The organism is Rhodococcus sp. P3_B8, from assembly GCF_056402775.1.
The window spans coordinates 1-53,595 of the sequence record NZ_JBFUGT010000058.1; the positions used below are offsets into that span (position 1 = coordinate 1).

Consider the following 53,595-nt stretch of genomic DNA (forward strand, 5'->3'; position numbering starts at 1 on the left):
GCACCTGGGACCGGCCGCACCTGGGACCGGCCGGCATGCCAATGCCGGAACAACTCCATCAGATCGATCATCGTCCACGTTCTCCTCGCCACCGTCAGGCCCCTTCCCGGGCCCCGTTGTCGGTGACCCAGTCAGGAGCGAACCTGCAGCAGCACCCGAACCCCCGGCCGACACGCCCCAGGGGTGGGGAATTACGTGACGGCGGGGTGGGGAATTACGTGACGGACAAACCCCTCAACCTGGGGAATTACATGACCGCTGACAGTCGAATTGGCTCAGGCTCATTCGCTCCGGACAGAATTCCGAATTCCCAAGATTTCCACTGTGCGGTTGAACTTCTGCCCAAGTCACCGCTCAGTGGTCTCACTTCGCAGCTCGTGGCTCGCACGCGGGCCAACTTGTGCTGCGCAGAAAACCCCAGGTGCGGTGATGATTGGCGTCCTCGCCCGCACCTGGGGTTCTACTCCCCGCAGCGTTTCAACGCGTAAACGTCCACGCCGCAGGATCTCGGATCCCCGCGGGCCATTTCTGTACCCAGTTGGAGGCTCCGATGTCTTTGGGTGCCCAGATCCACCCGCCTACTAATCCTACTGTTGCCCCGTTTTCGTTACAGGCAGAGTCCAGCGAGTCCGTTCCTTACGTTCCGATCTCGATGAATGCGGGCGGCCGGCCACTCGGCGTCGTCGCTCATTGCGCTGGTCGGGCGCCTGGTTGCAGGTGCTACAGCATCGGTCTTCCTGGGTTTTCGACCTGTCCTGCGGGCCACTCCTTGGTGCCGTATTCGTCACCCTGGGTCGGAGTTCAGCCCGTCGTCTAGATCGCTGACAGATTTCAATTCGATTCTCCATTAAGGATTTTCGCGATGTTTCTCGTCTTTCTGATCACCTTGCTCTTCGGTCTCGGCGGGGCCTTCCCTGGCTGGCCTGCCTGACCGTTCGCCCCGCGGCCGGTGGAGGGCCAATCAGCCTCCTGCCCGGCTTCCAAAGTTGTTGTCATTCACATATTTCCGATCTGTCTTCGGCACCTGCGGTTGCACAGAGGTGCACCGCTACGGCGTTTCCTTCGAGAGAAAGCGAGTAGTGATGAGTAGATCAGGTGGGGGCCGGCATCGTCGGCGGGCGGAGCGGGCCGCGGTGTGGTGCGCGGTTCCTGTGGCGTTGTGCGTGGCGTGTGCGGGTGTGGCGCAGGCTGCTCCGTCGCAGCCGGGCACCGGTGGTGGCAGTCAGCCGGGGACCGGTGGTGGGAGCCAGCCCGGAACGTCTGCCCCGGCTCCGGAGCAGTCACGGGATTACTTGCCTGGGTACACGCCGTCGCCGAATGTGCAGAACTCGGAGTGGCGGCAGTACTCGGATTGGGAGACCGGGTACCAGCAGCCCCAGTACGAGGCACCGCAGTACGCACAGTGGTCGTCTCCGCAGACCACCGACTACGACGCGGCGCCCTCGTACCAGCAGGCGTACGTCGAAGAACCGACCCAGTCGGCTCCGTCGGTTGTCGAACCTGAACCCGTCCCGGCTCCGCCGATGGTCGAGCGAAAGGGGATCGCGCCGGTCGAGGCACCGGAGGGGTACATCTTCACCGGTGCCGGGTTGCTCGAGCAGCCGGATTGGATGCCGGATGAGGACCGGGACCGGATCACGAACACGATCGCGGCAGTGCAGGCGGACGCCGGAAACGCGCTGACCGACGCCGGCGTGAATGCATCGCAGGCGGACCGGATCACCGGTGGTGCGATCGGTGGCGGCCTGCTCGGTGCGGGGATCGTCGGTACCGGCCTGGCCGTGCCTGTCGCCGTGCTTGGTGCCGGTGTCGGCGCGGGTATCGGTGCAGGTATCGGTGCTGCTGTGACCGCTCCGACCGGCGGATGGGGTGTCGGGCCGGGTGCCGCGATCGGCGCCGGTACCGGGGCGGTCGTCCTCGGTGCACCCGCTTTCGTGCTGGGTGCCGGGTTGGGTGGTGTCGGCGGTGCGGTGGCGGGTGCCACCGTTTTCGGCGGCCAGGACGTGACCGTTCAGGAGCCCGCCCCTGCACCCGCACCCGAAGCCGCTCCGGAGCCGCTGTGGACACCCCCGGTGGTCGATACCGCGGCGGTGTCGGCTCAGACCTCCGCTGTTGTCGAGCAGGTTCAGGCCGTTCCCGGTGGCAGCGAAGTTGTCGAGCAGGCTCGGGATTTCGCGGCCTCGGCACCGGCGTACGTCGAGCAGGCGACGCCGCGAGTTGATGCGTCAGCTGCCCTGGTCCGGGACGCGGCGCTGGCGCAGCCGGGCGGAGACCAGGTCGTCGCCTCGGTGGAATCGGCCGGGACGAACGCGGCGGCCGCGGCCGCACCGGTGATCGAGCAGGCGGCCGCGTTCGCTGGCGCCGTCGTCAACGGCCTGAACGCCTGAGCGGGGTGACCACATGAAATTACTTCCCCGAGTGGCCGCGGCAGCGGCAGTGGCTGTGATTGGGGTCGGGTCGGCGGGCACGGCGTATGCCGCGCCCGCCGGACCGGCGAGCGAGCTGGTCGGGGACTCGTGCCCGGCGTTGTTCGCTCTCGGGATCCAGGGAACGGGGGAGTCGTCCCCGGACACTCCGGCGACACTCGACACCGGCATGCTCTCGCAGGTCTTCATGCCAATGATGGTCAAGACCACCGATTCTGTGGGTGACACCCTCGCGGGCCGCGCCTATGTGCCGTATCCGGCCGGGTTCGGTGGCGCGGTGCCCGGTGCGAATGTGCCGTATTCGCAGTCGGTGGAGGAGGGCCTGCAGAACCTCATCGACACCGCCGCAGAGGTCGCGCAGGCGTGCCCGAACACGGTGTTCACCGGGGCGGGATACTCCCAGGGCGCGCATGTGATGAGCATGTTCGCCAAGCGTGTCGGCGCCGGTGAGGGACCGATTCCGGCGAACAAACTCGTCGGGGTGGCACTGTTCGGCGATCCGACGCGAGCACCAGGATCGCCGTTGTTCCCCGGCGCCGCAGGCCAGACGTCACCGAAGCCCGCCCCGGGCACGACCGGCACCCAGGTCGAGAAGATCTCGGCCCCGGCGCAGGCGACTCCCGAGGGCGGCGGTATCGGACCGACCGCGGACACCGCAGTTGCCTATGGGTCCCTTACCGGGCGTGTGGCGTCGATCTGCGAGCCGGGCGATCTCTCGTGTGATGCACCGGCGAACGCGCCGATCATGCGGGCGGTGACCAATATCGCCGGGCAGAGCGAGCTCTCGTCGGGGGATCCGATTCAGTCGTTGACCTCGATCAGTGAGGCGTTGGCGCTGACGACGATCAAGACGGCAGTGCCGGTGATCAATGAGGACATCCAGGGCACCACGCTGGCGAACTTGTCGATCGACCCGAAGAAGTCGTTGTCGGAGCGGGTGGCGATCGCATCCGACCCGCGCACGGAAATGCCGACCGCGCAGGAAGCGATCAGCGCGGTGTTGAAGGTCGGCACGATCGGGTTCAACGCCGTCAAGACGGTCGCGAAGGAAGTCCTCACTCCGGCGAACATCGCCCAGCTGGCCACGGTCGGTCTCGCGAATCCGGCTGCGGGGGTGGCCTTGTTTGCCACGAAGTTGGTGGGGGCGATTCCGAAGCTCATGCCCCCGGCGACGACGTCGCGGCTCACTCGGCAGGCGTTCGACGTGGTCAAGGACAACATCAGCGACAACGCCGACCTGGTGTCGACGACAGCGCTGACGAAGTACTGGAACACGGTGCGGGCGCACGGTTCCTACGGGTCGACGCCGGTGACCGCCACCGGGCAGTCCGCGGTGCAGTTCGTAGCCGAGTGGTTCGCCGCTCTCGCCAAGGATGTCGCGGCCGGAACCGACTCGTCGGCGGTGACGTCGACACCGCGGGTGACCTCGCCAACCACCACGGCCCCGCGAACCAGTGCGTCCACCACCCCCGCGTCGTCGGGGGCGACGAGTGCGCGTCCGACGTCGACCAGCCCGGTCGCTGTCGGTTGACCGACCCGGTTCCCCGGACGGGTTTCGTCCGGGGAACCGGATTCGCACAGAAAGGGATTCGATGATGACAGATACCAACTTCCGCAAGCCTGATCCCACAGCTGGTGAGCTGACCCGCTGGTATCCGTCCTTCACCCCTACCGCCGCCCGTGCGGACACCTCGCCCGTCGAGCGCCCCACCGAGCCCACCCCGGTCCTGCCCGTGGACCCGGCCCCGCCGGTGGCGACGCCCGCATCGGCACCTTCGGTGGCCGGGGGCCCGCGGCACCGGATTTCGCCACGCGCGGTCGCCGGACTCGGCTCCGCTGCCGCGACGGCCGCGGTCGCGGCTGGCCTGGGCGTGTGGGCGCTCGGTGGCGGGCAGGACAGCTCGCCTACCGCCGCTGCCGTGACCACGCAGCCGAACACGGCTCCACTGACGTCATCGGCCCCGCGCCCGTGGTGCGACCCGGCCGCAGCCGTAGACGGCGTGATCATCGGCAACGGCCCCGGTGGAACCGACTCCGGCCCCGCCGCGATCCTCGCGTTCGACTACGCCTACTACGTGCAGCGGTCCGGAGAAGCGGCACGCGCCGTCGTCGCCCCCGACGCCGTCGGTGTCGAGCCCGCCAACCTGCTCCAGAGCGCCATCGACACCTACATTCCCGCCGGCGCGGAGCACTGCGTGACCATCCGCGCGGCCGAGCCGCAGCGATTCCTCGTCACGCTGCGCGAACGCCAGCCGAGCGGTGAAGAAGTCGCCTACACCCAGCAAGCCATCACCACACGCGTGGTCGATGGACGTCACGTGATCACGTCGATCGGAGAGGCATCATGAGCACCGAACCCGAATGGATGCAATGGCTGGGCCAGGAGCCGGAGCCCGAAACGGACCTGCCCCCGGCAGCGGTGGTGCCGCTGCGAGGGGCCGACAGCCCGGCCGCGACCCCGGACACTGCGGCGCCAGCCGAGCACCCGGCACCCGCACCCCGAGACCAAAACCCGCAGCGCGAGGCTGCGGCCCCACCGATGTGGCCGCACCAGCCAGTAACAGCTCCGCCGCTGGTACTGGTCACCGGCGTAGGCGGGGGAGCGGGAGCCACCACGACCGCGGTCGGCATCGCCGGGGCATGGGCGACCCACGACGCCAACTCCTCGGTGGCAGTGGTCGATCTGACCGTCACCGGCGGTGACCTGGCCTCACGCGCCGCCGCCGAGGACCAGGTCACCACGATCGACACCCTCATCGAAACCCCTGAGCCCGCCGCAATCGTGACGGAACTGCCCCGGTCGGCGGCCGGCGCTCGGATCATCGGCCGGGGTGGGAGCCGGTTCGACGACGCGGTAGTACACCGGGTGCCTGACCTTCTGCGCTCTCACGTCGACACCGCGGTCTACGACCTGGGCGCGGATGCGCTTGGCCTGCACGAGTGCGTCCGGCTGCGCGAGGACGCCGATGCGGTGTTCGTACTGGTGGTGCAGGCCCGGGCGGATGCGTTCAACCGGCTGCGCGGCTACCTGGACCTGCTCGCTAACGCCGTCGGGGAGTGGGTGTTCGAGCGCACCGTCGTAGTCATCTCGCACCAGAATTCCGCCGAGCCCGATGTCGACCCGTCCGAACTGATCGCCCATCTGGATGGGCTGGTGCGCGTCGAGGAAGTGCCCTACGACCCGCACCTGGCCACCGGGTTGGCGATTGCGAGTTGGGAGCTGCGCGCGGCCACGGTCGCCGCATACGACCGGATTCGACGGGCGACAGCCTCCGCCGAGGGTCGGCAGTGATGATGTCGGCCCGCAGCTTCTCCCGCTGGTCACAACCGCAGACAACCGGTTCGGGCATCCCCGTCCGCCCCCCGAACAGGGTCGCGGAGATCTGGGATCGGCCGGTACCGCGCGGGCTGGGCAGCCCGGCACCGCTGGTGTGGCTGCTCGGCGCCCACGGCGGCGCGGGAATCAGCACGCTCGGTCATGTTCTCGACTTCGCGAGCGAGTGCGGCCAGAAGTGGCCGGCACCGTTCGAGGGGGAATCACCCTTCGTGGCGATCGTCGCCCGCGAGCGCGTCGATTCCCTGGACAAGGCCGGTGACCTGATCCGCCAGCACGTTTCCGGCATGGCCGGTAACAGCACGCTCATCGGCCTGATCACCATCGCGGACCGACCCGGCCGCAAGATCCCGAGGGAGATCGACCAGACCCGAAAGATCGTCGGAGGCCTGGCCCCGACCACGTGGCGGATCGAGTGGATCGAGCACTTCACGCTGATCCGCGATCCGCGAGAACTTCCGGTCTGGTCGCACCGCGACCCGGTACCGGAGAACAAGAAACGCGCAGCAGACGACCCGACGGCCGTTCCCAGCGAAATCGCAGAGATCGCTGGGGCGCTCCGCAATTCGATCATCAGTCGACTCAACCCCGGCACCTGACCGGGGCCTGCAAACAACAAGGGAAAGGACAACTCGAATGATGCTGCTACAGAGCACACTCGACACGATCAGCGTGCTGGCACAGGGGATCGAACTGCCGCCGGAACCGCCGCCGAAGTCGGAGAAGCTGCTCGAACTCGGCCGATGGGCATCGTGGGTGGTGATGTTCGCCGGCGTTCTCGCCTTGGTCTACGGCGGCGGGAAGTTCGGGTGGGAGAAGTTCAACGGAGGCTCGCTCGAGTCGCCGAAGATCATCGCCGGAGCCCTGGTCGGCGGCGTGATCGCGGCCAGCGCCGGCGGAATCATGGCCTCGGTCGTGTCATGACGGTCGTCGCGATGTGGATCCCCTCTGAGGCGGTGACCGAGCCGCTGCTCCAGCTCGGCCGCTACGTGATGTGGATCATCTTCGCGATCTTGACCATTCGCCTCGTCTGGTACGGCGGACTGTTCGCCTGGAACAAGCAGCAGAACCCGTACGAATCCGAACCCGCCGCTCGAATCGGGATGACGCTCGTCGCCGCGGTGCTGTGTTCGGCGGGCAGCGGTATCGCCGCAGCTCTCCTGACGTTCTGACAAGGAAGGACCATCTGATGATCACAACCCGCCTGGCGGCAGCGGCACTGGCCGCTGCCGCCGCGGCGGCGTCCCTGATCGCTGGTTGCGGTTCCACTGAGGAGACCACCGCAACCGACTCGGTCACCACCCCGGCGCCGCCTGACCCGACCACCCCGCCCGCACAGATCGAATGGGACCGCTTCCAGTCGATCTGGCTTCCGTTCGCCGACGAGGGCCCCACTCGCAACACGGGCAACGGGCCGGTATCCGGGTTCTCGCACACCCCGCAGGGTGCCGCCCTGGCAGCGATTCATCAGACCGTGCGCATGTCGGTCGCCCGCGACGACCAGTGGGCCGCCATCGTTCACGATGGCCTCGCACCGGGACCCGAACGTGACGCGTTCGCCGTCAGCCGCGCTCAGATCAGTGTCACCGCGGCCGCCGACCCTGCCGAAGCCCCGACGCTGGGTGGGTATGTCGTCGCCGACTACACCGATGAGCGCGCCGACATCTCGATCCGCACCTCGTTCTGCGACCAGTCGGCCGCGATCACCGACACCACGGTCGTGTGGACCGGCACGGACTGGAAGCTCCAGCTCCCGGCCGCCGACGAATCCGCATCCCGCGTCCACGTCTACGACCCGCAGACCGCCACCTACGACACCGGCCGTGAGGTGGCTCTCGCCGCGCCCGCCGCCGCGTGCAACGACCAGGAGGGCACCCCGTGACCACTGAAGACACCGAAAGCACTGACCACAAGCCCGACAGTTCCCCGGCCGCTGACCAGCGGCCGCGGTCGGGGTGGTGGGGGCGCAAGGCCGCCACCTCGAAGCCCGGCCTGGGCTTCACGTTCTGGCTCGCGGTCGTGTTCGTGTTCGTCGTCGTCGCCGGCGGTGGCGTCGCGTACTTCGTCTCCCGCGACGACAACGACACCGCCGAGGGCCAGGCGCCGGTCACCCTTGCTCCGCAGACCGAACGCGCCGACTGGGGGCTTCCGTTCACCGACGAGCTCGGCCGCCGCGTCGAGGTCCCACCGAATCCCGATGGTGTCGCCCTCGATCAGGACACCGACTCCCGCAAGCCTGCCAGCGACATCACCGGCGCCCCGGGTGGTCTGCAATGGCAGCAGATCCGCAACTTCCCGCTGCCGTTCTCCACCACCGACGGACCCACCGGCATCGACGGCCGCATGGCCACCGGATTCGCCCAGACCCCCCGTGGTGCGGCACTGGCCGGTATCCAGCTCTACACCCGCGGCGGCGCCACCATGGCCGGTGCCGCCGAGTTCTACGCCGACCGAGTCGTCCCCGACAGCGACCCGCTCAAGCAGCTGCGCCAGGATTTCCTGCGCCGGGCCACCGATGCGATCGCATCCGGTCGAGGCAACGAGCGGGCCCTGTTGCCGTACTTCCGTGTCGATGCCTACCGAGTCACCCAGTGGGACCCGCAGCGCCCGGACTACGCGGTGGTCGAGTACGCGATGCTCAAGGAGAGCCGCACCGGATGGGTCTCGAAGTCCGCGGAACTGCTGTGGCGCGACGGGGACTGGCAGATCAAGCTCACCGCGGATCTCTACGGCGGGCAGAAAGAGGTCAGCAACCTCGGGGGGTGGACCCAATGGGCCGCCAACTGACCCGCATCTCCACTGCCCTGGCGGTTGTCCTCGCGATCGTGCTCGGCGCCGCGACCACCGCGGCCGCGCAGGACACCGAACCCAAGCCCGGCGAGGACCGGTCGGTGGTGTGCCAGGGCGTGGAAGTCGCCGGCCAAGGGCTCGGCCAGCTGATCCCCGGTTTCGGCGGAGTCAACGTCCCGGGCCTGCCCAGCACCGGCGACGTCGTCGGCAACCTGTCCGGCAGCCTCTGCGACAACAACGGCAACCCCGTCGGCGCAGTCAAGGACTTCGCGAGCGAACAGCTTCAGGAGCAGTGGGATTCGCAGTTCGGGCACATTGTCACCTCGATCATCGACGGCATGTCGCAGGCGATGATCATGGCAATCACCTGGTGGATCAAGATTCCCAACGCCGACCTCGAATCGTTCGGACCCCTCGCCCAGATCAACGAATACACGCTCTGGATCCAGTCGTTCCTTCTGATCATCTCGATCGGATTCATGTCGCTCCGGCTGGCCGCGGCCCGGCGGCAACTGATGGTCGAGCAGGCCGAAGAGACCTTCCGGACCCTGTTCCGGGTGGTCGTCACCGCGGCGACGATGTCAGTGATTGTCGCGCTTGCGACCCGCGCCGGTGATGCGTTCGCGATCGAGATCGTCAACGCGACCTCGAACAACGACCCCGCCGGGACCGTGCAGTCGATGATGGTCCTCAACGCCTACTCCGGCATGGCGCCGGGACTGATGCTGATCATTGGATTCTTCGGCGCGTTCGGCGCGCTCGCACAGGCGTTCATGATGCCGATCCGGCAAGGATTCCTCATCGTCGCCGTCGCCGCCCTGCCCGTCGCGGCCGCGGCGAGCGGAACCAAGACCGGCTCCCAGTCCTACGACAAACTCCTCGCCTGGGTGATCGCGTTCTGCCTGTTCAAACCGGTCGCATCGTTTGCGTACGCGATGGCGTTCTTGACCACCCAATCCTCCGCGCTCGCCGTCCCCGAAGGTCAGACCCCGACTCTCCAGCAGTTCCAGTACTCGCTGATCGGAATCGTGCTGCTCGCCGCCACGGCGCTCGTCCTTCCGGCACTGATGCGGATCATCACCCCCGCGATCTCGGCGGTCGGCAGCGGCGGCTCCGGAGCAAAGGCCACCGCCGGGGCACTTCTCGCCGGTGCCGCCCTGCTGACCGGCGGCAAAGCTCTCGGCGGCAAACTCGCCGGCGGCAAGGCAGTCCCGCCCGGAGGCGGATTCTCCGGCGGCGGTGGCGGAAGCGGCACACCCGGTCTCGTCGGAGGCGGCGGAAACCCGGGGAACGGCAGCGGTAGCCGCGGAAACGGCAGCGGAAGCCGAGGCACCCCGCCCACCCCCGGACCCCGCCAAGGCGGGCCCCGCGGCAACGGGGCGAATGCCGGCAGCGGCCCGAAGAAGGGCAGCGGCGCGAAGGCCAGCAAATGGGTCGGAGCCGGAGGAGGCCGCGGTAGCAGGTCCGTCGACAGCGCCGCCGGTGACCTCGCCGGTGACAACTACGCCCACCCCACCAGCCGCCACAACATCCCGCGATGACCAGGAGATACCGATGACCAGTGAGATTGCGCGAATCCAGTTCGGGAAGACCGCCGACGTGTGCGAGCTCTATCGAGCTGGCGTGTTGCCGCCGGTAGAGGCTTTCCGCGCCGCCGATCCAGGCTCGTGCGACGTTGACCACGCACCGACCTTGCTGCCGCCCACCGGTGGTGATCGTCGGTGAGCGCGACCCGAACGAACAGCGAACCGCAGGTCTATCTCGGGGGCCGGGCACCTCGAAATGAAGGCGTCATGGGCCTGTCCGGGCCGGTGACCTGGTTCATCCTCGGCACGTTGATCATCTCGCTGCTCGTACTCATGCGCTGGGGCCTCAAAGTCGGCGCGATCACCGGCGGGGTCCTCCTGCTGGCCGTCGTCCCCATGGTCCTCAAACGTCATGGCCTCACCGGATACGAAAGGTCCCTTCTGGCAATGCAATTCTTCGGCGCACTCCGACGTAAGGAGAACATCTACCGCGGCGGCTTGTTCTCTGAGATGCCCGGCGGGAAATCGCAGCTTCCCGGTGTCCTGGCTCCGACGAAGATGTACGAAGGCGAAGACAGCGCCGGCTACCGGTTCGGCATGATCCACATGCCGAAGACGAACCAGTACACGATCGTGATGCGCGCCTGGCCGCAGGGCGACGAGGCCGTCGACCGAGGGCTGGTCAACCAGTGGGTCGGGGAGTGGGGAATCGTCCTGGCCTCGGCGGGCCTGACCAGCGACATCGAGGGAATCGTCCCGGTCCTCGACACCGTCCCCGAGACCGGCAACGCCCTGCTCACCCAGGCCCGGGCCATCACCCGCGTGGACGCCCCGGCGCTGGCGAAGGCCGTGGTGTTCGAAGGTGCGACCGAGTTCCACCGCGACGAAGTGCAACTCGCGGCCCGCGTGGCGATCACCTTCGCCGCGACCACCGATGAACGCAAGAAGGACCCCGGTGCGCAGGCCGTCGAGATCGGGCGCCGTCTGCCCGGCATCCGCGCCGCCATCGAGGCCTCCGGTGTCGCGGTGCGCCCGATGACCGCCGCCGAGATCACCGGGGTGGTGCGCCGCTCGTTCGACCCGGCATCGCAGCTGACGATCGAACGGGCCGAAGCCACCGGCGACGACCACGGGATCACCTGGGACAACGCCGGTCCCATCTCGCACGAGAACAAGTGGGAAGAATACTGGCATGACGGCGGCCGGTCCGTGACCTGGCTGATGAGCGCGGGCCCGAAGAGCGCCGTCGACGAATCGACGCTGCGACGTCTGATCGCCCCGCACCCGGACCTTCCCCGCAAGCGCGTCGCAATCGTCTACCGCCCACACCGGGCCGCGGACGCGGTCAAGATCATCGACGACGACTACCGCAACGCGATCGTCGCCGCTCAGAACCGCAACCGGGGCATCAGCTCGGCCGCCGCCCAGATCGACGTCGAACTCGCCGAACGGTCCCGCGACGAACTCGCCCGCGGACACGGCGCCACCCGCATCGGGCTGCTGATCACCGTCACCGAACCGATCGAGGCCGACATGCCCCGAATCGATGCCCTGGTCAACGACCTGGCTGTGCAGTGCCAGCTCAACATTCGCCGCTGCTACCGGTTCCAGGACGCGGCATTCGCCGCCTCCCTCGGCATCGGTGTGCTGCTGCCCGACCACGCGTCGATGCCGTCGGCGCTGACCGCCTAGAAGAAGGACGGCACACTGATGTTCGAGATCATGACGCCCGAACAGCGGGCCAAGTATCAGACCCGTGTCTACGCCGGTGGAATCGGCGGTGCATGGGCGAAGTTCAAGATCCGCACCGACGACAACCGTCGCCGCAACGCGAGCGCCCGCGAGCGCACCGAGCTGAGCACCACCGCGGGTGGCCCGAAGCTGAGCGATCGGGGCCACCGCGGTGCCGGCGGCGGCCGCGCCGCATCGGTCGGCAAGCAACCCGAACTGCGCTCGACGAGTGTGCACGCTGCCGGCGCGTTCTGGCCGTGGTCCGTCGGCGCAGGTGCCCCCGCGGTCGGGCCGGTGATCGGCAGCCACCTGGTCACCCACGCCCCGGTCTCGTTCGGGCTGCTCAACTGGTTCCGCCGCGGCTTCATCACCGCCCCGGTCGCATTCGTCCTGGGCCTCAACGGCTACGGCAAGTCCTCATTCGTCCGCAAAGTGATTCTCGGCGCGATGGCACAAGGGGTGACCGCGTTATTCCTCGCCGACAAGAAACCCGACTACCGCAAGATCGTCGAGGAAGCCGCCGGTACAGACGCGGTCGTCGATGTCGGCTACGCCTTCGGACACATCAACCCACTGGCCGGTGGTGTGCTCGGGTCGATCATCCCGCGACTGGCCGCGTTCCCCGATCTGCAGCTGCGTTGGCTCGAGGAACTACGGGGCCGCCAGACCGAGACTGTGAGCGCCCTGATCGAGTTGCGGCGGGGACAAGCGATTGAGGACTGGGAAGAGTCGATCGTCGGCTCGGCCATCGCGATCCTGTTCGACGAGAAGGGCTTCACCCCCGACGAGCCGCCGCTGCTCGAGGACATGCTCGGCCTGATCATCGAGGGACACCCCCAGCTCCTCGAAGACGCCGGAGTCGACACCATCGAGGACTACCGCGAGGCGGTGCGGCCGCTGCGCCGCTCCCTGCGCGCCTTCGTCAACCCCAAGAGCCGGTTCGGGCGGATCTTCAACGGACAGACCACCCATCCACTCAGTCTCGATCACCCGGCGATCGGCTTCGACGTCTCCCACATCCCCAACGGGGACAAGAAGCTGCGAGCTGCGGTGATGCTGGTGTGCTGGTCGGACGGATTCGCCCTGATCGACGCAGCGAACGCCCTGACCGACGCGGGCCTGGCTCCGCAGCGGTTCTTCGAGGCGGTCATGGATGAAATCTGGGATGTGCTCGGACTGGGCCCCTTCATGGTTGACCGAATCGATGCCCTCACCCGACTGAACCGGCAGATCGCCACCGGGCTGTGGATGATCACCCACTCGATGGCGGACCTCGAGACCGCCGCCGACGGCGCCACCGCCTCCCGCGCGGTCGGCTTCCTCGAGCGCGCCCGGGTGAAGATCATCGGCCCGATCCCGGAGAAGGAAATCGACCGCCTCGACGGCGTGGTCACCTTCACCGACACCGAAGCCGACATGGTCACCAAGTGGTCGTCCCCGCCGCCGATGACCGGTGAGCAGCCTCGGGAAGACCAGCCCGCCCCGCCCCCGCCGGGAACCGGAAACGTGCTGATCAAGACCGGTGACGACCCGCGCGCCCCCGGAATCCCGGTGCACGTGATCTTCACCCGCTCCGAGATCGAATCCGGAGTCCACAACACCAACGCCCGCTACACCGACACCGTCGCCCGTGAGGAGGACGCCGCGTGATCCCGCAACGCCGCTACCGGGATGTCTCCCCGGAACTGAGGACCGCTGCCGTCAAGAGTGTCGCCCTTCTCCAGAACGAGGTCTCCTCCCGTTGGCGGGCGATCCAGCTCGTCGCCGAAGCCACCGGTGTGCACCCGAACACGCTGCGTAACTGGGTCGAAGCGCACCCCGACGGACCCCGGTCCCCGCGCCGCGACCTCGAACGCGAACTGCGCGAGCGGGATGCGGCGCTGGCCGCGGCGTCGGAGATGATCGCCGACCTGTCGTCGCGGATCCGCGACCACGCCGGGCGGGACTGAACCCGGTCGTGGACATCAAGAAGCTGGTCGCCGCCGCCGTGGCCGCCGTGTTGGGACTCGTGCTGCTGGTGGTCGTCGTCGCCTCCGACAGCGGCAACGAGTGCCCGGCCCCGGCGACGCCCGGTGGCGGCACAGCTCCTGCCGGATCACTGGTCAAACCGACTAAATCCGGCACCACCACGCTGACCTCTGGGTTCGGGCCGCGGTGGGGGACCGAGCACCGGGGCATCGACTTCGCCGGCGAGGTCGGCACTCCCATCTACGCGTTCACCGATGGCCGGGTCATCGCTGCCGGTCCCGCCTCCGGATTCGGGAACTGGATCATCGTCGATCATCAGATCGACGGGAAGGTGGTTTCGACCGTCTACGGGCACATGTTCGACGACGGTGTGCTGGTCAAGGCCGGTGACCGGGTGTCCGCCGGGCAGGAGATCGGCCGGATCGGCAACGCCGGCGACACCACCGGCGCGCACCTGCACTTCGAGGTCTGGGACGGGGGCCGTCTCCCGGACGGTGTCGGCACCGCCGTGGACCCGGCTCCCTGGGTGGATCAGGCCATCGAGCCCGGTCAGGCACCGGCTCCCGAGACAGGGGAGGGGGACGGTGGGGCGCCGACCTCGCCCGGCACCGGCGCGGCACCGGGGCTTGCGGTCTACAACGCCCGCCAACTCGCGATCGCCAAGCAGGCGGTCGCGATCGGGGAAGCGATGGGTGTCTCCGAGCGCGGCATCACCGTCGCCCTCGCCACGATCGGCCGCGAGTCGACGTTCCGGATGCTCGCCAGCTCCGTGGTGCCCGAATCCCTGAACTACCCGCACGACGGCGTCGGCAGCGACAACAAGTCCGTCAACCAGTACCAGCAGCAGGTCGGGATCTGGGGAACGGTCGAAGAGTTGATGAACCCGGTCACCGCGAACGTGAAGTTCTACCAGGCCCTTCTGCAGGTCTCCGGGTGGGAGTCGATGCCGGTCACCCTCGCCGCTCAGACCGTGCAGGCCTCGGCGCACCCGGAGGCGTACGCCCCGTGGGAAGACGCCGCGCACGCCATGTACAGCGAGTTCAAGGGTGCGAGTAAGGAACTCACCCCCGACGAACTGTCGCAGATCTCGTCCGCCGGTCGGGCTACGGCCGTCGCAGCGGGAGGCATCTTGCCCGATGCGTGCCCACCCGCCGGTGGTGAGCACGGTCCGCTCGCACCGGGCCCGTTCGGGCAGAAGGTCATCGAGGCCGCGTCCCGCTGGCTCGGCACCGAATACGCCTGGGGCGGCGGTGACGTGAATGGCCCCACCCGCGGGATCAGCGACGGCGGCGGCGCGGCCGACGCCCATGGGGACACGAACAAGGTCGGCTTCGACTGCTCCGGCCTGACTCTTTATGCCGTCTACCAAGCCTCCGGGGGTGCGATCAGTCTGCCGCACTTCACCGGAGACCACTCCAACCCCGGCCAGCTCTACGACGCTCGCGGGCAGGACATTCCGTTCGACCAGAAGCAACCCGGTGACCTGATCTATTTCGGGTCCGGCGGTAGCACCCACCACGTCGGCATCTACCACGGCGTCAAAGACGGCCAGGACATGCTCCTCAACGCCCCGCAATCAGGTGATGTCGTCTCCATCCAGCCGCTGTCCAACTGGGCCGGTGAAGAAATGTACGTCCGCCGATTCGGCGACCAACCCACAGAAAGGCAACCTCAGTGATGAACCCGATTGTTCTCGATCTCGGCGGTGGACCGACGCGGTCCCCGAAGTTCTGGGCTGGCGCCTCGGCGGCAGCGATCCTGGCCCTCGGGGGCTGCGCGCCCCGAGCAGAGGAGCCGTCAGCGCAGCCGCCCACCACACAGGACACCCAGTCCGTTGTCGATGTCGCGGACGCCGACCGTGCAGTCACACCGACGATCGACGATCTCGGTCGACTGGTGTTCACGGCGCCGCGATCCGAAATGAGCATCCCGCAAGGGAAATGCGCTGACCTGGACGACAGTGACCCGCAGCTCCGCGACGGAACACTGGTGTGGGCGCGGGTGGCGGGCACCACCGTGCCGATGTCGACGACCGACGGCCCGCCGGTCGTCGGTCAGGTCGGTCCGCCACGCGGGATCTCTGCGACTGCTCGCGGAGCTGCTCTGGCAGGGCTCAATCTGATCAACGCCGCCGCCCGCAGCGCCGCATCCGCGGTCGAGGTGATCGGCGTGGCCTCGACTGCCGCTCCGGATGCCTCACCCGAGATGCTCGATCGCCAACCGCTCATCGACCGGATCGTCAACGCTGCTGACGTTGATTCGCCCGGCGCCGGTCCGGCCCCGCAGTGGGCGACGCCGGTCACCGACGTTGTCGCATACCGGGTCCGTGGGTGGAGTGAACAGAATCCGCAGCACGCGATCGTCGACTATGCCTCGCCGAGCAGCCCAGACCACTACACCGCCCGCTCCTTTGTCGTGCACTGGGTGGACGACAAGTGGCGCCTGGAAGTGGACCACGACGGGCCGACGACGCACACCGCGGAGGTCGACAACCTCGACGGATGGACCCGCTTCCCGACGACCGACTCCGCCGTGCGCGTCTGCGGGCAAGAGCAGGACTCCGTCCGATGACGGCCACCGCGCAGGTCATGGGCGCACCGCTCGGGCAGCACTTGGAGTGGATCTTCTCCTGGATTGCGCTCGTCGCCGGCGCGGTCATCGTGACAGTGGCGGGCGCCGCGTACGGGTGGCGGCGGTGGACCCAGAGGACGGGTGAGGGATCACCCGGGATCTGGTTGTTCTTCGGATTCACGCTCATGTTGACCGGATCTACCAGCACTTACCCATTCCTCTAGGCCACCGCTTCACACGACCGGACACAGACCGACTCAGAACACGAAGGGACAGGGCACATGACGGAAAACGTGATCGAGAACCCCGCACCGGAGAGCGTGGCTATCAAGAGTTGGGGCCAGGAAGAAGTCGCCCCGCACAACTGGGCGGCCAAGGTGCTGGGCGACCAGACCGAAATCCTCGAGGCGAACGGATGGCAGGTCACCGAACGTCAACGCGACCTCGCGTACCTGTCGGCGCTGGAAGCGCTTGATGCCGAGGTTCTCCGGCGGCCGCTGCGGGGGCCTGGTCAGCCCTCCCCGGCGTACGCCCGCACGATTCACCAGATCACGGCCGCCGAACTGCGGAAGGTCGCCGGTGAGCCGGCCCCGGTCAAGCCCTGGGAGAGGGTGTCGCTGGGACTGCTTGTGGCGGTGGCCGCGATTACGGTCGGCCTCACCTGGAAGGTGGCGCGGGACATCGCCAGTGAGTTCCTCCGGATCGACGACACACTCTGGTTGGGGCCCGAACGGCAACAGATGGCAGCGAACTGGCTGTTCTGGCTCGGGCAGAGCGGTGCCGTCGCCGCCGGGCTCCTGCTGGTGCCCGCGCTGGTTGTCGCGGTGGTCACGGTCGTGCGCCGCGTCCGACCGCGATACAGCCGTGAGGCATCGGTCCTGGTCCTCGCCGCAATCGTGGTGTGCGTGGCCACGGTGGTCGCGATGCTCACCAGCGCGTTCATGCTCGCCGGGCTGAGCCGGTGACGACATGAATCGGCATCACAGCAGGACGATCCGCGGCAGCGTCGCCACCGCGATGGTGACAGCGGTTCTGTTGGCGGCCGGGTGTGGCAGCTCCGACGACGGGCATGACCATGCCGCCGAACCAATGGATTCCGGTGGTCCGACGGCAACATTGACGACTCCACCACCGCCTGAACTGCCGGAACAGTTCAGCGGTGTCGATCAGAACGATCCGGAAGCGGTGATGGTCGCCGCAGCGCAGGCCCTGTTCAGCTACACCCCTGCGACGGACCCGACGCAGGCCGCGGCCGCCGACCGGGCCGCAGCGCTGCTCGACGAGCGGTTTTACGCCGAGAACAAGGCGGCGTTCTCCGTGCTGGCACCGATAACCGGTGCCCGGTGGGACCGGTGGGCGAGTGAGAACGCGACCGTGACAGCCCGCGCGGCGGTGACCGGTGACAACCATCCACCGGATGCGCCGGCCCGGATCTCGCGGGTGGTGGCCGTCACCCAGACCGCGACCACCCCAGCCGGAGCGGTGCTCGGCGAATCCACGATGGCGGTCTACATGAGCGCAACCCGTCTCGGGGTGTGGCGGGTGAGCGCTCTGACCGTCCGCTGACACCGGCAGACGTGACCGACAACTGCAACGACATTGGAGGAGTGATGATGACGAGTTCGACCAAGACGACCTCGGCCACGACCCTCGGGCGAGGGGAGCGTCGATGAGTGACCGTGGAGTCAAGGATCCAGTCAATTCGGCACGCGAGGTGTATCTGATCGCGGCAGTGGCGGCCGTCGTCGGAGTGGTGGGCGGCGGGGTGATGTTGGCACTGCGCCTGGGCACCGATCAGGTGGTGCCGGCGAACCCGGCCGTGGTCCTGATCGACCTGGTGAAGGGCCACCTGGAGTGGTCGACCACCGCAACGGTGATCATCACGGTGTACGCGGTGCTGGTGCTGGCTGCGGCGTTCGTGATTTTGGTGCTGGTGGCCCGCAGCCGCGGCAAGCGCACCCGCGTCGACGACAAGGCCAAGCACATGGGTCGGTTGCTGGACGTGGGATCGCTGACCGAAAAGCTGTGCCGTAAGGAGTCGGACCGGTTGGGTGTCGTCCTCGAAGAGGGTGCGGCGCCGGGGGTGCCGATCGGCAAGCACCTGTTGTCGGGGCAGAACCTGTACGCGAAGTACGAGGACATGCACGTCGACATCTGGGGTCCACGTTCGGGAAAGAGCAGCTCCCGGGTGATTCCGGCGATCCTCGAAGCGCCCGGCGCGGTGCTGACCACCTCGAACAAGCGTGACGTGGTCGATGCCACCCGCGATCCGCGTGAAGCCAAGGGCGGGAAGGTGTGGATCTTCGACCCTCAGAAGGTCGCTGACGGGGAAAACACCTGGTGGTGGGATCCGCTGTCGTGGGTGACCGACGAGGTCCGTGCCGCGGACCTGGCCGCGCATTTCGCTGCCGGCGACGACGGCCTGGATGCGAAGAAGGATGCATTCTTCGACCCGGAGGGCCAGGACCTGCTCACCGCCCTGTTTCTGGCGGCCGCGTCCGCGAAGAAGCCGATCACCCAGGTGTACACGTGGGTGACCGAGGAGACGAACGTCGAACCGGTCAACATTCTCCGCAGACATGGCTACGACCTGCACGCATCCGGTCTCAGTGGCCAGTACAACGCTCCGGCGAAACAGCGCGGCGGTGTCTTCGGCACGGCCCGGAAGATGATCCGCTGCTTGAAGATGCAGTCCATCCGGCCGTGGGTGTCGACCGACGGCCAGCGAAGCCGGGTACCGCATTTCGATCCGCGGGAGTTCGTCCGCTCGAACGACACCATCTACCTGCTCTCTCGTGAGGGCAACGGGTCCGCCGGACCGCTGGTGACTGCGCTGACCGTCGCGATCTGTGAGGCCGCCGAGGAACTGGCTACCCGGTCGAAAGGTGGGCGCCTGCCGGTGCCGCTGCTCGCCGCATTGGACGAAGCAGCCAACGTCGTTCGCTGGACTCAGCTCCCAAAGCTGTTCAGCCACTATGGCTCTCGTGGAATCGTGATCATGGCCATCCTGCAGAGCTACGCCCAGGGCACCGAAGTGTGGGGCAACAAGGGCATGGGAATGCTGCACTCGGCCGCCAACGTGAAGGTCTACGGCGGCGGCTGCGAAGTCGCCGTCGACGACAACTACCTCCGATCGCTGTCCACCGCGATCGGGGAGCACTGGGAATACAGCGGATCGGTCTCCTCCGGCCGCGGAGGCCGCTCCACCTCACGCCAGCGCACGAAAATCACCACCTTCACCGAGTCCGAACTCGAAGAACTGCCCCGCGGCCGCGCGATCGTCCGCTCGTCCGGAAACCGGGCCACCCTCGTCAAGACCGTGCCCTGGTGGGAAGGCCCCTACGCCGACCAGGTGCGGGCATCGATCGAACGCCACGATCCCGAAGCGAACAAGACTCTCGCCGAAGCGGTGACCCTCACCGACGACGCCGAACCGAAAGAGGTACAGCCGGTATGACCAGCCTCGACGAGTTCGACCTGCCTGAACCGCCCGACGAGGACCTCGCCCCACCCGAGGATTCATGGGCGCCGCCGCTCGATGGTCTCGTGCCCGAACCCGCCCCGGCGGGTACCCCGGCCGACGGGAACGGTGCAGGCGACGCCCTCACGCTGTCCGATGAGCTGAGCGCCCGGATCGGGAAGGTCACCGGGACGCTGCTGAGTACGCAGATCAAGGCGATCGCCGAAACCCAGCTCGCCGAGCTACTCACCCCGGAGATCTATCAGCGGATCGAAGAGCTCTCCCGGCGTCGACTCGCCGCCGAACTGGAGACGCAGCTGGTCGCCGAGGCGCAGGCAGCACAGGAGGCGGAAAACCCGCCGACCACAGTCTTCGGGTCGACCGAAGAGTTCGTCCGGGTACGCCTGGCCCCGGGCTACCGCCGCGACGTCGTCGACAACCATGAAATCCGCTGGTGCCCCCAATGGTGGAGACACGAAGAAGCGATCTCCCGACTCGAAGCGCTCTGGCGCACATGGGAACACTTTCGCCGCGACCCCACCACCGGAATGAGCGTGTGGTGGCGCGACCACGCCGACCACCACATGCCAGTGCTGATGTCCTCGGACGGCCCGTTCAGCAAGTGCAGCGTTCAGCACGGCCACCACACGGCGGACAACGCCATCGCGCCGCTGCCAACCGATCCGGCACCTGCCGGGATGTTCCCGGACACCCGGAACCTCTAAGCACCAGGGAAAGGAAACCCCATGGATATGCACCGCGACGACGGCATCTACACCGCCACCTGCAACTACTTCCGCAACAACGGCACGCAAGGGCTGCCGCATGGCACCTCCACCACCCAGCACACGTCACGGGCCGCCGCGTTCGAAGCACTCAACCACGCACTCCACGCAGCACGGGCCGATCGCGCATCTCAGGTCGACGTGTCCCTCACCCGCGACGACACCGCAGCGACCCAGGTGATCTTCGCGGCCGGCCCCCGCCATATCGACGACGTCCACCCTGAGCTCGACGAACAGCGGTCCTCATACTCCCGCGCATGGGAGATCCTCACCACCCATGCCAACGAGATCCTCTCCGAGCTCAGAAACCCGCACTCACCCGTCCACCAACCACTCTCACCCGAACTACACGACGTCGCCTGGGCAGCCCGAAACGTCTACGACGGCGACCACCTGGCCGTCGGGGGGCACGACGAACCGGTCGACGAACCGTTCGGATACGTACCCGTCACACCCGCCGACTACTACGTGCAGCAACACGAACGCTTCCAAGCTCATCTCGCAGGAGAACTCGATCGAGCCAAGGGCCGCGCCCGCGACGCCGGACACAGCGAAGCCCAAATCGAGGCCGCCACTCGCACAGACCCGGACCTGGATATGGAATCGCTCCGCCAGCACTCTGCGGCCCTACTCCACACCGTCCGCAACCTCGCCGAAGATCCCACCCTCACATCTCAGCAATGGGCAGCTCTTTCCGCTGCCGTCGACCAGGCCGAGACCACCGTCACCCAGCTCAACATCCACAAAGGCGCCCTCAGTGAGGACGCCCGGGCCGCGGCCGTCACCGGAGTCGCGGCACACAACGGCATCGACACGGTCGCAACCCGCGACCATGCCGGGGAATCGGAGATCACCCCGGACCAGCAGTTCCGTCAGGATGTCGACACTCGTGCGGGCGAACTGATGCAGTTACTCCGGCAACTCCGAGACGATCGCGAAGTAGTGGTCGAGGGCGTTGTGATCGGCTCCGAGTCGTTTGACCTCCACAACAGGATCGAGCTTGAATACGGCAAGCTCGGTGAGTCGCTGGCCCAGGACGTGTTGAGGCGGACACCGCTCGACGCTGCGTTCGAGGAACAAGTGCACACGCGGGTCGAGTTCGAAATGCGCGCTGACAGGCTTCACGGCCAACTTTGGGAGTACGAGCAACTACATCGAATGGTCTTCGACGGCCCTGGGGCCACGGAGCGGCGCGAACAGGCGATGAGGGAGGTCGCTTCGGAGATCGACGCGCACGGACAGTCAGCGCGTGAACTCCGGGTGTCCATCAACACCCTCGACACCAGTTCGAATGACGAGTTCTTCGCCGGCCACGTTCGCAATGCACTACGAGCCGATGCTCGCGTGGCGCAGGAGCAAGCGAGCACCCCACCAGCGCACGTCCTCGACTTCCCATACCCGCCCCGGGCCCCTGGCGGCGCATCAGCACAGACCGCGCTGAGCAACGACGACGCACGTAACCGGCCACCGCGGCAGCGCGACACCGACCTGGGGCGTTGACCCCCCGAATCCTCCGAACACCGTAAGGAGAACGACATGTCCGAAGGTCCCGAAGTCGACTCGGCCAACCACGAAGTCAACGCCATGATGCGGGTCGCCCTGCAGCTGGCCTCTCGCATGGCCGAGAAGATCGCTCGAAACCGTGAGCGTGACCTCGAGCAGGCGCGCCGCGAATCGGCAGAACGTGCCCGTGAACTCGCACAACGGCTAGAGACCAGTCGCGCTGGCGCCGAGGCATACCTGCGTGCCTCGTTCGATGACCAATGGTGGAACCGTGCACAGCCCGGCGAGATCGCCGATCAGTGGCAGCACGCACAAGCGTGGAAGGAACACTCCCAGGTCGCGTCGGAAGCCGTCGAACGGATCCGCGCCGAAACCGCCAAGCGGTATGGCATCGACGTGGATGCTCCGGGCGCGGACGAGAAGGTCGTCGACGCCCTGCTGCGCGATGCTGAGAACCGAAAAGCCCGCGGCGCCGCCGAACACGGCCGCTCCCAAGCCGACACCCTGGCAGCTAGCGAGATTCTCGACGAGGCCGAGCGGGCGGATGCCGAACGCGCCGATGAGAACGAACGCAAGGAGACGAACAGCGAAGACGTCGAACCGCAGGCACCTGGCGGTGATTCGCTGCGGTCGGTGGCCGACCACGACTACGACTCCGCCGAACGGCGCGGGGAGGACGCCGACCAGATGAGGGCCGCCGGCATCGACGAAGAGGAAGTCGCCACCCGCATGCGCGCTGACCTCGACCAGGCCAGGCACCCGGTCGAAGCGGTGGCCGGCGCGGGCAGCCATCCCAAGGCCCGCAAGGGTCGGGCCAGACGTGGTAAGTCTGCTGAGCGGACGATGACCGGCCGGTGAGCATGCAGCGGCCGGCTCAACAGAGGGAGGGGTAATGACAGCACAGGACGAGGCCGGTTCGAGACGCAATGCGCGATGTCCGTATCCGAGGCTCGCCGCCGTGCACGGCAGGCAACCGAGGTTGACCACCAGCAGATCCATCACCGGTGTGCACGGACCGACTTACGGTCTCGTTCCTACTTACGGTCTCGTTCCTCCGCTTGCGCCGACAACAGCAGCATCTCCTCGCTATCCACGGCGGGATCTAGGAGATCTGGACCGTCGCGAGCGCAATGAGGGGATTCGGGCATGGTGACCTTTGCGCGGCTCAGGGTGTTCTGAATAGGAACGCACCGGATAGATCTACACCCTCGAGAGCGTCGGTGAGGCATGGCACGCTATCCGTATGTATGGTCGTACGGGCGCCGTGATTGTCGATGGGAAACGCTGCAAACACTAGGGATACGCGGTCATACAAGCACTCCTATGCCATCCAGTTGAGCCACCAATTCCGTGGTGGTGCGTTGCGCGCTCCAGGCGTTCACTGAGCGCAGACCGCTGACAACTCGGTCGAGATCTTCGACCGTATTGTCGCCACTCAGCGCCTCGACTAATAGATCCTCGCCGTCATGCAGATCGAGAAAGTCGCCGGTTCCCTCGTTGACTATCCGCCGTCCTGACTGCACCGAACCACCGTGATAACAGAAACCATTTATCAGCTTCGCTTGTGGGCGCAGTCGAAGTTGGCGGTTCGCGTTATTCTGAGCAATCTGACGCCGCGCGGGCGGTTCACCAAAGAGCCCATCAGCAACCCTGCGGGCTTCGTACAGTTGATAGCTGCCAAACAGACTAACCGATTCAGTTCGATTTGCGTACCCGGAGGCTACACGCATGAACGCCTCCATGTCTGAAAGTTGAGGCGATTTCTCGGAATGAGCGACTCCGCGCCGAGCTTGCCACCACCACGATTCCATTGAGAAGTTGTTCCCATACCAGAACGCAGCCATATCTCGATAAGCGTGCAGGTATGTACGGTAACTCGTCTCGTAAAATTCCCAGTACTTGCCGATTTGCTGATCATCCGCATTCGCGAAAGATGAATTTACGGTGTAAGCCGCCTTCTGGCCCAACTCGTGTGCAAGCATTACGCCGGATGACAATATCGGGTCAACAAATCCGGCGGCGTCGCCAACTAATGCCCATCCAGGCCCGGCGATCTGGCGACTATCGTAAGACCAATCACGGATCGCGCATATATCGCGCCGCTGGTCCGCTGAAATGTGGACGAGTTCCGCGCCCTCCAGGAGGTCGCTCATCTCCGGGCACGCCTGTATTTCTTCGAAATATAGTTGATTCGTACTTTGGCGGTGTTCGCTTAAAATCTGCCGGTGGGTGACGAAACCAACACTAGCGACGTCGTCCTTCACCGGGATATACCAAATCCAGCCGCGCGGAGTAGTGGCAATGAATATGCGAGCGAGGTCGGGGTGACCAAGGTACTCGGACTTCCATTTACCCCCCAGCCAATAACCCCAGAGGGCGTAGTTGTTCATACGGTCGTCGTACGCGCGTAGCCGGAAAGTCTTGCTGAGCAGCGAATCCTGCCCAGAACAATCCAGCAACCATGTACTATCCTCCGATTGCACGCCCTGCCGATCATGGATCTCTACGCCGACGACACGCCCGGTGACCTGATCGACGCGGATGGTGTGAACCTTGACTCCCGTCCGGACTTCGACGTCCCATTCTGCTGCCGTCTGAAGCAGTAGATGGTCGTATTCGGATCGTCGCACATGCCAGCCAGTCGCATATTGCTCGGGCAGCTTCATCCGCGGGCTATCCACACTCGGCTGAAGGCTTCTGAATTCAAATCCCCATGGCTTGCGATCACGCCCCCAAATATAGCTGGCACCCAGCTTACTTACGAAATCATAGTTTTTCACCTTGTCATAGGCGCCCATTTCACACAGCACTGGCGTACTACCTGGCAATAATGACTCTCCCACATGATGGCGCGGAAAGGTTTCCTTTTCCAGCAGAAGGACACGTAAATGCGGTGAGTATCGTTTAATTAGCGTTCCGACTGTGCTACCCGCCGGACCACCTCCGATGATTATGACATCATAATGTGCCATATTGGCCTCCAATTATGCATTTCCCGAGTTGTACTATGGAACAGCATTGATCGTCGTCCGAAAGCAATGATCGCTAAGCTGATTGGGGATCCGGTCGGGCGCACTCAAGCGCAGAAACGCCATTGCGACGCCAGCGTATCCCAGCATGTAATCGGGTGAGAATGTTGTGGCAGACTCAGATGGCCACAACAGCTTTCCGTCGCGTTGAGTTTCGAAGGCACATAACACTTGTCCAAGGGACTTGGCTTCATCCAGGTATATCGAGTTTCGGGTGCTCTGAAAGAGATCTAACAGAAATTCGATATTGCCCGCGAGACCGTGGCACTTCGTAGGTCCGGTCCATCGGGTCCCCTGCGCGACGCAGCGTGCCGCGCCCTCCGCAAGCTCCATCGCTCGTGGAAAAATGTCAAACTCGGCGCTGTGCAGAAAGAACGTCCCGATGCCGGTGCTGCCGTGACACCAGTAAGCAGGGGAGGGACTACCGTCTTCCGCCGTTACTGGCCAAGCGAAGCCACTCCCGTCATCCAAAACCCGGATGCCCGAACGTGCTACCCATCTGCCTGCGCTTGCAGCCGCCTCAAGGAACCGCTCATCGGCGGTTGCGTTGAATAGATCTAGAAGGACATCGGCTATGCCGGCCGCCCCGTGCGCATATCCCAGGTACGCGGAACCACTAAGGTCGTCGTATCCTGGGGGAATCGACCAGCGAAGCAAGCCGTGGCCCACGTCCTCCGCTGCCGCTAGTAGGGCCTCTCCTGCACCGATTGCATCACACAGATGCTCCGATTTGGATGTCTGATGCCATAACCAAAGGTGAAACCGTAGACGGCCCGCTGTACCGTTGAACAAATCGGGTGAGCAGTGCGGATACTGCGCGATTTGCCGACCGCGTTGTTCGGCGGCGGCGATTAGTTGCCCGTCACGCAGAACTTGACCCGCTCTTAAGAGCGCTACGCCAATCCCCGCTTCGCCGACGTAAAGCCCTGGCAGCGGCCGCCCCTCAAACCCCGCCACGGTGACCAGTCGTTGCGCCGCATGTCTCAGCACGTCTCGGTGCGTAGGGTCGCCAATTTCTCGAACCAGCTCCGCTAGAGCTAGCACTGTTCCGGCACTGCCAATATTGAGATCGTACGATGGAATTCCAATACTTAGATCGTGCGTGCTTGTCCATTCGACCCCTACGCCAGCCGAAGCCGGCTGTGCTGATCGACAAAGCGAGTCTCCGAGTTGTCGCGCCAACCACCTAGCGTCGAACGGTGTCTCAGCGTCACGTCGTAGACTCGACCATTGGGTAGACAGGGAATGTGCGGCAGACGCCTCCACAATTCCGTTGAGGGCGAAACATACTTCGGCCATCGAAGCGAATCGGTCCGCAGGATCGACGCCAAGGCACCGAGAGATTACTTTGACAAGCTCTGGGGATACCATCGGGTTCAATGAGCGTACGGACCGACGAAATAGGCCGCCAGAGAGGGGCGCCTGCGAGGGCTCCGCTCCCGTTGCGGCGAAGTAGAGTAACGCACCTAGGCCAAAAATATCGTCGGCGATCGTAGGAAGGTCGGTGCGATGCCGTTCCGGCCGCACGTACCCTCGTGTGCCGAGACCGCAGGAACCGCCACTGTCCGTCAAATCGTGAGCGAGCTCGAAGTCTACAAGGTGTGTCAACCCATCAGGAGTGATGATTATATTTGTCGCATTCAGATCGCTATGAATCACGCCATCGCGGTGTAGCGCGCCGAGCATTGTTGAAAGGGAGAGACCCCATGCAGCAATCTGCTGATTTGATGCGTGCTGGCCAACGGCATTCATCTTACTGAGATGATCGACAAGAGTCTCACCCTCGATATCGGTCATAATTAGATATAGGCGATCGTCTTGTTCAATTAATTCAATCATTTTTGGCACATATGGGTGGCAAGCCAGGCGAAGTAGAATGGCAGCTTCGCGACGTAAACGATCACAGGCGTCAGTGCCGTCGGGCTGAATTACATCGTTGTGTCTGGCCGCCTTCAGTATGCATGGCCGTAGCTCTCTACAATCTATTCCTAGGTAGACCGAACCGCGAGGCGACTGGTGCAGAGTCGCGTTGAGAAGATAACGGCCCCCAATTACCACGTTAGAAGATGTCGACGGTATATCGTAGCCAGCTACAACGAAGGGATTTACGAGCCAACTAGCTAATTTCGGGGGACATGTTCGCCGGTCACGTATCAGCTCGCCGTCGGGCCCGGTGATTGCCGGTGCAATTTCTCCTATGGGCGTCTGGAGCAATCGCGCACTGAAGCCACCATAACGGTAGTAGACCAAACTTCCCGTCGCGAATTGCCAATCTGAAGGAACAGCCGGACCGCGCAACCCGTTTGTTGCCTGATCTAGAGCAACTGCGAGGCGAACTGCCTGGCAATCATTTTCCGGGTAGACAGTAACAAACTTTCCGACCTGACTTTCCCATACGCGTCCCTGATTGAGCTCGTCGAGGAGACGAGGGGTATACACCACTTTGAAGCTGACGTCCTCGGCCAGCAAAACCGGCAAGCAGGCTCGCAGTACCGGTATAGCCGACTCTCGGCATGCAGAAATGTGGAGTTTCCACCCTTGATCCGGGAGGATCGCACGACTGCTGTGGATATGAATCCATCGGGGTGATTGCTCCGGTTCGACGCGGAAACTCCACAAGGAGTCGTGTTCCGCACGGTTCGCGAGCGTACGTTCAATCAGCTCGATCAGAGTTGCGGCTTCGGCCTGATTCTCGCTCACATTAATTTCTCTGATCGGAGAGATACTGGGTGGATTCGACGCTTTTATCATGGAATAATTTCTGTTCGGAAATTTGATGGACGCAAGCCGGTGCAGATTTTAGGACAGTGCACAGTTTGCACGAATCGAATTCTGAAGCATCGCTCAAAGAAGACATCGGACACACTCATCGCATGATCGTCGGCGCGGCGTTCGCGACCTTCGACAAAGGTCGCGAACGCGCCGTTCCCTGCCGACTCGGCTACGCGGCTACCTCGGTCACCGCGGATTCTCCGTAGGGTGGGACTCTGGCGCAGCACCTGTCCAAGCGCAGGTCCAGGTGCAGCCCGCATCGTCCGCCCGCACAGCCTTTTTAAGGGCATCCGCTTGCGACGCCAGATCGGAAGCTTTTAGCGCCTCCTCCGGGTTCGCGAAGAAGTCGTCCCGGAATTTTGGATCAGAACCGATACGGGACTTGATTTGATCAAGAAGATCACTCCGAGCCTTACGCACATCATCTATCACGAGAGCCCTCCAGCGGTTGAACTGCGGGTCAGTGGCATCCGGGCTTACACGCAGTCTCCGATTGCATGCCTCGTTGGAGCTGCTGCTCGCGGAAACATGTCGGCTGCATTGAACCACCGGTTGCTATTGACGGCCCATCGAATAGATGAGCTGATATCAGTAGACCTCGAAAGCGACGTTGGCGAAATCTCCAGTATGAGATGGGATTTTCACTGGATGTGATCACGAGGACTCTTGACAACCTGGTTTTACTGCGTGGTTCCTTGGGGCGTTTGAGGTTATAGACCAGTGCGACTGGAGCTTCCGGCGAGCAGTGAAGCTGGATCTGGGGGTAGATCATACTCGTTCACTGAGATGGTGGTGCTGGTCATGATGTGTGGTGATCCGAATCTCGCCTCCTGCAACAGCCGCTTGCCCCGGATCAATTGGTTCGACTTGCTCTGACATGCAGGGTTTCTCGGGAATTGCCAGCAATGTCAGGCCGTCCTTCTGGGAACTGCGAACGCCAAAGTCATCTGTTCACAGGTAAGCGCCCTGTGTACGAGCCAGCTCTCTCCGAGATATCTGCAGCACTATCGGCGCACATCCAACGGAGCCTGCCGGACACCACGCGAGCACATTCGCGGACAAACCGGACCGGTTCCGACTGATTGTCGGCCCGCCAGAGCAGCGACCATGGATATCGGGCCACCGGTGCGGTGAGAGACACCCAGTGGGTTGACGGCGACACCACGCCACATGAGCGAGGCACACACAGGATGCAACGGCCCTCGGATACCACGTCCGCCGCGCAACGCACGCTCTGGACGGTTCCCCGATACGGCCTCGGCGTGAAGCCGGCGGACAGGCACAGCCCGAGGACGAACTCGTTTAACTCCGGTGCTCTGAAATCTTCGAACATCAGCAGCGTTTCACTCGCGAGGCGTGAGACCGGAATCGAGTCAACACAGGATAGGGGATGCGTGGACGCAATGAGTACGCCCATCGGATCCAGCCGCAACATTTCCGAAGCGACCCCGGGTGGTACCCCGATTGCACACCCGAATCCCACATCGAGTCGACCGTCGGCGAGCATCCGGCACTGCTCTGRCACACCGGTCTCGATCCGGTGAATCTCTATGCCGGGATGCGCGTGCTGAATCGCCTCCAACACCTGTCTCATTGAATCGAAGCTCGCATCACCTACCGCGATGCGGAGGACCGAACCACTCTCGGTCACGCAACGCGCCGCCTTCTTCGCCCGTTCGACGTGGTCGAGAATCTGCCGCGTGTCGACGAGAAACACCTCACCCGAGGGTGTGAGACGAACGTGATGGGTGCTGCGTTCCAGCAAGGGCACACCCAGCTCACGCTCGAGCCGCTTAATTTGTTGGCTCAACGCGGACTGCACGATGTGCTCGCGCGATGCCGCGTGGCCGAAATGTAGCTCCTCGGCCAAGGTCGCAAAGTAGCGCAGCTGCCGCAGCTCCATGTCTACTCCCCGTCGCGAGCCAATCCCGCCGGTTGAACACGCCGGCGGAGGCGCTGGGTGTTCTTGTTATCACTCGCGCTGATCAATTTTTGCCGCAGTGCCGCTTTCCGACGAACTCCCTGAGGGGATTTGCTGAAGTTCGGTCCTTTCCAACCCGAGCTAAGAAGTTTGGATGCAAGCGGACGTGAACCTTGCCGGTAGCAATCTGGTCCGGCCATGCAAGCATCTGGCAGCGGCCCAACCCGTCGAGCCCGATTTCGACAGGTGTGAAGAATGCCTCGCCGCCGGCCAGGAGTGGAGCGAACTGTGGCTGTGCCTGACTTGTGGCTGGGTGTCCTGTTGGGAGTCATCGCGTGAGCACTACGCCGAAACCGATCACCCGATCGCCATGCCGCTTGCGGGCCCCCCCAGTGTCCGATGGTGCTTCATCGACGAGCGGTTTGTCTGACGTCATCAAGATCTCCTGTCATATATTCCTACTTAGTTTCGGCCTTTCAGTCGTGTCGGCAGGCCGAACGTTTCGAGCAGTTGCATTGCTGTGCTGAAGGAGCGATCCCGACTGTGAACAGGTCAACACGGCTTCGATGGATGAACGGGCGCCGCCGATCTTGTCTCGAGTGAACTTCAGCTTGGATATAAGCGCATGACCGCACGACCAGATCCGGCGGGCACGCACCGTCTTTGCAAGCGGTCCCGTGCGCTCTATCCAACGGCTAGGTGTTATGAAAGACCAGTCAGTCTGATCTTCCCTGCCGCGCAGTTGGATGTCACTGATAGTTAGCTGCCAGAACGGACTACTACGCAGGCACGGCTCGGGGCCGGGCACTGGGCACAGTTCGCTGGCGTGGTGGGCAGCATCGTCCGACGCACGACCGAATACCGTGGCGGGACCGAGCGCGGCGGACTGCAGCCGGTGCGGTCGGCGGGCGACCTGGCATCTGAGTTTGCTCGAACGGCAATAGTGTGATTTGCATCAAGCGCGGGATGGTTGGTCGTGCAGCTTGAGGATGCGTCTCACCAGGGGCCCTGCCATTGCGGTGGTGATAATGGTAACGAACATTAGAACCGAATACAGCGTATCGTCGAGCAGCCCCAGATCGCGGCCAAGGGTGAGCACGATAATCTCCGTGAGACCACGGGTATTCATCAGCACACCTATGGCGAATGCCTCTCGCCGTTTCAAACCTGCAGCTTGCGCACCGAGCCCTGCACCGACAATTTTGCTACCACAGGCTACAGCCAGAAGTAGGAGCAATACCGCAAAGTTGCCCCACCCGAAGCTGATGTCAACAGCAAACCCTGCAGTGACGAAAAATACCGGAAGCAGCAGCCGACTGATGCTTGTCACCGTTTGTAGTGCACGTGACGTGGTTCTGAAGAGCTCATCACTAGGTGCAAGAACACCGAACACGAAAGCACCGATGACTGCATGTAGTCCGATCACCGAGGTCGCCCAGGCACTCGCAAGCAAGCCCACTGCGATTGTCGCCAGGACCATTGGCTCGCGTAGCCACGGAGAACGCGCTTCGGAACAGAACCGGCGAATGACTGGTTTAACGATGAAATGCAGAGCCACAAGGATGGCTATGACTTTCGGTACCAGCCAGAGAGGGCCGTCCGAGTTTCCCGTGCTCGTCATTGCGACGATACCCGCTAGCAGTATCCAAGCACAGAAATCGTTGATGGAAGCGCTGAACAGGGTTATCACCCCTATTCGGGTTCCATTCAGTTTTCCATCTTCCAAGATCCTCGCCAGGACCGGGAACGCTGTTATTGAGATTGACACTCCCATCAACATCACAAAGGCCGCCCGGTTGATATTGACACCGTTAACCTGGCTGTGACTGGGAAAAAGGAGCAGCGCTGCACCCACACCTGATCCGAAAGGCAGAAGTAGGGATCCAGTCGCCGTGTAAATTACCGCTCGCCGCGCCCGCCGTACAGCTGCCAGATCGGTGTGCAAGCCAATAATAAACATGAATACCACCAGTCCAATTTGTGCAATGTCTGAGAGGACGGGGCGAACTTCGATAGGGAAAATGATTCTGTCAAAGGAACCGGGGAGGGCGCCGAGCAGACTCGGACCCAGTAGAAGTCCTACTGCAATCTCCCCCACAACGCGAGGCTGATTGAGCTTCGAGGCGGCCCATCCCCCCGCTCGAGCTGCTACAAGTATCAACGTAAGATCGAAGAAGGTGCCAGCAATAACCGAATACATTGACGACATGACGCTCCTCATGAACTTGGACGCTCCGTCCGAGGAGGCAAAGACATCGAACGAGGTGCGCTGGAACGACTAGCGAAATGGCGAGTTGATCGAGATCGCGGCTCCGGTAAACCCATGCCGCCGAACGTTGGGCCTTCTGGGTCAATAGAGCTACGCTGCCGTGATCCAATGGGAAATGTCAACCGGATCGCATCAGCGCCAGACGGGAGCTGACCTAGCGCGGCTTTGATTCCCGGCACAAATTTGTTGGCTATATTCAAGAGATCTGTTCGGCGCTGTCGGTTGGTCGCAATCGCCGTGGGTCCGCGTGTTTGGCTCTGTCAACTCGATCTGGCCCCACCTTGTCGGCTCGAGTTGGCCCCAGCCGACCCTTACTTGTGAGGGTGTGACGGCTTGAAGTGGCCCCACCCTGGTGCGGTGAGCTGGGTGTTCGGGGGTGGTCGAATGTCCGGGCTGGACGCCGCGACGTCGACGGTGTTGTCCGTCGCCGGCATGGGCTGGGGTTAGCTCGCGGCTTGGGCTGCTGCCCTGGTTTGAGCGAGCCGGTAGCTGTCGGTGCCGGTTTCGATGATCGCGCCGCCGAAGGTGAGTCGGTCGACGATGGCCGCGCAGAGTCTCGGGTCGGTGAACGTCCGGGTCCAACCTGAAAATGACTGGTTGGACGCGATCGCCACGGAGTTCTTTTCCTCGCGTTCGGTCAATACCTGGAACAACAACTCGGCGCCGCGTTTGTCGAGTTCCATGTAGCCGAGCTCGTCAATGCAGAGCAGATCCACCCGCCCGTAGCGGGCGATGGTCTTGGCGAGCAGTTTCTCGTCGGCGGCCTCGACGAGTTCGTTGACCAGTTTCGTCGCCAGGGTGTAGCGGACCCGGAAGCCGGCCTCGGCGGCGGCGGTGCCCAGGCCGATCAGCAGGTGCGATTTGCCGGTGCCGGAATCGCCGATCAAACACAACGGTTCGCCCTTGCGGACCCAGACGCAGCTGGCGAGGCTGTTGATGGTGGCCGGGTTGACGTTGGGGTTGGCGTCGAAGTCGAAGTCCGCCAACCATTTCTGGCGTGGGAATCCGGCGGCCTTGACCCGGCGGATGCTGCGGCGGCGGGCGCGGTCGTCGCATTCGGCGAGCAGCAGGTCGGCGAGGAAGCCCTCGTAGGTCAGTTGCTCCTTGTGGGCGACGGTGAGCATGTCCTCGAACCGGGTGCGCACCGTCGGCAGCCGCAGATCACGGCAGGCCTGCTCGATCGCGGTGGCGGCGGCTTCGGGGGTGAGTCCACGCCGGCGCCGTGCGGCGGCCGGTGAGGTGGGGGTCGGCCCGGTCATGATGATGCTCCTTCACGTGCAGAGACGGCGTCCGAGGAGGGTGGCGGTCGCCGCCGCAGCAACTCGTCGTAGGGGGCGACGGTGGGAAGCGGACGCGAATCCGGTGGCAGCCCGGCGATCACCGCCTCCGGGTCGGTCAACCTGCGTGCGGTCATCGACACCACCTTCGACGGTGCCGCCGCAACTGGGGTGACCGCGTCGTCGGGACGGTCGGCGGCGGCCTTGCGGGCCTCGACGGCCACCACGTCCGCGCAGGCGGCACCGACAGCGACCGCGGCGCGGAGCCCGGCGGTCACATCCGCGTGTGCCATGTTCCGATGCAGCAGCAGCACTTCGACCAGTGCGCGGGTGCCGTCGGCGTCCCCGTGCACCGATCGTGCCAGCGCCCAGAACGCCTCGTGGTCGGCGGTGAACGTCCCCGCCGCCCGCGCCTGGGACAGCGCGGTCGACCCCGGTAGCGCGCCGGGTTTGCGGGCGAGGACCTCGAGGTAGTGATCGAGCACCAAGGCCTGCGCGCCCTTGCGGGCGAGGCGGAGATGGCGGGCGACCTCCCGCCGGCCGTCGAAGATCACCACCTCACTGGCCCGCAGCGAGACCCGCACCTGCCGTCCGATCAGGTAGATCGGCACCGAATAGTGGCACTGGCGCACCGTGACCCGCGCATACCGGTCCACCCGCGGCGTCAACCACAGGCCGGGCTCGAAATCCTCGGCCGGGAGCGGCCGCAACAAGGGCCGTTCGGTGGCGAAGTCCTCGCCGACGGTCCGGATCCGGGTCTCGATCCGCCGGCCGTCGTCCGCCCGATCCGCCGCGGCGAGGTGGGCGTTGAGCTCGTCCAGGGTGTCGACCTTCGGCACCGGGACCAGGTGGTTACGGCGGAAGCGCCCCACCTCACCCTCCACACCGCCCTTCTCGTGGGCGCCCTCGAGACCGGAGAGGCAGTAGAAGGAATCGAAGCCGTAGTGCGACCGGAACAGAATCCACCGATCCGACTCAGACCGGTTGCGCCCGAACAACACCCGACGCACCGCAGACCGCAGATTGTCGTAACGAATCTTGCCGGTCGGGACACCGCCGATCGTGGCGAAGGCGATCACATGGCCCTCGATGAAGGCCTCCTGCCCCTGTGAGGCGAATACCCGGTGCACCGCCTTGCCCGAGTGCGAGAGCCGGAGGGTGAACAGGAAACACTTCGTCCGCACCCCGGCCAGATCGATCCACGCATCTCCGAAATCGACCTCCGCCTCCGCGCCGGGAAGATGGTCTTGCAGCACGAAGGCCGTCTCGGTTCCCCTCCCGGACTCGGCGACGATCTCCGGGCGTCGGCGGGCGACGTAGTCCCGCACCGACGAGTACGAGGCCTCGCAGCCGTGTTCGTCGATCAACCTTGTCCAGATTCGTTTGGTCGTGTGTCGCTGCTTCCGCGGCGCAGTCAGGTCCGTGATCAGCATGTCATCGATCACCGTCTTGAACCGTTCGAGCTTGACCGCGATCCGCACCGGCCTCTTGCGGGGAGGCGGGATCGGAGACTCCAAGGCCGCGCGCACCGTCCGCCGGTGCACACCATGGCGGTCCGCCAGCGCGCGGATCGACAGGCCCTCACACCGCGCATCACGGCGGATGTCCTCGAACAGTTGCACCCGAGACTCCAACCCGAACCCCTCACGGCCGGCGGTGTGGTTCGTCTCGATCATCGCGCCCACACCCGTCACCGGGATTCACACCGACGAAAACAGCCACCCCGGGCGTGTCGCGGTGGGGCCACTTCGAGCCGTCACACCCCTCACCGGATAAGGGTCGACTGGGTCCAACTCGAGCCGCCCGACCGGGGCCACTTCAGACTGCCAGAGCCATGCCTCGGCGGCCGTCAACACGCCGTGCTTGGTGATCCAGGAGTCGAGAGAATCACGGCGATGAAACGGCATCACAATGTAGGGCGACCTGGGCGTACGCCGCCTAGATGGTTTGCGGTCTTAACCTCGACCGGGCGCTGGATGCGCCTCGCCGGAGACAATCCCTGCCCGGATCCCGATCGCGCCGGCCTCCCCACGGTTGGCGACGTCGAGTTTCTTGAGCACGCTCGCGACGTGGAACTTGATCGTGCTTTGGCTGATCCCGAGTTCCTCGGCGATGGCGCGGTTGCGTTTGCCCATTGCGAGATGGGCGAGGACTTCGAGTTCGCGGGGATTCAGGGTGGACAGAAGATGCTCGTCCGGTCGGACGGCCGGTGGATCCAGGGGGATGGTCAGGGTGACCCGGCTCCCCCAGCCGGCGATGGATTCGATGTCGATCCGGCCACGAAGGGTTTGCAGCCGTCCGGAGAGCTGTCGGGTGAGGGCTGTTCGGTCGATTTCGCCGGGTCCCTGGTCGCGGACCTCGATCAGGACGTTGTCACCGTCGCAGTCCCACGCGATCCGCATTCGGGTCAGCACCGGTTGTGCGGCGAAGGCCAGCACGATGGCGCGGACCATCGCGCGTGCCGCGTGCGCCACCTCACCAGGAAGCGGACGGCCGTCGGCTGGCGGGTCGACATAGTCGACCTCGACGTCGCGATACCGCAGCAGGGGGCGTAGTTCGCCCTGCAAGCGTGCGAATGCCGTGGTGACCGCTTCCTCGGACAGGGCACGATCGGCGGCACCCGCCGATCGCAGGGCGATCAGTGCTGCCGATGCCGTCTCGCTCGCGGTGATGCGCGACCGACGGTCGTCGAGGTCGTTCGATCGGAGGGTTCCGAGGACCGAAGACAGGGTCGCCTCGTGCACCTCCGTCAGTTCGGCAATGGTGCGGGCGCGTTCACTCGACGCGGCCCGTGACTCGGCGAGATAGTCGGGGCTGGCCTGTGCCACCTGGTGCTGGATGGAGGTCGCGACGATCCCGAACACGGCCTCGACCTGATCAGGGTCGGGTGCGGTCGTCTGGGAGGGCCGCGGGACCAGGACGAGCAGGGTGTCGCCGGTGTCGCGGAGGGCCCAGATGCGGCGGCGTCCCCCTCCCAGTGAACGGATTCCGGCGACGACACCGCCGGGTTCGATGGATTGTTTGATCTCGTCGAGTTCGTCGATGGTCACCCGGTCGACGATCTCGCGGTTACCTGCAACTTTGCGGGGGCGTCCGGTGCATTCACGGGTGAAGATCACCAGGGCGTCGTGTGGCCACCATTGGCCCAGGAACCGGGAGAAGCGGGCCGCGATGTCCGGGAGCGGTCCCGTGATCACCGTCCGCATCTCCACCCAGGGGTCGACCTGCAATCGAATCGAGTCCTCCACGCTTACCACCCGTCCACCGTATGACTGGTCGCCACGAGAAGGCACTGGCCAACCGGCTAGCCCGAACTCCCCGAGCGGCCGGGTGCCCCAGCGCACCGGGGTCGGCAGCCTTGTTCTCACACCCAGAACGGCTATCACCGAGGAGGACCATGACCGTCACCGTCGAGCAGACCCGCACACAGTTCAGCGACGGGCGCCGCATCGTGCTCGACGAGAACGCGCGCCTACTCAATTCCGTTGCCGCAGAACAATGGGACCGCGCCGGATCCCTCATCACCACCGCGCGGGCAGTGTTCGTGATCGGCAACGGGCGCAGCGGTCTCGCCGTCCAGATGGCCGCGATGCGACTGATGCACCTCGGCCTGCGCGTGCATGTCGCCGGTGAAGTCACCGCCCCCGCCATCGGCGCCGGGGATGTACTGATCGCCGTCTCCGGATCCGGCACCACCGCCGCGGTGGTCGGCGCAGCCGATACCGCGAACAAGGTGGGTGCCTCGGTTCTGGCCGTCACCACCGCGCCGGACTCGCCGCTCGCCCGGCGCGCCGACGAGGTCCTGATCCTGCAAGCGGCCGACAAGCAGGACCACAGCGCAGCCATCACCCGCCAGTACGCGGGCAGCCTGTTCGAGCAGTCCGTGCTCCTCGCCTTCGACGCACTGTTCCAGGCGTTGTGGAGCAATGAAGACCAGACCGCCGAGCGGCTGTGGGAACGCCACGCCAACATCGGCTGACCACGAATCCCATCACAAGATAACCAGGAGAAACACATGACGAAGCTGCAGGTTGCAGTCGACCTTCTCACCACCGCCGACGCGCTGGCCCTGACCAACAAGGTCGCCCCGTACGTCGACATCATCGAACTCGGAACCCCGCTGATCAAGAGCGCCGGCCTCAGCGCAATCAGCGCGATCAAGGCCGCCCACCCGGACAAGGAGGTCTTCGCCGACCTCAAGACCGCCGACGCAGGCTTCCTCGAGGCCGACCTGGCCTTCTCCGCCGGCGCCGACCTGGTTACCGTCCTCGGCGCCGCCGGTGATGCCACCATCAAGGGTGCCGTCGAGGCAGGTCAGAAGCACGGCAAGAAGGTCGTCGCCGACCTGATCGGCGTCGAGAACCGTGTCGAGCGGGCCCGCGAGATCTCCAAGCTCGGTGTCGCGTTCGTCGAGATCCACGCCGGCCTCGACGAGCAGGCCCAGCCCGGGTACTCCATCCAGACCCTCCTCGACGACGGCAAGATCGCCGGTGTCCCGTTCTCCGTCGCCGGCGGCGTGAAGGTCGACACCATCGCCGCCGTCCGTGACGCCGGTGCCGACGTCGCCGTCGCCGGTGGCGCCATCTACAGCGCCGAGGACCCCGCCGCTGCCGCGAAGGCCCTCAAGGACGCCCTCACCAAGTAGTCCTGCGTGCACGAAAGGCCCCGAACACGTTCTGTTCGGGGCCTTTCGCCGTATGGTGCGGCGCTTTTGCTACACGAGCCTGGAACACAGGCTCCCTGCCGGGTTCGGGTGTATCCAACCGGCGCGGCCAGCGTCGAGATCATCGAAGGCGGGTGAGTTGCCGATGTCGTGGGTGGGACCGAACCCCTCCGTTGGTCTCGCGCATCGACTTTCTACCCGCCCGGTCGTGTCAGAGCGGCCGCCACGCCCGGCAGGTCCGGCTGAGGATCCGCTCCGCCGACTCCGGGCCGGACGCGCCGGACGGATAGGTGTCCGGGCGGCCGAGGGCTGCCCAGTGCTCGAGAAGAGGATCGATGACCCGCCAGGACCATTCGACTTCCTCGCGGCGGGGGAAGAGGGTGGCGTCGCCGCGGATCACGTCACAGATCAACCGTTCGTAGGCCTCCGGTGCCGGGTCGAACACCGACTTAAAGTCCATCCCCAGGCTGACCGGCTGAATGTGCATGCCGCCGCCGGGACGTTTGGCGCCGATGTGCAGCTCGATTCCGTCGTCCGGTTGGACCCGGAAGACGAGCACGTTCGAGACCGCCGCGGCCCGCGCAGCCGCCGAGCCGTGCGCCGGCGGGGTGAACGTCACCGCGATCTCGGTCGTCCGCCGTGCCAGGCGTTTGCCGGTGCGGATGAAGAACGGCACGCCCGCCCACCGGCGGGTCGCGATGCCAACCGTGAGGGCCGCGAAGGTTTCGGTTGTCGAGTCGGCGGGGAAGCCTGCCTCGTCAGCCAATCCTGGTACGGGAACACCGTTCTCCACCCCCGCACCGTATTGGCCGCGGGCCGATGTCTCGGCGAACGGTCCGAGGAGTTCGGTGGCGGAGAGGACCTTGATCTTCTCGGCGGCGATGCTGTCGGCGTCGAACGCGACGGGTTCTTCCATCGCGATCAGCGCCAGTAGTTGCAGCAGGTGGTTCTGGATGACGTCGCGGGCGGCGCCGACGCCGTCGTAATACCCGGCACGCCCGGTCACTCCGACACTCTCGGTCATGGTGATCTGCACGTGGTCGATGTGCCGGTTGTTCCACAACGGCTCGAACATCCCGTTCGCGAAGCGCAGCGCGAGGATGTTCTGCACCGTCTCCTTCCCCAGGTAGTGGTCGATGCGGTAGATCGAGGACGGCGGAAACACGCGTTCCAGCGTGACACCGAGCGATTGTGAGCTGGCGAGGTCGTGGCCGAACGGTTTCTCCACCACCACCCGGCGCCAACCGTGTGCATTCCGGTTCAGACCGGTGATCGCGAGCTGGTCGCAGACCGTGGCGAACGCCGACGGCGGGATGGACAGATAGAAGACATAATTGCCCGGTTTACCCCGACGGACGTCGAGCTCGGCCAGCCGCGCGGAGAGCCGCGCGAACGCCGCGGTGTCGTCGAACGACCCCTGTACCAGGTCGATGCGCTCGGCAAGCTCGTTCCACACCGCGGGATCGAAGGGTGTGCGCGCGTGTTCTCTCACCGACTCGCGAAGGCGGCCCTTCACGTCCGTGATGTTCCGGGCAAAGCCGACCAGATCGAAGTCCGGCGGCAGTTGACCACTGTGCGCGAGGTCGTAAATCGCCGGGATGAGTTTCTTTCGAGAGAGATCGCCGGTGAGTCCGAAGATCACCAACGATGCCGGCTCTGTGACCAGCGTGGTGTAGTCGGTCAACTCGGCGCCGACTCCTCCGCCAGGTCCGTCTACCAGGGGGTTCCGCTCCTGCACTTCAGACACGGTCACTTCTTGCACTCCGTCTTTCGCTCCACCACAGGCGCATTCAGACAATGCGTCGAATACCAGTGTCGAAGACGCGGCGAGGTAGCGCACTTGGCCGAGCGGCCAGTGACAGCTGCCCGTCCGGTCAGGTGAGGCGGCCCCGAAACCCCCGTAGACATAGACATCGGCACGACACTCGAGAATCGAAAGTGGAACGGTGACGATGAAACTGGGACTGGTCGGTCTGGGCAAAATGGGACTGAACATGCGCGAGCGCCTGCGTGAACGCGGACTCGACGCGACCGGATACGACCCGAACGCCGCCGACAGCGATGCCGACAGCCTCGAAGCGTTGGTCGAGGCGCTTCCGGCGCCGCGGGCGGTGTGGGTGATGGTGCCCGCCGGTGCCCCGACCCGCCAGGTCATCGGACAGCTCGCCCGCCTGCTCGCACCCGGTGACCTCGTCGTCGACGGCGGCAACTCCCGGTTCACCGACGACAAGATCAACGCGGACATCCTAGCCGAACACGGCATCCGCTACCTCGACTGCGGCGTCTCCGGCGGCGTGTGGGGACGCAAGAAGGGCTACGCGCTGATGGTTGGCGGTGACGCCGCCGACGTGGACCGGTTGATGCCGGTCTTCGACGCGCTGCGGCCGGACGGTGATCGGGAGGACTGCTTCGTCCACGCCGGCCCGGTCGGCGCCGGCCATTACGCGAAGATGGTGCACAACGGCATCGAATACGGACTGATGCAGGCCTACGCCGAGGGATACGAACTGCTGGCCGCCGAGGACTCGATCGTCGACGTACCTGCCGTGCTGCGCGCGTGGTCCAAGGGCACCGTGGTCCGCTCGTGGTTGCTCGACCTCCTGGTGCAGGCGCTGTCCGAGGATCCCCAATTGGCGTCGATCTCCGGCTACACCGAGGATTCCGGTGAAGGCCGCTGGACCGTCGAAGAGGCCATCGCCCACGCGGTCCCCGCGCCGGTGATCTCCGCCGCGTTGTTTGCCCGGTTCGCCTCCCGCCAGGACGACTCCCCGGCAATGAAAGCCGTCTCGGCATTGCGCAACCAGTTCGGTGGGCACGCCGTCCGAACGGTCGAGACCGCCGGGATCGCCTGAACCATGACGACCTCGATTCAACCGAACATCACGGCCTTCCTCGAATGGCAGCGCCTGCAGGACCACTACGACGACATTTCCTCGGTGCACCTGCGGCAGTTGTTCGCCGACGACCCAGAGCGCGGTAGGGACCTGACGGTCAYCGCCGGTGACCTGTTCATCGACTACAGCCTGAGCCGCATCGATCGCGACACGCTACCCCTATTGGTGGAGCTGTCGCGAGCCGCCGGGCTCGAGGATCACCGCGACAGCATGCTGCGTGGGGATCCGGTAAACACCACTGAGAACCGGGCCGTCCTGCACACCGCGCTGCGCCTACCCGCCGATGCGACACTCACCGTCGATGCACACAACGTCGTCGCGGACGTGCACCGGGTGCTCGACAGGATGGGCGACTTCACCGACCGCGTCCGCAGCGGCCAGTGGCGCGGGGCCACCGGTGAGCGCATCACCACGATCGTCAACATCGGCATCGGCGGCTCCGATCTGGGGCCGCGCATGGTGTACGGGGCGCTGCGTCACTACACCGACGCCGGGATCACGGTCCGGTTCGTCTCGAACGTCGACCCTGCGGACCTCGTCGCCGTGCTCGCCGATCTCGACCCGGCGACCACGCTGTTCGTCGTGTCGTCCAAAACGTTCACCACAATCGAAACCCTCACCAACGCCACCGCCGCCCGGCGGTGGCTGACCACCGCGCTCGGTGACGATGCTGTGGCGCGGCACTTCGTCGCCGTCTCCACCAACGCCGCGAAAGTAGCCGAGTTCGGTATCGACCCCGGCAACATGTTCGAGTTCTGGGACTGGGTCGGCGGCCGCTACTCAGTCGGATCCGCGATCGGGCTGTCGGTGATGGCCGCGATCGGCCGGGACGCGTTCGCGCAATTCCTCGCCGGGATGCACACCATCGACCGGCATTTCGCCGAGGCACCCTTGGAAGCGAACGCCCCGGTGCTGCTCGGGCTCCTCGGCTTCTGGTACTCCAACTTCTTCGACGCCGAAACCCGAGCCGTCCTGCCGTACTCGAACGACCTCGCCCGGTTCCCCGCATACCTGCAGCAGCTGACCATGGAATCCAACGGCAAAACGGTGCAGACAAACGGAACCCCGGTCAAGACCGCCACCGGAACCATCTGGTGGGGCGAACCCGGAACCAACGGGCAGCACGCCTTCTACCAGCTGCTCCACCAGGGCACCCGGCTCGTGCCGATCGACTTTCTCGGCTTCGCCGCTCCCACCGACGACCTACCCACCATCGACGGGCAGGGCAGCATGCACGACATCCTGATCAGCAACCTTCTCGCACAGCGGCGCGTCCTCGCGTTCGGCCGCACCGACGACGAACTCGCCGCAGATGGTGTCCCCGACTCGCTGACTCCGCACAAGGGGATGCCCGGGAACCGTCCGTCCACGACCGTCCTGGCGCACAAGCTCACCCCCTCGGTGCTCGGTCAGCTGATCGCACTATACGAACATCAGACCTTCGTCGAGGGCGCATTGTGCGGCATCAACTCATTCGACCAGTGGGGTGTTGAGCTCGGCAAGACGCAGGCGGTGGAGCTGGAGACCATCGTGAACGCGAAGGACATGTCGCCGGACTTCGTAGACTTGGACAGCTCGACGAAGTCTCTTGCCCGGTGGTTCAGAAGGTGAGGACGGCGGTCGCGACGGCATTGCCCGCAGATCACGTCAGTTCGGGATCCAGCTGGGCTACCGACGTCACCGGCGACATTACGACCGGACTCGCGGCGAGGATTGATCCGAAGCTGGGATAGGTTGCCCATCAGAACGGTGAACGAGATCCTCTGGGCCTAAAGCGGCTTCGCAGGTCCAGGCCTTGTCCTACTCAAGGAGCGCCTGGGTCTCCGCGTTGCGGACACGAGCGGTTGAGCCTCGTCGACGTCGTAATGGTCTAGGCGGGCAGTGTCGATCCAGCGTTGCAGTTACACCCCATCTACGCTCGGTTGTTGGGAATGCGCTCGGTCTACGGGAGGCGTGCGCTGCCCGAACCGACGTATTCGAGGTGGTGGACCTCGTCGAGGACCTTGACCACCTCGTCGAAGGTGCCCGGGACGGTCAGTACATCGTACGATTCGACGATGGTGAGGGCGATGGAGTCGAGGGTTCCTCGGTCCAGCAGCATCAGGACGAGTTCGGTGGGGTTGTTGCGGCAGCGGTAGATCACCCCTTGGACGCGCGATCACACCGGCCGATGGGCCCGCCAACACCGGCAGCCACCTCTGCTCAATGCGCAGCAGAGCAGGCGCATGCTCGTGCATGCTTTCGTCGATGAGAACACTGTCCGCGGCATCATGATGGCCGCCGCCATCGCCGATCCGCGGTCTCTGGCGCATGCACGGAAGGTGCTCACCGAACTGCGTTTGTAAGGGCAAGAGCGCCTACATTTCAAAATCCGAGCGCGATTCCCGCAGGCGGGAATCTGTTCCGCGCTGGTGAGACTGGAGGTACGCGTGAGTTTCTCGCCGCGGATCATGACGGCGGCCAGGTCGTCGGGGCCCACCTTTTTGAAGTTGGTGCCGTAGTTAATGACCGCCGAGCGCGGAACGAGATCAGCGAGGTGCACGGGGAGCTTGTCGTCGCGTTGCGTGAGGTAGCTGTGCACGATTCCTCGAACCTGCCCGGAAGGTCCCACCTCGTGAAGCCGAGAGCGGCCGCCGTCCTGCGACTTCTCGTAAGCGATGTCGAAGCTCCTCTTGGCCGCTTGTGGAAATAGTTGGACGAGTCCGTGAGGTCTTACCGTGGCCAGCGTCCGAGACGATCAGTCTGTTCGCCTGTCTGCTTTCCATCCAGAACGTGGATTCCCGCTACGTATTCAACATCTCGCGTAGCGGTGCATTGCCCGCAGTGCTGGGCACACGCCACGACCAGCACGGCTCACCGTCCATCGCGTCCAACGTCGTGACCGTGATCTCCGCAATGTTCGTTCTGCTGGCAAACGTGACCCGTCTGGATCCCGCGACAGAGCTCTATGCCTGGTTCGCCGGTGCCACCATCGGGTTCATTGTGATGCTTGTCGGCACCATCATGTCGGCGTTGGTCTTCTTCAGTCGACGGTTTGCGCGCCGGCACACTCGAGGAATCCGTCGTCCGGGTTATCGTCGCCCCCGTTGTCGCCCTGGCCTGCCTCGTCGTGGTGTTCGTCCTGGTACTCCAGAACCTGCGGGACCTTGTTGGCGGGTCGCAGCCGGTCGCGTGGGCGGTGCTCGGCTCGCTCGCCTTGGCCTTCGCCTGGGGATTCACCATGGCCATCCGACGCCCGGAGATGTCCCTCGACAACTGAGATGGCGCCGAGTCTGGGCACCGCCGCGGCGCTGTCATTTCGGGCGCCGGTCGGCCGCACCCCGGTCGTTCAGGCGACCGGGGCCCGGTTCTCGGTGAACATGATTTCCGCGATCAGTGCCAAAGGTGCTCTGCGGTTCTCGATCATCGACGGCACCCTCACCGCAGCGAAGTTCATCAACTTCTGCAAACGCCTGCTCCGCGACAACGACGGGCCGGTGTTCTTGATCCTCGACGGACATCCTGTCCACCGGTCCAAGGCCGTCACCGCGTTCGCCGACTCCGCATGCGGACCCTGTTCCGCATCCCCGCCTACTCGCCGCAACGGACGGCAGCACCCGGCTCGCGCACCTGGCGTCGTGGCGATTCGACGATCTGGGAAGCCAGGTCACCTCGCTACTGAGTCGGACCCGAGTAGGTCCTGCCGCTGAAATCAAGGACGAGGTACTCGAACTCGCGAACAAGTGGATTGGGTTCGCCGAGACCAAGTGGATGAAGGTCTACGAGAACCGCCCGGAGGTCACCCGCCGGCGCGACGACAACACCGCCTCCACCTGGCTGCAGGACAAACGCGTCCTCATCCTGGGGTGCGGTGCCCTCGGCGCACCGATTGCCGAACACTGCGTGCGAGCTGGCGTCACCGCCCTCAGCGTGGCGGACTACGGATCCGTGTCGCCGGGAATCCTCGTCCGGCAGCCCTTCGCCGACGCCGACATCGGCAGAGCTACTAAGGCGATCGTAAGTATGTCGACTCGTTATGCGGCGGCGCGGATGTAGGCGAGAGTGTGGGGTCGGCGAAGAAGCCGCGGACTGCGGCATGCGTCGCAGCCGCCGCAGAGCCCGGGTGCATAGGGTCTTGAACTGCTCGGGCCCGGTGATGCCGGATCGGCCGATGCGGTCGTGTTTGACGTACTTCCATACCCATTCGTCCGGGTTGAGGCTACCGCCAACCGGGTCGTCAACTTGCTCATCTGCCATCCGGACGAGGTCCGCGAAGACGCCCCATCGGTGGTCATTCTCGGGGCACGTCGCGTCGAGCGCGTAGGGGCTGGAGGAAAGAACGGGGAGCCGAAGTCGTCGACTGCGACGAAGTCTTCGGCCAGAAAGCGATCGAGGAATTCGGTATCGGTCAGCCATTCACGGACGTCGATTCGCTGACCGTCGCGGCTGTACAGGCGTACACGGTCGCGGTCGAATTCGACTTGTCATTCGCCCATGGCACGCGGTCACCGAGGTCACCGAGGTCCGGGTTGATGATGATGCGGCCCGCCTCCGAGCTGGTTTAGGCCACAGGTGGGTGCAATGACTGGCCTTCCGGGTCGAGGGTTCCTTCGGCGGCGCGCTGCAGCCACAAGGTCAGCCGGGAGATCAGGCCGTGCATCCCGTCGCTCGGGCTCCAATTCCACCGAGGCGCAGCGTAGAGGCACCACCCGACCCCACTGCACATGGGGTGCCGGCCCACCGGTTGGAGACCCTGACCACGAGGTGCGTAGGGAAACGTATCGGAGACAATGAATTCGAACTTCTCCCGGTCACGCACCGCGATACCACCGTTGCGGGTGTTGGTCCCGTGGGTATCGAGGGAGACGGTGAACGTCGTCGTGCCAGTCCCGTGCGCGGTTGCCAGAACTTCGATTTGCGCCGTCGCTACTCTCTGCGAGGTCGGCGAGCTGCGCCGCCAGCTCGTTCAACGAGCGAACCCGACCGGCGCGGCGGGCGCGTTGGCCCCGCCACGGTCGGCGGCGATCGCGTGCCGAGCCCTCGACCGCTACTGGTCGAAACACTCCGAACGATTTCGAAGCAAACCCACCGCACCAGCCCTCCCCAAACCGACCGGAATCAACACCAACGTGTCTCAGACAGTTGACACTTCCGCCTACGACGGTGCGGAGCTGACGACGTGAGTGCGGTACCGCTCCAGTTCGGTGAAAAAATCCGGCCACGTCTTCGACACACACCCTGGATCGAGGATGCTGATGTGCGGCTCGACAAGAGTGAGTAACGCGAAAGACATTGCCATGCGGTGGTCGTCATAGGTGGCGATCTCCGCAGGCATCAGACGGTTCGGGGGTGTGATCGTGATCGTGTTGTCATCACCGGAGACCTTGGTTGCCACCCCGATCTTGCCTAGTTCCGTCGTCAGTGCGGCGAGGCGATCGGACTCCTTGTAGCGCAGGATCTGCACGCCGGTCAGCATCGAGGGCCTGTGCGCCGTGGCCGCAACCACCCCGAGGGTCAGGGTCATGTCAGGGATGTCCGTCACATCGACGAGCGTTCCTGCCAGCCCCACGTCGGACGCGCGGTGCGCGAGCACACCGCCGTCTCGCCACTCGATCACTGCACCCATCTTTTCGAGCACCGCCAGCATCGCGACATCCCCCTGGATCGTCTGCGTTGCGAGGTCGGGAACGAAGACCGGGCCGCCCGTAATCAGAGTGGCCGCGAGAAAGTAATTGGCGCTCATGATGTCCGGCTCGACGGTGAACCGGGTTGGCCGATATCCGGTACCGGCCAACTCGAATTCCAAAACGTCGCCGCACCGCCTCACGGCAATATCGGCACCGAAGGCACGCATCACCGACACGGTCATGTCAATGAAGGGAATCGAAGCCGACTTGCGGGCACACAGGCGTGTCGGTGCACCCACCGCCGCGAGCGCCATTAACAAACCACTGACGAACTGACCGGACTTCTCGGCATCGACGACAATGACGGCAGGCACCGTGACAGCGCCGGTAATGCGCCGACCACTCGGCTCCGACTCATCGACGGTCTTACCCAAAGTCCGCAGGGCGGAAGTGAGTCCGCGCATGGGCCGCTCCATCAAACGCGACGAACCGGTCAATGCCAACGGCTGGTCGCTCGTGACCGACAGTGCCGCCGCGAACCGCATGGTTGTGCCCGAGGCGAAACAGTCCATCACATCACTAGTAAAGGCGGGTTTCGGCGACCCCCACACCTCGGTGACGTCACCACTACCCGCAATCCGAACGCCACATCCGGATAGCACATTTATCATTGCCGTGGTGTCGTCACAGTCGGCGAGCCCGACGATCTCACTACGACCGCGAGCCAGCGCAGCACAGATCAGTGCCCGCGCAGAAATACTGCGTGATCCCGGGACGGTAGGCACGAAGAAGGGTGTCGTCGCCATCTCATCCCTCGATCGCGTGAAGGACATCAGGTCCCGGCTTCGTCTCAGGGGCAATCGGTACTGATCCGCTCGATCGCTGCCGAAACCACTCGGCAAGGCGCCGACCTTCGCATTCGTTGTGCGACCATGCCTCCTGGGAGGCTTCCCGCGCATCCCCAGCGAGTAGCGCGGCGATCAGCGGTGCATGTTGAGCGGCGATATTTTCGCCGGCGTCGGCAACGAACGCGTTGCTCGTCGCGATGCAGAACCGGACCTGTTGCTCGACCATTTCATACTGGGTGCGGAGGCGTCTGTGTCCCGCGAGTTCGACGATGGTCCGGTGCAGTTTGAAATCGGACGCAGTGATGGTGGACAACTCCCCCTCCACACAGGCTTCCAGGAGGTTGCGATGTGCCCGTGCGATAGCGTCCGCCTTGACCTCGTCAAGGGTATCGGCAGTCAGGCGGGCGGCCAAGCTCTCGAGACAGCCTCGAAGGGTCCAAATTTCCCACACCGCATCGGCAGTCATGTCCGCAACTTGCCAGCCGGTGTAGGGAATCTTGGTGACGATGCCTTCGAACGCCAACTGGTTGAGGCTCATACGGACCGTGGCACGGGCGGTGCCGAGTTGTTCGGACAACGCGACCTCCGTCAACCGCGTGCAGGGAGCGACGGCGCCGGAAAGCAGATATTCGCGCAGGCTGTCGACCGCCTGCGTGGTGACCGGCCTCTTCTCGACGGGTCGAGGCGTCTGCTCCACGATCTCGGCTCTCCTCTCGGCGCGACTGACACACAAAATACGGCAGGTTGGCAATTGGCGCCAATAGGTAGCATCTCACCCCGTCGTTCGTTCCAGCGGGGATATCCTGACTGGTATGCAGAAACGTGCGAACCGCGCATAGCTCCATGACCGAAATCGACCCGTTCAAGACACAGCGAGACGTGGGCGCTGATGTCCTCACGCAGCTGCGCGCGGTAGGGTTCGAGGACGCTCGCGAGATCGGGCACGGGGGTTTCGGCGTGGTGTACCGCTGCACCCAGGTCGGCTTGGATCGCACAGTGGCGGTGAAGGTGCTCACTGGCGATCTGGAGGAGAACCGGGAACGGTTCTTCCGCGAACAGCGAGCGATGGGCCGCCTGACCGGGCACCCGAATATCGCCGGTGTCCTGCAGGTCGGCGAACTCCCCGACGGCCACCCATATCTGGTGATGCAGTACCACCAACACGGTTCCATGGATGCCCGGATCCGAGAAGATGGTGTCCTACCCCTCGGCGACGTCCTGCGTCTCGGGGTCCTCCTCGCCGGGGCCTTGGAGACCGCACATCGTCTCGACGTGCTGCACCGGGACGTCAAACCAGCGAACATCCTGCTCACCGACTTCCACCAGCCCGCCCTGACCGACTTCGGCATCGCCCACATCACCGGCGGGTTCGAAACCGCCACCGGCACGGTCACCGGCTCACCCGCTTTCACCGCACCCGAAGTCCTCGGCGGCGACCCGCCCACCCCCGCCTCCGACGTCTACGGGCTCGGCGCCACCCTGTTCTGCGCACTCACCGGACACGCCGCATTCGAACGGCGCAGCGGCGAACAAGTCGTCGCGCAGTTCCTGCGCATCACCACCCAGCCCGTACCGGATCTTCGTGAGAACGGCATCCCCGAACCGGTGTGCACAGCCATCGAGGCGGCGATGGCCCGCGATCCCACGGCCCGACCCACCGCCGCCGCGTTGGGCGAGCAACTACAACAGGTCCAAACCACACTGGGGTTTCCGGTCGAGGAGATGGCGTTGCGCGCCCACCCGGGTGAACAACAGCAGCCGCATGCGGCGGCAACGGCAGCCGTACGACTCGCCAATCCCGCCCGAGGGCAGACCGGCGGACTGCCACTGGAACTGACCAGCTTCGTCGGGCGGCGCGCACAGTTGACCGGCCTGAAGAACCTGCTGGCCGGTTCGCGACTGGTCACCTTGACGGGGATCGGCGGGGTCGGCAAGACTCGGCTCGCGCTCCAGGCCGCAAGTAAGGTGCGACGGAATTACGTCGACGGCGTACACCTGGTTGAGTTAGGCGAACTCCATGACCCGGCCTTATTGGTAGATATGGTGGCCGCCGCCGTGGGCCTGCGCAATCGGACCGACCAGCCGATGGCCGAGGTGTTGGTGGAGTTCCTCTCCACTCGCACATTGCTGCTTGTGCTCGACAACTGCGAACAGGTCGTGGCGGCGGCGGCAGAACTTACCGAGTCACTGCTGCGCACGTGCCCCGGCCTGTCGATCCTGGCGACCAGCCGCGAGGCCCTCGGAATCGGTGGAGAGTCGGTACTACCGGTGACGCCGCTGGAGTTTCCGGACCCGGCAGACGAGCCGACACCTCGCGAACTGGGCCATTACGATGCGGTGACGTTGTTCAGCGAACGCGCGGCCGCGGCCGTGCCGGGTTTCGAGCTGACGGAGGACAACCGGTTCGACGTAGCGCGGATCTGTGCCCGTCTGGACGGGTTGCCGCTGGCAATTGAACTGGCCGCGGCACGGCTACGGACGATGTCCGCCGCTCAAATCATGCAGCGGCTCGACGACCGTTTCGGCTTGCTGACGCGTGGCAGTCGGGGGGCTCCCACGCGGCAGCAAACGCTGCGGTGGTGCATCGGCTGGAGCTATGACCTCTGCACGCCCTCAGAACAGCAGTTGTGGGCGCGGCTGTCGGTGTTCGCCGGCGGCGTCGACCTCGACGCCGCCGAACAGGTGTGCGGCGGACCTGACCTGCTCGATGCATTGTCTGCGCTGGTGGACAAATCGATTTTGAGCCGGGAGGAATCTGGTGGCGCCGTCCGGTTGCGGATGCTCGAATCGGTACAGGACTACGGCAGAGATGCACTCGAGGAGACCGGTGAGCACCTAGACATGCGGCGGCGGCAACGGGACTGGTGCGAGCGGCTGGCTTGCGATGCCGAAGCCGACTGGATCAGCTCCCGCCAGCTGGAGTGGATTTCCCGGCTGACCCGAGAACTGCCGAATCTGCGTCGAGCACTGGAGTTCTGTCTGCGTGAGGGCGGCGAGGGCGGATTGCGGATCGTCACCGCGTTGTATACGTTTTGGCCTCTGGGTGGGCGGCTCAGCGAGGGTCGCATGTGGATCGACCGGGCACTCGCTCACACGTCAACGTCCGAGGCACCGAACCTGGACCGGGCACGGGCGCTCTACGCTGCCGCCGGGTTGGCCATGGTCCAGAGTGACCTCCCGGCGGTGACCAGTCGGGCGGCGGAGCTTCGCACCCTTGCCGAGCAGATCGACGACCCGAAGATCGGCGCACTGGCGGACGCCGCCCACGGGATGACCGCCCTTCTCGATGACGACCCGGACCGCGCGATCAAGCACCTGGTCGGCACCGGCGAGGTCTTGGGCGCCCATAATGAACTGACTCTCCAGTTGGATGTGCTGCTATTCCTCGGATGGGCGTACGTACTTCGAGGAGACCCCCAGCGTGTTCTCGCTTGCCATGCGCAGATCCTTGCTCTGGTAGAAGGTCGCGGCGAGACGTATTTTCACTCCTGGGCAAGGTGGTCGATCGGGATCGCCCTGTGGGGCCAGGGGGACGTCGATCGCGCTGCGCAACAGCTGAGCAAGGCCCTCCGCCTGGCCGAGATGAGTAACGATCCTCTCGTCGCGGGATCCAGTGTGGAGGCACTGGCCTGGATCGCCGCCGAGCGAGGAGATGCCCGCCGTGCCAGCGTATTGCTGGGTGCCGCCGAAGCTCAGGGCCGGAGTGTGGGCAGCCCCACTGTCCTGCTTCCGAATCTGCTCATCTACCACGACCGTTGCGTGCAGCGTGCCCGCACGGCACTCGGAGAGACGGCTTTCAAAGCCGCTCATTCTGAGGGCAGCGCCATGAGGCTCGATGCAGCCGCTGGCTTCGCCCTCGGTGAACATCCCCAGGCGAGCACACGGGAAGTCAATTCGACGAAGCTCACCAGACGTGAGCACCAGGTCGCCGAACTAGTGGCCGAAGGACTTACCAACAGTGCGATCGCCGCCCGCCTAGTGATCTCACCGCGCACCGTGCAGGGGCATGTCGAACACATCCTGGCCAAACTGGGATTCACCTCACGGACACAGATCGCGTCGTGGGTAGTGAGGCGACCCCCTGAGGACAGCACCTGATGCGATGAAAGGGGCGGAGCCTCCGACTCCTCGTGGTTCCCGGCGAATGCTGGGGTGTCACATCCACACCTGTCGGAGGAGGCCCCTATGAGTGAGCATGACGGAAAACAGTTCATCGGGATCGATCTGCATCGGCAACGCTCGGTGATCGTCCGGCAGGAGCGCCGACTCACCGGTCCCGGTCCAATACCGGTGAGCACCTCGCGGTGGCGCGGATCGTCAACGACCCCGCTTCACTGGCCCTGCAGCTCGAGAAGGCCGGAGAGCATCCCGAGGTGGTGCTGGAAGCAACCTATGGCTGGTACTGGGGAGCCGCCACGCTGCAGGCGGTCGGCGCCACGGTGCACCTCGCGCAACCATTGGGTGTCAAGGGATTCCGGTACAGGCGGGTGAAGAACGACGTTCGCGACGCCCGGGATCTGGCGGACCTATTGCGGATGAACCGGTTGCCCGAGGCGTGGATCGCCCCGCCACCGACCCGGGAACCGCGGGAATTGGGGCGGTACCGAGCGAAGCTGGTCGCACTGCGGTCGGGACTGAAGGCCCAGGTGCACTCGGTGCTCGCCTAGGCCGGGGTGTTGATCCCGGTGTCGGATCTGTTCGGCGTCGAGGGGCGTACGCACAGCGAGTGATCTCGCTGCTCGAGCTGATCGACGTCCTCGATGCGCACGAGCGGACACATTACGAAGCAGGGCTCCGAACTCGTGCGCTGGGCGGCGGGTGAGGCCATCCAGCGGCAACCGGCCGGCACGAAGATCTCGGCCGACCGCAAACGCATCGAGGCCCGCCGCGGCAGGAACATCGCCAAGGTCGCCACGGCCCGCAAACTGCTCACCCACGTCTATTACGGGCTGCGTGACGGGCACATCCGCGCGTTGGCCCACCACAAGGCGGCGGCGTGAGCACCCCGGACGCAACACGCGCGCGGCCGTTCACCGGTCTGCCCCCCGTGCCAACGGCGTGGTCGTCCACCTGATTGACCCCGCGTATTGCCAGCGCCGTCTCGATGCCCGCAACCCCGGGCGAAGGGATGACCGACAGCCGAGGAAAACCGGCCTGTCCCACACACCACCCGCATCACATTGGAGACCGTTCACTCCCACAACCGAATTCATCGTTCTTCGGGGGCCGTGACCAGTGTGCGCCGGGCCGGGCCACGGTCAAGACCGTTCGTCCTCATTGCACTCCGGGTGCTCCGTCCTGACTGGAGGGTCCCTTACCCAGCGCTGCCCGCACGGAGGCCGAAAACGGGCAAACCAGCAGGTCCGACTGCGGGATCGGCCGCCACCGGTATCGCCGGTGAGGCGTTACAGCGGTGCTGGGCGCATCGTTTCAGCCGGACGCAGGCGCGGGGTGGTCGACGCCCGTTCGACGAGCTGCGTATCAATCTCGTGCCGCTGCTCGTCGAGTTTTTCGCCGCGGATGCTCCGGAGCAGCAGTTCGACAGCGAGGCGCCCCATCTCGGCGTAGGGCTGGCGCATCGTCGTAAGCTGCGGGTCGACCAAACCCGCCGCTCGCTCGTCGTCGAAGCCGACGAGCGAGACATCTTCGGGCACCCGTAGCCCSTGCGCTCTCAGCGTGCGCAGCGCCGGCGCCGCCATGAGGTCGGCGATGCAGAAGATGGCGTCGATCTCGGCTCCGCGTTCGAGAGCTGCGTCGAGCGCGGGCAGCGTGGGGCGCGCTTCGTCGAGGAAGTCGTCGCAGTCGATGACGAGCGACTCGTTGTAGGCGATGCCTGCGGCCTCGAGGGCGTCGCGGTAGCCTGCCGCGCGCTCGTCGATGAAGAGGCCGTCGCCCCAATCGGTCAACCCGGTGCCGAGGTCGACGCTCAGCAGGGCGATCGACCGGCGGCCTTGCGCGATCAGGTGCTCGACCGCGATGCGCGCGCCCTCACGATTGCGTGGGGAAACGGTGGGGAAACGCACCGTCCGGCTCGTATCGTCGATCGCCACTCCGGGCAGGGCGATGCGGTCGCAAGCCTCACGCACGGCATCCTGGTGGGGAACGCTGATGACGATGACCCCCTCGGTGGGCACGTTCGCGAGACCCTCGACGATGGCGGCCATGCCGCCTGGGATGCCCGCGACGGGGTGCACCATGAGCTGGTAGCCCTCGGCCGAGGCG

45 protein-coding genes and 1 pseudogene are annotated in these 53,595 nt (G+C 65.0%); 33 read left to right on the top strand and 13 right to left on the bottom strand.

Features of this window, described 5'->3' with window-relative positions; all coding sequences use genetic code 11:
- Nucleotides 1-1,319 precede the first annotated feature (1,319 nt).
- From AC1D1G_RS19635 to AC1D1G_RS19745, 23 genes are all read left to right on the top strand, one after another.
- Entirely contained in the window at nucleotides 1,320-2,387 is a 1,068-nt protein-coding gene (locus tag AC1D1G_RS19635; protein WP_477953349.1) for a hypothetical protein, read from the top strand.
- A 13-nt stretch (nucleotides 2,388-2,400) separates the two neighbouring features.
- A complete protein-coding gene (locus tag AC1D1G_RS19640; RefSeq protein ID WP_477953351.1) occupies nucleotides 2,401-3,957 on the top strand; it encodes a cutinase family protein in 1,557 nt (518 codons plus the stop codon).
- A gap of 64 nt (nucleotides 3,958-4,021) precedes the next feature.
- A complete protein-coding gene (locus AC1D1G_RS19645) occupies nucleotides 4,022-4,774 on the top strand; it encodes a DUF8176 domain-containing protein (RefSeq protein WP_477953352.1) in 753 nt (250 codons plus the stop codon).
- Entirely contained in the window at nucleotides 4,771-5,718 is a 948-nt protein-coding gene (locus AC1D1G_RS19650; RefSeq protein WP_477953354.1) for a MinD/ParA family ATP-binding protein, read from the top strand. The genes AC1D1G_RS19645 and AC1D1G_RS19650 overlap by 4 nt, the downstream gene beginning before the upstream one ends.
- The gene (locus AC1D1G_RS19655; RefSeq protein ID WP_477953398.1) at nucleotides 5,718-6,359 is read left to right on the top strand and encodes a DUF6668 family protein; all 642 of its coding nucleotides are present in this window, start codon (nucleotides 5,718-5,720) and stop codon (nucleotides 6,357-6,359) included. The genes AC1D1G_RS19650 and AC1D1G_RS19655 overlap by 1 nt, the downstream gene beginning before the upstream one ends.
- 37 nt (nucleotides 6,360-6,396) lie before the next feature.
- Nucleotides 6,397-6,684: a hypothetical protein gene (locus AC1D1G_RS19660; protein WP_012691833.1), complete on the top strand. Its 288-nt coding sequence runs from the start codon at nucleotides 6,397-6,399 to the stop codon at nucleotides 6,682-6,684.
- Nucleotides 6,685-6,695: 11 nt separating this feature from the next.
- On the top strand, nucleotides 6,696-6,932 hold the full coding sequence (locus AC1D1G_RS19665) for a hypothetical protein (protein ID WP_242324650.1): 237 nt from the start codon (nucleotides 6,696-6,698) through the stop codon (nucleotides 6,930-6,932).
- Nucleotides 6,933-6,949: 17 nt separating this feature from the next.
- Nucleotides 6,950-7,642, top strand: coding sequence for a DUF8175 domain-containg protein (locus tag AC1D1G_RS19670; RefSeq protein ID WP_242324648.1), 693 nt, complete (start codon nucleotides 6,950-6,952; stop codon nucleotides 7,640-7,642).
- Nucleotides 7,639-8,547, top strand: coding sequence for a DUF8175 domain-containg protein (locus AC1D1G_RS19675; protein ID WP_477953356.1), 909 nt, complete (start codon nucleotides 7,639-7,641; stop codon nucleotides 8,545-8,547). The genes AC1D1G_RS19670 and AC1D1G_RS19675 overlap by 4 nt, the downstream gene beginning before the upstream one ends.
- Nucleotides 8,532-10,091 (top strand): hypothetical protein, encoded by a 1,560-nt coding sequence (locus AC1D1G_RS19680; protein WP_477953357.1) that lies wholly within the window; start codon nucleotides 8,532-8,534, stop codon nucleotides 10,089-10,091. Before AC1D1G_RS19675 ends, AC1D1G_RS19680 begins: the two co-directional genes overlap by 16 nt.
- Before the next feature lie 13 nt (nucleotides 10,092-10,104).
- A complete protein-coding gene (locus AC1D1G_RS19685; RefSeq protein ID WP_418341344.1) occupies nucleotides 10,105-10,275 on the top strand; it encodes a hypothetical protein in 171 nt (56 codons plus the stop codon).
- Nucleotides 10,272-11,768, top strand: coding sequence for an SCO6880 family protein (locus AC1D1G_RS19690; protein WP_064079992.1), 1,497 nt, complete (start codon nucleotides 10,272-10,274; stop codon nucleotides 11,766-11,768). The genes AC1D1G_RS19685 and AC1D1G_RS19690 overlap by 4 nt, the downstream gene beginning before the upstream one ends.
- A gap of 18 nt (nucleotides 11,769-11,786) precedes the next feature.
- Nucleotides 11,787-13,457: a hypothetical protein gene (locus AC1D1G_RS19695; protein ID WP_477953360.1), complete on the top strand. Its 1,671-nt coding sequence runs from the start codon at nucleotides 11,787-11,789 to the stop codon at nucleotides 13,455-13,457.
- Nucleotides 13,454-13,756, top strand: coding sequence for a helix-turn-helix domain-containing protein (locus AC1D1G_RS19700; RefSeq protein ID WP_012691841.1), 303 nt, complete (start codon nucleotides 13,454-13,456; stop codon nucleotides 13,754-13,756). Before AC1D1G_RS19695 ends, AC1D1G_RS19700 begins: the two co-directional genes overlap by 4 nt.
- A gap of 8 nt (nucleotides 13,757-13,764) precedes the next feature.
- On the top strand, nucleotides 13,765-15,453 hold the full coding sequence (locus AC1D1G_RS19705) for a peptidoglycan DD-metalloendopeptidase family protein (protein WP_477953361.1): 1,689 nt from the start codon (nucleotides 13,765-13,767) through the stop codon (nucleotides 15,451-15,453).
- Nucleotides 15,453-16,346 (top strand): DUF8175 domain-containg protein, encoded by an 894-nt coding sequence (locus AC1D1G_RS19710; RefSeq protein ID WP_477953363.1) that lies wholly within the window; start codon nucleotides 15,453-15,455, stop codon nucleotides 16,344-16,346. The genes AC1D1G_RS19705 and AC1D1G_RS19710 overlap by 1 nt, the downstream gene beginning before the upstream one ends.
- Nucleotides 16,343-16,570 carry a hypothetical protein gene (locus AC1D1G_RS19715; RefSeq protein ID WP_477953364.1) on the top strand — a complete coding sequence of 76 codons (228 nt, stop codon included), beginning with the start codon at nucleotides 16,343-16,345 and terminating at the stop codon, nucleotides 16,568-16,570. Before AC1D1G_RS19710 ends, AC1D1G_RS19715 begins: the two co-directional genes overlap by 4 nt.
- A 57-nt stretch (nucleotides 16,571-16,627) precedes the next feature.
- Nucleotides 16,628-17,311, top strand: a complete 684-nt coding sequence (locus tag AC1D1G_RS19720) for a hypothetical protein (protein WP_477953365.1) — start codon at nucleotides 16,628-16,630, stop codon at nucleotides 17,309-17,311.
- Between the two features lie 4 nt (nucleotides 17,312-17,315).
- Nucleotides 17,316-17,912 carry a hypothetical protein gene (locus AC1D1G_RS19725; protein ID WP_477953367.1) on the top strand — a complete coding sequence of 199 codons (597 nt, stop codon included), beginning with the start codon at nucleotides 17,316-17,318 and terminating at the stop codon, nucleotides 17,910-17,912.
- 103 nt (nucleotides 17,913-18,015) lie between these two features.
- A complete protein-coding gene (locus AC1D1G_RS19730; protein WP_477953368.1) occupies nucleotides 18,016-19,803 on the top strand; it encodes a type IV secretory system conjugative DNA transfer family protein in 1,788 nt (595 codons plus the stop codon).
- A complete protein-coding gene (locus AC1D1G_RS19735) occupies nucleotides 19,800-20,531 on the top strand; it encodes a DUF4913 domain-containing protein (RefSeq protein ID WP_477953370.1) in 732 nt (243 codons plus the stop codon). The genes AC1D1G_RS19730 and AC1D1G_RS19735 overlap by 4 nt, the downstream gene beginning before the upstream one ends.
- Nucleotides 20,532-20,552: 21 nt before the next feature.
- Nucleotides 20,553-22,091 (top strand): hypothetical protein, encoded by a 1,539-nt coding sequence (locus AC1D1G_RS19740; protein WP_477953371.1) that lies wholly within the window; start codon nucleotides 20,553-20,555, stop codon nucleotides 22,089-22,091.
- A 36-nt stretch (nucleotides 22,092-22,127) separates the two neighbouring features.
- Nucleotides 22,128-22,952: a hypothetical protein gene (locus AC1D1G_RS19745; RefSeq protein WP_477953372.1), complete on the top strand. Its 825-nt coding sequence runs from the start codon at nucleotides 22,128-22,130 to the stop codon at nucleotides 22,950-22,952.
- Between the two features lie 449 nt (nucleotides 22,953-23,401).
- Here the strand turns inward: AC1D1G_RS19745 and AC1D1G_RS19750 are convergent, their stop codons facing one another.
- From AC1D1G_RS19750 to AC1D1G_RS19760, 3 genes are all read right to left on the bottom strand, one after another.
- Nucleotides 23,402-25,066, bottom strand: a complete 1,665-nt coding sequence (locus AC1D1G_RS19750; RefSeq protein ID WP_477953374.1) for an NAD(P)/FAD-dependent oxidoreductase — start codon at nucleotides 25,064-25,066, stop codon at nucleotides 23,402-23,404.
- A gap of 33 nt (nucleotides 25,067-25,099) precedes the next feature.
- Nucleotides 25,100-27,823: a class IV lanthionine synthetase LanL gene (gene lanL / locus AC1D1G_RS19755; RefSeq protein ID WP_477953376.1), complete on the bottom strand. Its 2,724-nt coding sequence runs from the start codon at nucleotides 27,821-27,823 to the stop codon at nucleotides 25,100-25,102.
- Nucleotides 27,824-28,838: 1,015 nt separating this feature from the next.
- Nucleotides 28,839-29,798: a LysR family transcriptional regulator gene (locus AC1D1G_RS19760; protein ID WP_477953378.1), complete on the bottom strand. Its 960-nt coding sequence runs from the start codon at nucleotides 29,796-29,798 to the stop codon at nucleotides 28,839-28,841.
- Between the two features lie 172 nt (nucleotides 29,799-29,970).
- On the opposite strand from AC1D1G_RS19760, the gene AC1D1G_RS19765 reads away from it, so the two are divergent.
- Complete coding sequence (locus AC1D1G_RS19765) at nucleotides 29,971-30,246, top strand: UBP-type zinc finger domain-containing protein (protein ID WP_477953379.1); 276 nt, start codon at nucleotides 29,971-29,973, stop codon at nucleotides 30,244-30,246.
- A 525-nt stretch (nucleotides 30,247-30,771) separates the two neighbouring features.
- Here AC1D1G_RS19765 and AC1D1G_RS19770 read toward each other — a convergent pair.
- The 4 genes from AC1D1G_RS19770 to AC1D1G_RS19785 form a co-directional block, all read right to left on the bottom strand.
- Nucleotides 30,772-32,025, bottom strand: a complete 1,254-nt coding sequence (locus AC1D1G_RS19770) for a cation:proton antiporter domain-containing protein (RefSeq protein WP_477953381.1) — start codon at nucleotides 32,023-32,025, stop codon at nucleotides 30,772-30,774.
- A 503-nt stretch (nucleotides 32,026-32,528) separates the two neighbouring features.
- Nucleotides 32,529-33,344 (bottom strand): IS21-like element helper ATPase IstB, encoded by an 816-nt coding sequence (gene istB / locus AC1D1G_RS19775; RefSeq protein WP_005245467.1) that lies wholly within the window; start codon nucleotides 33,342-33,344, stop codon nucleotides 32,529-32,531.
- Nucleotides 33,341-34,996 (bottom strand): IS21 family transposase, encoded by a 1,656-nt coding sequence (istA, locus tag AC1D1G_RS19780; protein ID WP_477953400.1) that lies wholly within the window; start codon nucleotides 34,994-34,996, stop codon nucleotides 33,341-33,343. Before istA ends, istB begins: the two co-directional genes overlap by 4 nt.
- A gap of 321 nt (nucleotides 34,997-35,317) precedes the next feature.
- Complete coding sequence (locus tag AC1D1G_RS19785; RefSeq protein WP_477953382.1) at nucleotides 35,318-36,610, bottom strand: helix-turn-helix transcriptional regulator; 1,293 nt, start codon at nucleotides 36,608-36,610, stop codon at nucleotides 35,318-35,320.
- Nucleotides 36,611-36,759: 149 nt separating this feature from the next.
- On the opposite strand from AC1D1G_RS19785, the gene hxlB reads away from it, so the two are divergent.
- Both hxlB and hxlA read left to right on the top strand, forming a co-directional pair.
- The gene (hxlB, locus tag AC1D1G_RS19790) at nucleotides 36,760-37,341 is read left to right on the top strand and encodes a 6-phospho-3-hexuloisomerase (RefSeq protein ID WP_477953384.1); all 582 of its coding nucleotides are present in this window, start codon (nucleotides 36,760-36,762) and stop codon (nucleotides 37,339-37,341) included.
- A 36-nt stretch (nucleotides 37,342-37,377) separates the two neighbouring features.
- Nucleotides 37,378-38,007: a 3-hexulose-6-phosphate synthase gene (gene hxlA, locus AC1D1G_RS19795; protein WP_477953385.1), complete on the top strand. Its 630-nt coding sequence runs from the start codon at nucleotides 37,378-37,380 to the stop codon at nucleotides 38,005-38,007.
- 229 nt (nucleotides 38,008-38,236) lie between these two features.
- Here the strand turns inward: hxlA and zwf are convergent, their stop codons facing one another.
- A complete protein-coding gene (gene zwf, locus AC1D1G_RS19800; RefSeq protein WP_477953387.1) occupies nucleotides 38,237-39,778 on the bottom strand; it encodes a glucose-6-phosphate dehydrogenase in 1,542 nt (513 codons plus the stop codon).
- Nucleotides 39,779-39,977: 199 nt separating this feature from the next.
- Between zwf and gnd the strand changes: the two genes are divergently transcribed.
- Entirely contained in the window at nucleotides 39,978-40,877 is a 900-nt protein-coding gene (gene gnd, locus AC1D1G_RS19805; protein ID WP_477953401.1) for a phosphogluconate dehydrogenase (NAD(+)-dependent, decarboxylating), read from the top strand.
- A 15-nt stretch (nucleotides 40,878-40,892) separates the two neighbouring features.
- Nucleotides 40,893-42,530 (top strand): glucose-6-phosphate isomerase, encoded by a 1,638-nt coding sequence (pgi, locus tag AC1D1G_RS19810; RefSeq protein ID WP_477953402.1) that lies wholly within the window; start codon nucleotides 40,893-40,895, stop codon nucleotides 42,528-42,530.
- A 331-nt stretch (nucleotides 42,531-42,861) separates the two neighbouring features.
- On the opposite strand, the gene AC1D1G_RS19815 is transcribed toward pgi, so the two are convergent.
- Nucleotides 42,862-43,062 carry a hypothetical protein gene (locus AC1D1G_RS19815; protein WP_477953388.1) on the bottom strand — a complete coding sequence of 67 codons (201 nt, stop codon included), beginning with the start codon at nucleotides 43,060-43,062 and terminating at the stop codon, nucleotides 42,862-42,864.
- A gap of 891 nt (nucleotides 43,063-43,953) precedes the next feature.
- Between AC1D1G_RS19815 and AC1D1G_RS19820 the strand changes: the two genes are divergently transcribed.
- The 3 genes from AC1D1G_RS19820 to AC1D1G_RS19830 all read left to right on the top strand — a co-directional run bounded on the left by AC1D1G_RS19820 (nucleotide 43,954) and on the right by AC1D1G_RS19830 (nucleotide 44,954).
- Nucleotides 43,954-44,178 carry a hypothetical protein gene (locus AC1D1G_RS19820; RefSeq protein ID WP_477953389.1) on the top strand — a complete coding sequence of 75 codons (225 nt, stop codon included), beginning with the start codon at nucleotides 43,954-43,956 and terminating at the stop codon, nucleotides 44,176-44,178.
- A gap of 1 nt (nucleotide 44,179) precedes the next feature.
- Nucleotides 44,180-44,608 (top strand): transposase, encoded by a 429-nt coding sequence (locus AC1D1G_RS19825; RefSeq protein WP_477953390.1) that lies wholly within the window; start codon nucleotides 44,180-44,182, stop codon nucleotides 44,606-44,608.
- Between the two features lie 61 nt (nucleotides 44,609-44,669).
- Nucleotides 44,670-44,954 carry a ThiF family adenylyltransferase gene (locus tag AC1D1G_RS19830; RefSeq protein ID WP_477953392.1) on the top strand — a complete coding sequence of 95 codons (285 nt, stop codon included), beginning with the start codon at nucleotides 44,670-44,672 and terminating at the stop codon, nucleotides 44,952-44,954.
- A 505-nt stretch (nucleotides 44,955-45,459) separates the two neighbouring features.
- Here AC1D1G_RS19830 and AC1D1G_RS19835 read toward each other — a convergent pair.
- From AC1D1G_RS19835 to AC1D1G_RS19845, 3 genes are all read right to left on the bottom strand, one after another.
- Entirely contained in the window at nucleotides 45,460-45,813 is a 354-nt protein-coding gene (locus AC1D1G_RS19835; protein WP_477953403.1) for a hypothetical protein, read from the bottom strand.
- Between the two features lie 240 nt (nucleotides 45,814-46,053).
- Nucleotides 46,054-47,331 carry a 3-phosphoshikimate 1-carboxyvinyltransferase gene (gene aroA, locus AC1D1G_RS19840; RefSeq protein ID WP_477953393.1) on the bottom strand — a complete coding sequence of 426 codons (1,278 nt, stop codon included), beginning with the start codon at nucleotides 47,329-47,331 and terminating at the stop codon, nucleotides 46,054-46,056.
- 1 nt (nucleotide 47,332) lies between these two features.
- Nucleotides 47,333-48,070, bottom strand: coding sequence for a GntR family transcriptional regulator (locus AC1D1G_RS19845; RefSeq protein ID WP_477953395.1), 738 nt, complete (start codon nucleotides 48,068-48,070; stop codon nucleotides 47,333-47,335).
- A 146-nt stretch (nucleotides 48,071-48,216) separates the two neighbouring features.
- Here AC1D1G_RS19845 and AC1D1G_RS19850 point away from each other — a divergent pair, with 146 nt between their 5' ends.
- Together AC1D1G_RS19850 and AC1D1G_RS19855 are read left to right on the top strand one after the other, a co-directional pair.
- Nucleotides 48,217-51,471: a protein kinase domain-containing protein gene (locus AC1D1G_RS19850; protein WP_477953396.1), complete on the top strand. Its 3,255-nt coding sequence runs from the start codon at nucleotides 48,217-48,219 to the stop codon at nucleotides 51,469-51,471.
- A gap of 87 nt (nucleotides 51,472-51,558) precedes the next feature.
- Nucleotides 51,559-52,373 (top strand): annotated as a pseudogene (locus AC1D1G_RS19855) (IS110 family transposase).
- 405 nt (nucleotides 52,374-52,778) lie between these two features.
- Here AC1D1G_RS19855 and AC1D1G_RS19860 read toward each other — a convergent pair.
- On the bottom strand, nucleotides 52,779-53,595 hold an 817-nt coding region (locus AC1D1G_RS19860), incomplete at its 5' end, for a LacI family DNA-binding transcriptional regulator (protein WP_477953397.1).

What these genes read in the sequence shown, in the direction of transcription:
- AC1D1G_RS19710 (WP_477953363.1), top strand. Translation starts at nt 15,453, where the DNA reads ATGAACCCGATTGTTCTCGATCTCGGCGGTGGACCGACGCGGTCCCCG.
- AC1D1G_RS19720 (WP_477953365.1), top strand. Translation starts at nt 16,628, where the DNA reads ATGACGGAAAACGTGATCGAGAACCCCGCACCGGAGAGCGTGGCTATC.
- AC1D1G_RS19670 (WP_242324648.1), top strand. Translation starts at nt 6,950, where the DNA reads ATGATCACAACCCGCCTGGCGGCAGCGGCACTGGCCGCTGCCGCCGCG.
- AC1D1G_RS19750 (WP_477953374.1), bottom strand. Translation starts at nt 25,066, where the DNA reads ATGGCACATTATGATGTCATAATCATCGGAGGTGGTCCGGCGGGTAGC.
- AC1D1G_RS19740 (WP_477953371.1), top strand. Translation starts at nt 20,553, where the DNA reads ATGGATATGCACCGCGACGACGGCATCTACACCGCCACCTGCAACTAC.
- AC1D1G_RS19695 (WP_477953360.1), top strand. Translation starts at nt 11,787, where the DNA reads ATGTTCGAGATCATGACGCCCGAACAGCGGGCCAAGTATCAGACCCGT.
- AC1D1G_RS19730 (WP_477953368.1), top strand. Translation starts at nt 18,016, where the DNA reads ATGAGTGACCGTGGAGTCAAGGATCCAGTCAATTCGGCACGCGAGGTG.
- aroA (WP_477953393.1), bottom strand. Translation starts at nt 47,331, where the DNA reads ATGGCGACGACACCCTTCTTCGTGCCTACCGTCCCGGGATCACGCAGT.
- AC1D1G_RS19850 (WP_477953396.1), top strand. Translation starts at nt 48,217, where the DNA reads ATGACCGAAATCGACCCGTTCAAGACACAGCGAGACGTGGGCGCTGAT.
- gnd (WP_477953401.1), top strand. Translation starts at nt 39,978, where the DNA reads ATGAAACTGGGACTGGTCGGTCTGGGCAAAATGGGACTGAACATGCGC.
- AC1D1G_RS19650 (WP_477953354.1), top strand. Translation starts at nt 4,771, where the DNA reads ATGAGCACCGAACCCGAATGGATGCAATGGCTGGGCCAGGAGCCGGAG.
- AC1D1G_RS19660 (WP_012691833.1), top strand. Translation starts at nt 6,397, where the DNA reads ATGATGCTGCTACAGAGCACACTCGACACGATCAGCGTGCTGGCACAG.
- AC1D1G_RS19825 (WP_477953390.1), top strand. Translation starts at nt 44,180, where the DNA reads ATGGCGCCGAGTCTGGGCACCGCCGCGGCGCTGTCATTTCGGGCGCCG.
- AC1D1G_RS19830 (WP_477953392.1), top strand. Translation starts at nt 44,670, where the DNA reads ATGAAGGTCTACGAGAACCGCCCGGAGGTCACCCGCCGGCGCGACGAC.
- AC1D1G_RS19655 (WP_477953398.1), top strand. Translation starts at nt 5,718, where the DNA reads ATGATGTCGGCCCGCAGCTTCTCCCGCTGGTCACAACCGCAGACAACC.
- AC1D1G_RS19765 (WP_477953379.1), top strand. Translation starts at nt 29,971, where the DNA reads ATGCAAGCGGACGTGAACCTTGCCGGTAGCAATCTGGTCCGGCCATGC.
- AC1D1G_RS19715 (WP_477953364.1), top strand. Translation starts at nt 16,343, where the DNA reads ATGACGGCCACCGCGCAGGTCATGGGCGCACCGCTCGGGCAGCACTTG.
- AC1D1G_RS19770 (WP_477953381.1), bottom strand. Translation starts at nt 32,025, where the DNA reads ATGTCGTCAATGTATTCGGTTATTGCTGGCACCTTCTTCGATCTTACG.
- AC1D1G_RS19640 (WP_477953351.1), top strand. Translation starts at nt 2,401, where the DNA reads ATGAAATTACTTCCCCGAGTGGCCGCGGCAGCGGCAGTGGCTGTGATT.
- AC1D1G_RS19685 (WP_418341344.1), top strand. Translation starts at nt 10,105, where the DNA reads ATGACCAGTGAGATTGCGCGAATCCAGTTCGGGAAGACCGCCGACGTG.
- AC1D1G_RS19745 (WP_477953372.1), top strand. Translation starts at nt 22,128, where the DNA reads ATGTCCGAAGGTCCCGAAGTCGACTCGGCCAACCACGAAGTCAACGCC.
- AC1D1G_RS19680 (WP_477953357.1), top strand. Translation starts at nt 8,532, where the DNA reads ATGGGCCGCCAACTGACCCGCATCTCCACTGCCCTGGCGGTTGTCCTC.
- hxlB (WP_477953384.1), top strand. Translation starts at nt 36,760, where the DNA reads ATGACCGTCACCGTCGAGCAGACCCGCACACAGTTCAGCGACGGGCGC.
- AC1D1G_RS19645 (WP_477953352.1), top strand. Translation starts at nt 4,022, where the DNA reads ATGACAGATACCAACTTCCGCAAGCCTGATCCCACAGCTGGTGAGCTG.
- AC1D1G_RS19735 (WP_477953370.1), top strand. Translation starts at nt 19,800, where the DNA reads ATGACCAGCCTCGACGAGTTCGACCTGCCTGAACCGCCCGACGAGGAC.
- istB (WP_005245467.1), bottom strand. Translation starts at nt 33,344, where the DNA reads ATGACCGGGCCGACCCCCACCTCACCGGCCGCCGCACGGCGCCGGCGT.
- AC1D1G_RS19665 (WP_242324650.1), top strand. Translation starts at nt 6,696, where the DNA reads ATGTGGATCCCCTCTGAGGCGGTGACCGAGCCGCTGCTCCAGCTCGGC.
- hxlA (WP_477953385.1), top strand. Translation starts at nt 37,378, where the DNA reads ATGACGAAGCTGCAGGTTGCAGTCGACCTTCTCACCACCGCCGACGCG.
- AC1D1G_RS19725 (WP_477953367.1), top strand. Translation starts at nt 17,316, where the DNA reads ATGAATCGGCATCACAGCAGGACGATCCGCGGCAGCGTCGCCACCGCG.